This window comes from Streptomyces sp. NPDC051738 (assembly GCF_044453205.1).
Lineage (GTDB): Bacteria > Actinomycetota > Actinomycetes > Streptomycetales > Streptomycetaceae > Streptomyces.
On record NZ_JBITCM010000030.1, the window covers coordinates 57,672 to 105,748 of the forward strand.

Below are 48,077 nucleotides of genomic sequence, written 5' to 3' on the forward strand. Positions count from 1 at the left end.
CCAGCAGCCGTACGGTCTCGGCGTCGGTGAGCACACCGGCCGCAGCGGCCGCCGCGAACTCCCCGACGCTGTGGCCGAGTACGAGGTCGGGCGCGACCCCGCACGCGGCCAGCAGCCGGGTGGCGGCGATCTGCACGGTGCCCAGCAGGGGCTGGCACACCTCTGTGCGGGACAGCCGCAGCCTGCGCTCCGGGTCCTCGTCGGTGTCGTCCGCCGTCCCGCCGTACAGCAGACCGGCGACGTCGACACCGGCGGCCTGCCGCGCCGTCGCGCCCAGCCCGTCGACGGTCTGCCGGAACTCGGGGAACCTCTGGCGGAGGTCCCGCATCATGCCCGGCCGCTGACTGCCCTGGCCGGGAAAGACGAAGGCGATACGCCGCTCGGCGGGCGCCAGCGGAGCGTCGGCCGCGAAGGCACCGTCGCCGAGATCGCCCCGGGCGCCGTCGGCCAGCTGCCGGCCCGCCCGCCGCAGCCGCTCGGTGAACTCGGCCGGGTCGGCGGCCACGATCGCGAGTCTGCTCGGCAGCGGCTCGCGCCCGCCCAGGGTGTGGGCCACCGCCGCCATCGACGGCGTGGGCGTGTGCTCCAGGGTGTCGAGCAGTGCCCCGATGTGCTCCTGTAGCGTCTCCTGCCCGCCCGCCGAGATCAGGGCGAGGTGGGGCTCGGCCACGGACCTGGTGCGGACCGGGCGTAGTGCGGGGGCCGGTGCCGGGGCCTCCTGGAGGACGACGTGGACGTTCGTACCGCCGAAGCCGAAGGAGCTGACGGCCGCACAGCGCGGGGCGTCGCCGTCCGGCCACGGCCGGGCGGTGTCGGCGATGCGCAGGCCGGCGGCGTCCAGCCCGAGATCCGGGTGAGGGCTGAAGTCCGGCTGCGGCACGACCGTACGGCGGTGCACGACCAGGGCCGTCTTGATCAGCCCGGCGATGCCCGCCGCGGACAGCGAGTGGCCGATGAGCGCCTTGGCCGAGGAGAGGTGGCACGGGCCGGGGTCCCCGTCCGCGTGCTCGGTCCGCAGTCGGCGCAGCGCCTCCACCTCGACGCGGTCGCCGACGGAGGTGCCCGTGCCGTGGGCCTCGATGAAGCCCACGGCGGAGGCCGGCACTCCCGCGTCGGCGTAGGCGCGGCGCATGGCCCGCAGCTGGCCTTCGGGGGTGGGAACCAGGGGCCCCGGGGTGGTGCCGTCGTTCGCCGCGCCGATGCCCTTGATGACGGCGTAGACACGGTCACCTGCGGCGAGTGCGTCCTGCAGCGGCCGTACGACGACGGCGCCGGCGCCCTCGCCGAGGACGAAGCCGTCGGCCCGCTCGTCGAACGGGCGGCAGACCCCGCTGGCCGACAGGGCGCCCAGGCGGGAGAAGCCCACGAGGCTGTCCGGGGTGAGGCTGAGGTAGACACCGCCGACGACAGCCGTCGCGCAGGACCCGCTGCGCAGGTGGAGTACGGCCTGGTCGAGGGCGACCAGTGCGCTGGAGCAGGCGGCGTCGACGGCGAAGCTGGGGCCGCCGAGGTCGAAGTGCCGGCTCACCGTGGCGGGCGCCATGTTGAGCAGGCTCCCCGGCAGCGCGAAGGCCTGGACGGGACCGAGCTGCTCGGTGGCCCGGTCCTTCAGCGCCCGCAGGAGACCGGGGTCGGCCGCGCCGCCGAGGGAGCCGTCGGCGAGGGCGATGGCCCGCAGGCGGGCCGCCATGAGCTCCTTGTAGTCGGACACCGACAGGCCGAAGAAGACGCCGGTGTTCTCCCGGTCGAAGCCGCCCCGGCCAAGACCGGCGTCGTCGAGGGCCTCGCGGGTCACGTCGAGCATCAGCCGGTGCTGCGGGTCCATGGCCTCGACGCGGCGCGGCGGCAGGCCGTAGTGCAGGGCGTCGAAGCGGTCCACTTCGTCCAGGAAGGCGACCTGGTCGGTGTACGCCGTGTCGGTGGCGCGCCGGTCGGCGGGTGCGTGGAAGGTGTCGTGGTTCCAGCGGTCCTTGGGCACTGGGGCGAACTGCCGCTCTCCGCCGAGGAGGAGCTTCCAGTACGCCTGGCTGTCGCGGGCGCCGGGGAAGCGGCAGCCGAGTCCGACGATGGCGATGTCGTTGGAGCTGTCGTTGGAGCTGTGGTCAGCGATGTCGTTGGCGCTGTCACTCATGGGGAGACCTGCTTGGGTTCGGGTGCCCGAGGCGGGGCGGCCAGGGCGGGAAGGTCATGGGAGGGATGTGCGGGCGGGGGCGGAGGGGGCGGTGGAGAAGGCGGAGGGGGCGGAGGGGGCGGAGGGGGCGGGCGAGCCGGCGTACCGCCTCCGAGGGCGCGCGGCGCCCACCAGTTCAGGCCGCCGGCGAGGCGCATGAGCGCCGGTACGAGGACTCCGCGCACGAGGGTCGCGTCGAGGAGGATGCCGAAGGCCGCGCCGATCCCGAAGAACTGCAGCAGGGCCACCTCGGAGGTGCCGAAGCCCAGCAGGGTGAAGGCGAGCAGGGCGCCGGCCGCCGTGACGATGCCGCCGGTGCGGGCGACCCCGGTCACGATCGAGTCGGCGGTGTTCTGCCCGGCGTCGTGTGCCTCCTTGATGCGGGCCAGGACGAAGACCTCGTAGTCGACCGAGAGCCCGAAGACGATGCAGAACAGCAGCACCGGCATGGTGGTGCTGAGCGGTCCGGGGGTGAAACCGAGCAGGGTCTGCAGGTGTCCGTCCTGGAAGATCCACACCATGGCGCCGAGGACCGCCGCGAGGCTCAGGCAGTTCAGCGCGATGGCCTTCAGCGGAAGGAGCAGGCTGCGGGAGAAGAGGAACAGCAGCACGAACGTGCTGACGGTGATCATGGCGGCCGCCAGTGGCAGCCGCCCGGCGACCGTGTCCTTGGCGTCGACCAGCACCGCGCTGGGACCGCCTACGTGGATGTCGGTGCCCGCGGGCGTGGGCGTCCTGCGGATGTCGCGGACCAGCCGCTGGGCGGCGTCCGAGCGCGGGTCCACCGAGGGCACCACGGAGAGGATCGCCGGGCCGCCGGCACCGGACGGCGCGAGGCCGGTCGCGGCGCTGCCGTTTCCGGTGACCGGCTCACCGTCCCGCCACACGCCGGACGGCCCCCTGACCTCGGCCACGCCCGGCAGGGCCGACAGCCGCGGGGCGTAGTCGAGCGCGACCTCGGGCGTGGAGCTGGTGGTGAACACGGTGAGGGCGCCTGCGTTCCCGCCGCCGAACTCGCCGCGCACGAGGTCCCCGGCCTGCCGGCTGGACGCGCTCCGCGGCAGCGCCCGGTCGTCGGGGGTCGCGAACCCCGCGTGGGTGAACGGTGCCGCGAGCACCGCCAGCAGGGCCAGGACCGGAAGCGCGGCGAGCAGCGGGCGGCGTACGACGATCCGGGTCAACCGCTCCCAGAAGCGCGAGGCGGAGCCGGCCCTGGCGCTGCGGCGCCACGGCACCGCCCACGCGTTCACGCGCCGGCCGAGCAGCAACAGCAGCGCCGGCAGGACCGTGGTGGCCGCGACCGCCGCGACGGCCACCACGGCCATGCCCGCGTAGGCGAAGGAGCGCAGGAAGTACGGCGGGAAGACGAGCAGGGTGGACAGCGCCGCGCAGACGGTCGCGGCGCTGAAGAAGACGGTGTGTCCCGCGGCGTTCACGGTCCGAAGGACGGCTTCGCGCGGCGCGTGCCCCGCGCCGAGCTCCTCCCGGAACCGGGAGACGATCAGCAGCCCGTAGTCGATGCCGAGGCCGAGGCCGAGCGCGGTGGTGAGGTTCAGCGCGAACACCGACACATCGGTGACGCTGCCGAGGAGGCTCAGGATCAGCAGGGTCCCGCCGATGGCCAGGATCCCGATCAGCAGGGGCAGGGCCGCTGCCACCACACCGCCGAACACCAGGACCAGCAGCACGAGGGTGCCCGGCAGGACGACGGCCTCGGCCCGCTTCAGGTCGGAGTCGGTGATGTCCTGCATCTCTGCCTCGGCGAGCGCCGCCCCGCCCACGTGCACCGTCAGTGCGGACGGTCCGTCCGCGGTCCAGGCCGACAGGGTCTCGCGCACCTGCTCGGCACGGGAGCCGAGTCGCTCTCCCTCGCCGTCGACGTGTGCGAGCAGCAGGGCCGAGCGGCCGTCCCGACTGCGCAGGTCGGTGGCCCCGCCGCTCCAGTACGAGGACACGTCGCTCACGTGTGGCTGGGCGGCGAGACGCTGGGTCAGTTCGCGCCCGTCGCTGCGAGCGGCGAGGCCGTCGACGCCGTCGTGGGGGGCCCGCACCACCACGAACAGGTTCGGCGCCGTTCCCCGGTACTCGGCGGTCATGCGGGCCGCGAAACTCGAGTCGGACGAGGGGTCGTCGTATCCCTGGGTCTTCAACCGGTCCGGCGCCCCCGAGCCGACCACCACCGACAGGACGAGGAAGCCCAGCGCGGCGAGCAGCACCAGTCGGGGACGACGGGTCGCTACGGCACCCAGCCAGCGGTACATGTGTCCTCCTCTGCGGACTCGCCGGACTCTCCGGTCCGCGTCCCGCTCCGGCGGTCGCACGGGCGGTCGACTGCCACGCTCCCCCGGGTCCGGGCAGGCGCCCCAGCCCCGACTGTTCGTCGCTTGACGGGAGGCGAGTCATCCCCTACGTGCGCCCGGCGGCGACGAGAACGGCCGTCCGGCCCAGTCCGTTCTGCGGGCCGCCGCGCACCTGTGGCAGGGTGCCGGGGAGGCGAGCTGGAAGGGTGCGCATGTGGCCGACCTCTTTCTCGTCCGGCACGGTGAGACCGAGTGGTCGCGGTCCGGGCGGCACACGGGATGGACGGATGTGCCTCTCACCGAGCACGGGCGGGAGGAGGCGCGGGGGCTGGAGCCGTTGATCCGGTCGCTGCGAATCGGCGCCGCCTTCGTCAGCCCGTTGCAGCGGGCATGGGAGACGGCCGAGCTGATCGGGCTGCACGACGTGCGCGTCGACGCGGATCTGCGCGAGTGGGACTACGGCGGCTACGAGGGGATCACCACCGTCGACATCCAGCACGGGCGGCCGGGATGGTTCCTGTTCACGGACGGGGTCACGCCCGGCCCGCCCGACCATCCCGGGGAGAGCCCCGAGCAGGTCGGGGAGCGTGCCGACCGGATGCTGGCCAAGGTGGACGCGGCGCTCGCCCACGACGACGGGGCCGTGATGCTCGTCGCGCACGGGCACTTCCTCCGGGTGCTCACGGCCCGACGGCTCGGGCTGCCGGCGGCGGACGGGGCGCTGTTCCAACTGGCCACGGGGGCGCTGTGCCGACTGGGCACCGAGCATGGGCGGCCGGTGATCGCCGAGTGGAATGTCAGACCCGGGTCGTAGCCTTCCCAGCAGATGGTGCCGGTCGGCTCGCGGGGAGGCGGGGTGGAGCGACTTCGCCGGGAGGCGGGGGCGGTCCGGCCTCGCCAGAAGGCGGTGCGGTGCCGGGAGTCGAGGCGGTACGACTTCGCCGGGCGGCGGGACGATGCGGCCTCGCCAGAAGGCGCCGGACAGTGCGGCCTGGCCAGTAGGCGCCGTAAGGTCCGGCCCCACCAGAAGACAGGGCCAGCGGTGCCAGGAGTCGGGGCCGGGGATCCAGCACCCGGGGAGGAGCATGCCGTGACGAGACCGCCGACCGCCGCTCAGCGGCGGGTCATCGATGCCGCCGATCCCGTGACCGGGCGGGTCAGAGGTACGGAGACGCAGCTCGCGGCGCTGGTGAAGCGAGGGCTGGCCTTCCGGCACCCGCGCCCGCCGCACGATCACTTTCTGACGCCGGCGGGCCATCGGATACGGGATGCCGAGCCGGCGGCGCCCGCGGAGTCCGAGGCTCCGGCGGCCGGCGGTGTGTTCGCCGCGCGGATCGGCGGCGAGGAGGCCGCCCCGAAGGCGGGTCCCGCCCGGCTGCGTGAGGTGCGCGGCGCCTGGCAGGGGCTGCTGGAGCTGCGCCGGATGACCAACCCGGACGGGGCCACGGACCGGCCGTGCGCGTGGGAGCGTACGCATCTGGTGCAGGCCGCCGCGCTGGCACTGGAGGCCGCCGGGCACCCTCCGGCCGAGGAGGACTCCGAGGAGGGGTACCGGGTACGGGCGACCCCGCAGCCGGAGGCCGTCGCCGTGCGCGAGCCCGACGGCGCGCGCCTGCGGGCCTGCGCGGCCACACTGGAGGAGGCGGGATGGCAGGTCGGCGAGTACACCGAACCCCGCACAAGGATGCGATATTTGCTGGCTTCCCCGCGGCGGGCATGACAGGCATGCAACGATCAGTGCACAGGGCATCGAATGCGACAAGGGGAAGCAGTGAGCGAGCCGTTCTCCGTCCGGGTCACCGTCCGCGGCTACGAGACCGATGTGCAGGGGCACGTCAACCAGAGCGTGTACATCAACTACGCCGAGCACGCCCGCTGGTCGTTGCTCCAGGCCGCGGGCATCAGCCAGACGGGCCTCATAGGCAAGGGGGTCGGTCCCGTCGCACTGGAGACGACCATCCGCTACAAGCGGGAGCTGCTCGCCGGTGACGAGGTCGACGTGACCTGCGCCTTCGAGTGGTCGGGCGGCAAGACCTTCCGTATCCGGCAGATCATGAGCAAGGCGGACGGCACGGTGGCGGCCGAACTCACGGCGGTCGGCGGCCTGTTGGACCTCAAGGAACGCAGGATGGTGGCCAACCCGCAGGACTACTTCAAGGAGCTGGCCTCGGATCCGAGCCTGTTCGGACTCTGATCGGCGCCGGCCGGGACCGCGGTCACGCCGACTCCGGTGCGTGCACCTCGTCGTAGGCCGCGCGCGACTCGGCGATGTAGACCCTGTTGCGCTCCGCCCAGCCGGTCAGGCGCAGCAGGGTCTCGTGCAACTCCCGGGCGACCGGCGTGAGTTCGTACTCCACCTTCGGCGGCACCGTCGGATGGACCGTGCGCGTGACGAGGCCGTCGCGCTCCAGATTGCGCAGGGTGAGGGTCAGCATCCGGCGGCTGATGCCCTCGATGCCGCGCTCCAACTCGGTGAAGCGGATGGGGCCGTGCGCCGCCGCGACGAGAATCTGCACGCTCCACTTCCCGGAGACCCTGTCAAGAACCTCGCGGACCGGGCACGCGTGCGCGTTCACCGCCTGGACGGTAACACCGGTGTTCCTCTGGGACATCGGACTGCCTCCTTACGCCGCTCTCCATGGTCACTCACGATGTACCCCGTTACAAGTCGTGCACCTATGGGTCAGTCCTGCACCTATGGGTCTATGGAGAATGCGGAGGCCGAACGGCCATGTCGACCACGCTGGACGCACCGACCGACACAGCGTCACCCCGAACGTACTCCCGCTGGGCGTCCCTCGTCGTGCTGTGCGCGGGCACGCTGATGACGATCCTGGACGGCAACATCGTCACGGTCGCCATGCCGGCCATCCAGAGCGACCTGGGCTTCTCGGGGCCGGGGCTGGCCTGGGTCGTCAACGCCTATCTGATCCCCTTCGGCGGTCTGCTCCTGCTGGTGGGCCGACTCGGCGACCTGATCGGCCGCAAGCGGATGTTCACGGCGGGTCTCGCCGTGTTCACCGCGGCCTCCGTGCTGTGCGGGGTGGCGACCGGGCAGGGCGTGCTGATCGCGGCGCGCGCGTTGCAGGGCGTGGGCGGGGCCATGACCTCGGCCGTGGTGCTCGGCATGCTGGTCGCCCTGTTCCCGGAGCCGCGCGAACAGGCCTGCGCCATCGCGGTGTTCAGCGCGGTCGGCGCGGCGGGCGGAGCACTCGGCACGTTTCTCGGCGGGGCGCTGACCGAGGCCCTGAACTGGCACTGGATCTTCCTGATCAATCTGCCGATCGGGATCGTGGCATGGCTCGCTGCGCTACGGGTGCTGGAGCCGGACCGGGGCGCCGGGCTCGGCAAGGGCGCCGACTACCCGGGCGCGGCGCTGGTCACCGGCGCGCTGATGCTCGCGGTCTACGTCATCGTCGGCGCCGGCGCCCGCGACCTCACCGCCACCCTCCTGCTGGCGGCCCTGTCCCTCGCCCTCTTCGTGGCGTTCACGCTCCGCCAGGCGCGGGCCGCACGTCCGCTGCTGCGGCTGCGCCTGTTCGGCTCCCGGCTGCTGAGCGGGGCGAACGCCGTGCAGATCCTGATGATCGCGACGATGTACGGCTTCCAGTTCCTCGGCGCGCTCTACCTCCAACGCGTCCTCGGCTACGGCGAGTTGCTCACCGGTACCGCGTTTCTGCCGGCGCCGATCGCCATCGGGGTGCTGATGCTGGGCCTGTCGGCCAGGACCGTCGGCCGGTTCGGCGCGTACCGCGTGCTGCTGGCCGGGCTGCTGCTCATCGTCGCGGGCATGGCGCTGCTGAGCCGCGCACCGCTCGACGGCTCGTACGTCACGGACGTACTCCCGCCGCTGCTCCTGCTGTCGACCGGCTTCGCCGCCGCGATGCCCGCGTTGACCGGGCTCGCGATGTCGGGGGCCCGCGAGGAGGACGCGGGACTGGCGTCCGGGCTCTTCAACACCACGCAGGTGGTGGGCGGTTCACTGGGTCTGGCGGCGCTCTCGGTCCTGGCGGCGAGCCACACCGACGGTCTGCTCGACCGAGGCGCGGAGTTGGTGGCGGCGACGGCGGAGGGCTATCAACTGGCGTTCCAGGTGGCGGCGTTGGTCGCCGCGGGGGCATTGGTGCTGGCGGCGGCCGTGTTGCGGGAACGGCAGAACTGAGCACAACCATTCGTATGCCCCGCGGGTCACATCATGCAGGAGTAACCACCCGCAATGGCTACTAGGGGGAAATATGCGATTGATCCGTTCTGTACTGTCCGCCACCGCGTTGGCAGCGCTCACGGTGGGGACCACGGCCGCCCTGACCGCGCCCGCCTCCGCCGCGCCCAACACCACGCCGCAGAAGGTCTGCGGCAGCGGCTACAAGACGGTGAACTCGGCGCCGGTCGGCTCGCTGGGCACCGTCTACCTGACGTACAACGCCTCCAACGGCGAGAACTGCGTGGCGACCATCCGCACCAACCCGGGCACCGCCGTGGACATGTCGGCGTGGGTCTACGTCCCCGACACCGAGGAGTACGACGAGGACTACGGCCGGTACACGTCGTACGCCGGTCCGACCTACGTCTACGGCAAGGGCCACTGTGTCGACTGGGGCGGCCACATCAACAACGTGTACGTGCAGGTCACCGGCTCCAACTGCGGCGCTCTGAAGGAGCACCGGGTCACCTACACCCGCTGACCCGGCATCTCGGTACGACTCGCCCTGGCAGGACTCGCGGAGTTCTGCCGGGGCGGGCGTGTGTCGCCGTGCGGAGAATTCGGATGCGGCAAGCCCCGTCCACCTGGGATGCTCCCCCTCCATGGCCGCACGACGTATCAAACCCAGCCTCTACATCTCCGTCGACATCGAAGCCGACGGCCCGATCCCGGGGCCGTACTCCATGCTGAGCCTGGGCGCGGCGGTCGCCGGGGTGCAGGACGCCGACGGGTTCGCCCCGGCCGATCCCGCGCGGCGGACCTTCTACCGTGAGCTGCGCCCGATCAGCGAGGAGTTCGTACCCGAGGCGCTGGCGGTGAGCGGCCTGGACCGGGAGCGGCTGCGCGCCGAGGGCGCCGAACCGGGCGCCGCGCTCACCGAGTTCACCGCATGGGTGCGCGAGGTGAGCGCGGGCGCCCAGCCGGTGATGGCCGGCTATCCGGCGTCGTACGACTGGACCTTCCTGTACTGGTATCTGATCCGTTTCACCGGCACGAGCCCCTTCGGGCACTCCGGCTGCCTGGACATGAAGACGCTGTACGCGACGAAGGCGGGTCTGCCCCTGCGGGCCGTGACGAAGGGCACGATGCCCCGTGAGCTGCTGTCGAGGCGCCGTCACACGCTCCCCCAAGCTCTCGACTTCGCTCGAGCCCGGGGGGACCCCCATCGCGCTGGACGACGCCGTCGAGCAGGCCGAGTTGTTCGCCAACCTCATGGCGTGGCCGGGGCCCGACTCGCCCCAGTGATCTCCTCCCCCGCCTCCATGGGATGGGTGACGTCCTGCGCGTCCCGGCCCCTGCCCAGGTGGTTGAAGACGAGGTTCAGCGCCACCGCCGCCACGCACCCCGTCGAGATGCCCGAGTCCAGCACGATCCGCACTGTCTCCGGGAAGGCGTGGTAGAACTCCGGCGCCGTGATCGGGACGATGCCGACGGCCAGCGAGACGGCGACGATCAGGACGTTGTTGTCCTTCTCCAGGCCGGCCCGGACGAGGGTCTGGATGCCGCTGGCGGCCACCGAACCGAACAGGACGACGCCCGCGCCGCCCAGGACCGGGCGCGGTACGACCGCGATGAGCGACGCGGCCATCGGGCACAGGCCCATCAGCACCAGGAAGCCACCGCCCACGGCGACGACGTACCGGCTGCGGATCTTCGTCATCGCCACCAGGCCGATGTTCTGCGCGAAGGCGCTGCACATGAACCCGTTGAAGAGCGGGCTGATCGCCGAGCCGAGGGTGTCGGCGCGCAGGCCCGCCGCGATGGTCTTCTCGTCGGCCGGGCGCTCGACGATCTCACCCAGCGCGAGCATGTCGGCGGTCGACTCGGTCATCGACACCACCATCACCACGCACAGCGAGATGATCGCGGCGAGCTGGAACTGCGGGGCGCCGAAGTGGAACGGGGTCGGGAAGCCGATCACGTCCGCGTCCGCCACCGGGCCGAAGTCGGTGACGCCGAACGGGATCGCGATCAGCGTGCCGACGACCAGGCCGAGCAGGACGGCGATCTGCTTGACGAAGCCGGTGGTGAAGCGGCGCAGAAGCAGGACGATCAGCAACGTGCCGGCCGCAAGGCCCAGGTTCGTCGCCGAACCGTAGTCGTGCGCCGCCGGGTTGGGACCTTGAGCCCAGCCGAAGGCGACCGGGAGCAGGGAGATGCCGATCAGGGTGATGACCGTACCCGTCACCACCGGCGGGAAGAAGCGGACCGCCTTGCTGAAGAAGGGGGCGGCCAGGAAGCCCAGGAGGCCCGCCACGATCACCGCGCCGAAGATGATCGGCAGGGCGTCGGACTTGTCCTCGGTGGAGGCGGCGATCGCGGTCATCGGGGCGACGCCGGCGAAGGTGACGCCGTTGACGAACGGCAGCCGGGCGCCGATCTTCCAGATGCCGAGGGTTTGGAGGAAGGTGGCGAGGCCCGCGGTGAACAGGCAGGCGCCGGTGAGGAAGGTGAGTTCGGTGGCGGAGAGGCCTATGGCCGCGCCGACGATCAGAGGTGGGGCGACGACGCCCGCGTACATGGCGGCCACGTGCTGAAGGCCGGTGGTCGCCATTTTGAGGGCGGGGAGTTTCTCGTCGACGGGGTGGGTGGACACGGGCGGCTCCTCCGGTCGGTTAACAGCACGTCGGCTCTGACGTGGGTTTCAAGGAGGTGGTACGCGGTCGTGCGGGACCGAGGACGGAGCCCTTGCAAAAGGGGCGAATTGGCCGTTCCGGGGCGCACACGTCCATGCGCGCCCCGGAGACGGCCGCCATGGACCCCGCTCGGGTCCACGGCCACCGGTCGAGGGCCGTCCCCCTCGACCGGAGATCTTCAATCGGTCAGCCCTGCGCGGCGATCTGCGCGAGCCGCCGGGCCTCGTCCCGCGTGCTGCGGGCGATCGCGTCCTCGTCGGCCGTGAGCAGCCGCCCGTCCTGAACGATCTGGCGGCCGTTCACGAACGACGCGGTGACCGGGGCCGCCGCGCCGAAGACCAGCGCGGTCACCGGGTCGGCGATGGAGGCGTGGGCGAGGGTGTCCAGCTTCCACAGCACCAGGTCGGCCAGCTTGCCCGGCTCCAGCGAGCCGATCTCGCTCGCGCGGCCGAGGACCTGGGCGCCTCCGTACGTCCCGAGCCGCAGCGCCTGCCGGGCGTTCAGGGCGGCCTCGCGGTGGGCGCCGAGGCGGTTGATGAGCAGGGCGTTGCGCAGTTCGGTGTGCAGCTCGCCGGACTCGTTGGAGGCGGTGCCGTCGACGCCGAGGCCGACCGGGACGCCGGCCGCGAGCATGTCGGGGACACGGGCGATGCCGGCCGCGAGACGGGCGTTGGAGGAGGGGCAGTGCGCGACACCCGTCTTCGTCCGGGCGAAGGCGGCGATGTCGGAGTCGTTCATGTGGACGCAGTGCGCCATCCACACGTCCTCGCCGAGCCAGCCGGTGGACTCGAAGTAGTCGGTCGGGCCCATGCCGAACAGCTCGTGGCAGAACTTCTCCTCCTCCACGGTCTCCGAGCCGTGGGTGTGCATGCGCACGCCGAGCCGGCGGGCCAGCTCGCCGCCCTGCTTCAGGAGCTCGGTGGAGATGGAGAAGGGGGAGCAGGGGGCGACGGCGACCTGGGTCATCGCGTCGAAGGAGGAGTCGTGGTGCTCCCTGACGGTCGCCTCGGTCGCGGCGAGCGCACCCTCCAGGGTCTCGACCGCGAAGTCCGGCGGCAGTCCGCCGTCCTTCTCGCTGCGGTCCATGGAGCCACGGGCGAGGGTGAAGCGGACGCCCATGTCGCGGGCGGCGCCGATGATCGCGCCGGACAGGTCGCCGGAGCCCTTCGGGAAGACGTAGTGGTGGTCCATGGCGGTGGTGACGCCCCCGCGGGCCATCATGGCCAGCGAGCCCTGCGCGGCGGAGCGCACCATCTGCTCGTCGATGCGCGCCCAGGTCGGGTAGAGGGCGACGAGCCAGTCGAAGAGGTTGTGGTCCGTGGCCAGGCCGCGGGTGATCCACTGGTAGAAGTGGTGGTGCGTGTTGATCAGGCCGGGGGTCACCAGGTGCCCGGTGGCGTCGATACGGCGTACGACGTTCTCCAGGCCCTGAGGGGCCTTGCCCGCGCCGAGCGACTCGATGCGGTGGTCCGCGATGACGACATGACCCGTGGCGTACTCGGTGTCGTTCGCGTCCACCGTCGCGATCGAACAGTTCTCGATGACGATGCGCTGGGCTGCTGCCATGATTCGTCCCTTTTCCTGAGGGTGGACTGCATGGGAGAGGGCACGGCAGGACCCCGAGGGATTTGAGTACCGCGGCCGGTGAGCCTTCATGGCCCGGCCTCCCGGCCGCGGGTGCCGAAATCGAGTTACTGGCTTACAGGTTGGTGAGGTCCACCGGGATCTTCGGCTCGCAGCCGTCCCGCAGGATGGTGGCCTCGATCAGGCCGTAGGGGCGGTCGGCGGCGAAGTAGACCTCGTTGTCGTTCTTCAGCCCGAACGGCTCCAGGTCCACCAGGAAGTGGTGCTTGTTCGGGAGGGAGAAGCGGACCTCGTCGATCTCGCTGCGGTTGTTGATGATCCGCGCACCCATTTGGTACAGGGTCTGCTGCAGCGAGAGCGAGTAGGTCTCGGCGAAGGCCTGGAGCATGTGCTTCTTGGTCTGCTCGTAGGACTTCTCCCAGTTGGGCATCCGCTGCTCGTCGTCGGTCCAGTTGAACCGCCAGCGGCCGGAGACCTGGGTCGCGAGGATCCGGTCGTACGCTTCCTTGAGGGTCGTGTACTTGTCCTTGACGTAGCCCCAGAACTCGGAGTTGGTCGAGTTCATCACGACGAGGTCCTTAAGACCCGAGATGACCTCCCACTTCTCACCGTCGTAGGTGATCTGGGTGACCCGGGTCTCCTGGCCCTTGCGGACGAAGGAGTGCTTGACCTCGTCCGCGCCGATGAACTGGGAGTTGGCGTCGGAGGCGTCGATCCGCTCCCAGGCGTACTCCTCGATCCGGATCCGGGCCGTCTGGATCGGCTCCTGACTCGTGACGAAGTGGCGCGCGAGGTGGATGCCGAACTGCTCGGCCGACTCGATGCCGTGCTCCTTGGCGAACGCGTACACCGTGTTCTTGGTGGTGTCGGTCGGCAGGACGTTGGCGTTCGAGCCGGAGTAGTGGACCTCGTCCATGTCGCCGCTCAGCGCCACGGACACGTTCAGGTCCTTGATGTGATGGGTGGCGCCGTCCCGCGTGATCTTTACGACTCGGTTCTCGGCCTTGCCGTACTGGTTCTGTCCCAGGATCGTGGGCATTTAGCTAGCTCCCTCGGTAAACGGAGTAGCCGAACGGGTTGAGCAGCAGCGGTACGTGGTAGTGCTCCCCGGGCTTCACGGCGAAGGTGATCGCCACCTCGGGGAAGAACACGGCACCGCTGTCCCGATTCGCGGGGGCGTCCTGCTGCGCATCGGCTTGCTTCTTTTCGAAGTACGCCTCGACCGCGAAGTCGAGCCGTACGTGTGTGGTGCCTTCCGGCAGGGCCGGGAGGTCCTTGCACCGCCCGTCCGCGTCGGTCGCGGAACCGCCGAGCGCCTGCCAGTCCGCGTCCCTGCCGCTCCGGGCGGACAGCTGGATGGCGATGCCCTCGGCGGGGCGGCCGATGCTGGTGTCCAGGATGTGCGTGGACACCGAGGCGGTGGTGCTGGTGCTCATGGTGAGTCAGTCCTCTTCGACGATGCGGGCGAGCCGGATACGGTTGATCTTGCCCAGCTCGGTGCGGACGATCTCCCGCTCCTGCTCCGGCGAGTTGCCGATCCGTTCCTTGACCGCGTCGCGCATCTGCTCACCGGTCCGGCCGGTGGCGCAGATCAGGAAGACATGGCCGAACCTGTCCTGGTAGGCCAGGTTGAGTTCGAGCATCTCCGCCTTGAGCTCCTCGGACGCGCCGGCCATGCCGCGCTGCTCCCGGGCCGAGGTCGGGTCGCCCGGCTTGGGGCGGCCGATCGGCGGGTGCCCGGACATCGCCTCGGCCAGATCCTCGGCGGTCAGCTCGGCCATGGCGGCGTCACTGGCCTCGTAGAGGTCGTCGACGGTGCTGTAGGGGCGGCCGGTGTGCAGCCGCTTCACCCATGCCGTGGAGGCGCACGCCTCGTGGAGAGCGGCGTGGGCCGCGTGCTCCTCCAGGGCGTTGAACCGGGCCAGGCCCGGGGGCGTGGAATTCGACGTCACGGGAGCCTCCGTGGCCGCGCGAGGCGGCCTTCGTACTGAACGGGCGTGCCGATAGCTAACGCCCTACGACGACGAGACGTCAACACTTTGTTGAAAATTCGCGCTGCCGAAACACGGGCAGGTCCGCCTCAGGCGTCCCGCTCCCGGTCTCAGGCGTTCTTTTCCCGGTTCAGGTAGTTGTAGACCGTGAAGCGGCTCACCCCGAGCGCGCTCGCCACGGTCTCCACGCCGTGCCGCACGGAGAAGGCGCCGCGCGCCTCGAGTATCCGCACGACCTCCTGCTTGGCCTTGCGGTCCAGGTCGGCCAGCGGTTTGCCCTTGCGGCGCTCCATGGCGGCCAGGATGTGGTCCAGGGAGTCGGCCAGCTGAGGCAGGCGTACGGCGAGGACGTCGGCGCCGTCCCAGGAGAGCACGACATCCTCGGCGCCGGCCTCGTCCGGCGCGATTATCTCGCCGCCCATGGCGTCGACCAGCGGCTTCACGGCCGCGATGAAGGGCTCCTCGCCGGTGCCGGTCACTGCTCGCCCTCCCCGATCACGTTGATCTGGAGCGAGATCCGGGTGGCGCCGGCCTCCAGGCTCTTCCGCAGCAGGGCGTCCAGAGCGGTGAGCATGGCGTCGGCACCGCCCTCCGCCGTGTTGCCGAACGGGCCGACGTCCACCGCGTCGAGCGCGGCCGCCTCGATGACCTCGCGGGCCACCAGCGCGTGCGCGGGCGCCTCGTCGAGGTCGAAGGGTTCGGTGGTGAACTCCACTCTCAATCGCATGCTGCCCCCAAGACGCCCCTCTGACCTGCACTTCAGCCGGATTGCCCAAGCGTGGGCACATCAGGGCTCTACAGGAGGCACCGATCGACAGCACCAGGGCCACGATGCACCGCAGGCCGATCACTTTCACGGCGGCGGAGCCGGGTCGTCCGCCCAGCAGCGACTGTAGCCGACGCAGGCCCCACCTGCCGGGTCCGAGAGGCATCACTTGAGCGCCGTTCACGCCACGTGGCCCAGCCGCTCCGGGGCCGACCGAGTCGACCGCGAACCGACGCCGGACAGCGCGGGCGTCGCGGCCCGCCCGCGCACCCGATCGCACGGGCCGCCGGTAGACCGCTCGACCACGCGTCTGCCGAGCCCACCGTTCCTCGTCGCCCGCAGAGCCCGGCCGGTGCGGCGCCCGGATCCCGTTCAGCAGATCCGCGGCAGCTGCTCCCCGAGCGGAAGGTCGACCACGCGCGTTCCCCCCAGCCCGGTCCGGGCCACGACCATGCCGGGGTGGGACTCGACGGCCTCGCCGATGATCGCCGAGTCCGCGCCCAGTGGGTGGGCCCGCATCGCCGCCAGGACGGCGTCGGCGTGCTCGCGCGGGACGAAGGCCACCAGCTTGCCCTCGTTGGCGATGTACATGGGGTCCAGACCGAGGATGGCGCAGGCGCCCGCCACGGCGGGCGGGACGGGGACGTCGCGTTCCCGGATGACCACCCCCGCGCCGGAAGCGGCCGCGATCTCGTTGAGGGAGGCCGCGAGGCCGCCCCGGGTGGGATCGCGCAGTACGTGCAGATCGAGGGTGACGGCGAGCATGGCGTCGACGAGGCCGCTGAGCGCCGCGCAGTCGCTCTCGATCTCCACGCCGAACTCCAGGCCCTCGCGGACGCTCATGATCGCCACCCCGTGGACGCCGACGGCGCCGCTGACGATCACGACGTCGCCGGGGACGACCCGCTGCGGACGCAGGTCGACGCCCGCCGGGACGACACCGATGCCGGCCGTGTTGAGGTAGATCCCGTCGCCGTGACCGGCCTCCACCACCTTCGTGTCACCGGTCGCCACCTCCACGCCGGCGGTGCGCGCGGCGGCGCCCAGCGCCTGGGCGACCCGGGTGACCGTGTCCAGTTCGACTCCCTCCTCCAGGATGAATCCGCAGGAGAGGTAGGCGGCCCGGGCCCCGCTCATGGCGAGGTCGTTGACGGTGCCGTTGACCGCCAGGTCGCCGATGCTGCCGCCGGGGAAGAACAGCGGCCGTACGACGTAGGAGTCCGTGGAGAACGCCAGCCGGGCTCCGCCCAGGGAGAGGACGGCGGCGTCGCCCATCTGGGAGAGCGCCTCGCCGCCGTACGAAGGGGCGAAGATCTGCTGGACCAGTTCGGCGGAGAGGGCTCCGCCGCCGCCGTGACCCATGACGACGCGCGGCCGGTCGCGCAAGGGGGCCGGGCACGTCCACCCTTCGACGTCCAGCGGCGCGACGGGGAGATCTGTGGTGTCAGACAACGGGGCTCGCCTCCCGGGCCGTCGCGGTGGCGGGCACGTCCAGCCGCCGGTACAGGTAGTACGCCGCGCAGGCGCCCTCGGTGGAGACCATGGTGGCGCCCAGCGGCGTACGAGGAGTGCACAGAGTGCCGAAGGCCTCGCACTCGTGCGGCTTGAGCAGCCCTTGCAGGACCTCTCCGCTGCGGCACTCGGCCGGCTCCTCGGTCCGGATCCCCTCGACCGAGAAACGGTGCTCGGCGTCGTGGTCGCGGTACTTCGGCGACAGCCGCCAGCCGCTGTCGGGGATCACCCCGATGCCCCGCCAGGCACGGTCGGTGACCTCGAAGACGTCCTCCAGCATGGCGCGGGCGGCCGGGTTGCCCTCGGCCCGGACGGCACGGGCGTAAGCGTTGTCGACGGTGTGCTCACCGCGCTCCAGCTGCCCTACGGTCCGGCGGACGCCTTCGAGGATGTCCAGCGGCTCGAAGCCCGTCACGACGATCGGCACCCGGAAGCGTTCCGCCAGCTCGGGGTACTCCCCCATGCCCATCACACTGCACACGTGCCCGGCCGCGAGGAAGCCCTGCACCCGGCAGCTCGGCGACGACATGATCGCCTCGATGGCGGGCGGGACACGGACATGGGAGACCAGCATGCTGAAGTTCTCGATGCCCTGCCTGCGGGCCTGATGGACCGTCATGGCGTTGGGGGGCGCGGTCGTCTCGAAGCCGATGCCGAAGAACACCACCTCGCGGCCGGGGTTCTGCTGCGCGATCCGCAGGGCGTCGAGCGGCGAGTAGACGACGCGTACGTCCCCGCCCTCGCCGCGCACCTGGAACAGGTCCCGGCCGGTGCCCGGCACGCGCAGCATGTCGCCGAAGGAGCAGAAGATCACCCCCGGCCGGGAGGCGATCTCCAACGCCTTGTCGATGACCTCCAGCGGGGTCACACAGACGGGACAGCCCGGTCCGTGGATCAACTCGACCTCGTCCGGCAGGAGTTGGTCGAGGCCGTGCCGGATGATGCTGTGCGTCTGTCCTCCGCACACCTCCATCAGCGCCCACGGCCTGGTCACCGTGGCCCGGATGTCCTCGAGGAGCCGGCGGGCCAGCTCCGGGTCCTGGAACTCTTCGATGTACTTCACTGACCGCGCACCCCTTCCACCGGTTCCACCGGTTCTACGCCCGCCTCCGCCGCCGCCATCTCCCAGGGGTCGCCGAACTCCTCCTGGAGCATGCCGAGTTCGGCGAAGAGCTCCAGCGTGTGCTTCGCCGACTCCTCGTCCAGCCGTTGCAGGGCGAATCCGACGTGGACGATGGCGTACTCGCCGACCTGGAGGTCCGGCAGGTACTCCAGGCACACCTCCTTGACCACGCCGCCGAAGTCGACGGTGGCCATCCGGGTGCCGTCGCGCTCCTCGATGTCCAGCACTCTGCCGGGTACCGCCAGGCACATGGGCCTCTCCTCGCTGTGGGCTCGCGGGTTGCTCAGTCGTGAGTCGTCGTCCGGGCGGCCACCATCAGCTGGCCCAGCGCCAGCCCGCCGTCGTTGGGTGGCACCAGGCGGTGCCGCAGGACCGTGAAGCCGTCCTCGCGCAGGGCGGCCGAACAGGCCGAGGAGAGCAGCGTGTTGGCGAACACGCCGCCCGTCAGGGCCACCGTGTCCAGCCCGTGCCGCTCCCGCGCGCGCAGGCACATCCGGCGCACCAGTACGGTCACGGCGCGGTGGAAGCGGGCCGCCACCAGCGCCGGTGCGACGCCCGCCCGCAGGTCGGCGACGATCGCCGCGAAGAGGGGCGCCGGGTCGGCCCGCACCGGGTCGCTCCCCCGGAGTTCGAAGGCGTACGCGGCGGTGTCCCCGGCGGGCGCGCGTAGTGCAGCGGCCTCCAGTTCGACGGCGGCCTGTGCCTCATAGCCGGCCAGGTGGCAGACGCCGGCGAGCGAGGAGACCGCGTCGAAGAGCCGGCCCATGCTGGATGTAGGGACGCAGTTCAGGTCGCGCTCCAACTGCCGTTCCAGCAGGCGCAGTTCGTCGGGCGGGCAGGCGGCCGTACAGGCGAGGTCGTCCAGCCAGCCGATCCGGGACGCGCGCAGTTGAACCAGCGCCATGCGGTACGGCCTGCGCACCGCGGTGTCACCGCCGGGCAGGGGGACGTACGCGAGATGCCCGAACCGTGTGAAGCCGTCGTAGTCCGCGAGCAGGAACTCCCCGCCCCACACGGCACCGTCGTCGCCGTGGCCGGTGCCGTCGAAGGCCACGCCGATCACCTGCCGTGTGCCGTCCAGCCCGTGCTCGGCCATCGCGGCGGCGCTGTGGGCGTGATGGTGCTGGACGCGTACGGCGGTCCGGCCGTCGGCGTTCCGGTCGGTCCACCGGGCGGAGCGGTAGCCGGGATGCCGGTCGCACGCCAGGCTCTTCGGCCGCACGCCCGTGATGGACTCCAGCTGCTCCACGGCGCGTTCGAAGGCGTACTGCGTCTCGACGTCGTCCATGTCGCCGATGTGCGCCGACAGCCAGGCCTGCCGCCCCTCGCCGAGACAGAAGGCGTTCTTCAGGTCGCCGCCGACGGCGAGGGCGGGGCGGACGGGCAGCGGGAGCGCGACCGGCAGCGGGGCGTAGCCACGGGAGCGCCGGATCACCAGCGGCTCTCCGTCGCAGACCCGGACCACGGAGTCGTCGCACGGCACCTGGATCGGCCGGTCGTGCGTGAGCCAGGCGTCGGCCAGGTGCGCGAGCCGCTCCAGGGCCTCGGCGTCGTCGGTGACGATGGGCTCGCCGGAGACGTTGCCGCTGGTCATGACGAGCAGCCGGGGACCGTCCGGGTCGCCGGGCAGGCCGAGGAGGAGGTGGTGCAGAGGGGTGTACGGCAGCATCACGCCGAGGTCGGGACTGCCGGGCGCGACGGCCTCGACGGGGCGCGCCGACCCTCCGGCGTACGACGGGTCCGGGCGCCGCCGCAGCAGTACGACGGGCCGGACGGCGCCTTCGAGCAGGCTCCGTTCCTCGGGGCCCAGCCGGACGAGGTGCTCGATCTCGCCCGCGCTCCTCGCCATGAGGGCGAACGGCTTGTCGCCCCGCGCCTTGCGCTGCCGCAGGAGACGGACCGCGGTGTCGTCGGTGGCGTCGCAGGCGAGGTGATAGCCGCCGAGTCCCTTCACGGCGAGGATCGCGCCGCGGGCGAGCAGGGCGCGGGCCTCGGTGACCGGGTCCGCCCCGGCGTGACTCTCGGACCCCGTGACGATCAGGCGCAGCCGGGGCCCGCAGGCCGGGCAGGCGACCGGCTGCGCGTGGAAGCGCCGGTCGGCCGGATCGCCGTACTCGCGGGCGCAGTCGGGGCACATCGGGAAGCCGGCCATCGTGGTGTTCGCCCGGTCGTACGGGACGCCGGTGACGATGGTGAAGCGCGGCCCGCAGTGGGTGCAGTTGACGAACGGGTGGCGGTGGCGCCGGTCGGCCGGGTCGGCCAACTCGGCGAGGCAGTCGGCGCAGGTGGCCGTGTCCGGGGAGACCAGGGTGCGGGCCGGGCCGCCGGTGCGGGAGGCGAGGATGGCGAACGCCTCGCCGCCGGTGGCGGGCAGCTCCTGGTGGTGGACGGACTCCACCCGGGCCAACGGAGGTGCCTGGACCGTGAGCCGGTCGCAGAAGCGGGCCACGGCCGAGGCACTGCCCTCGACCTCGGCGACGACACCGTCCGGCGTGTTGGTCACATGCCCGACCAGGGCGAGTTCGGTGGCGAGGCCGTAGACGTACGGCCGGAAGCCCACACCCTGCACGACACCCCGCACGACCACCCGGCGGCGGCGCGGCGGGTCCGCGGCGACGGCGGCGGCGGACTGTGGCGGAGCGCTCACGAGCGAGGGGCGGCCGGGGCGGCGACGGTGTCTGCCGCGGGTGCGTGTGTGTGGCCCATGTGCGCCGCTTCCGTGTGCGCATGTGTGTGACCGGCGTCCGTGTGCGCATGTGTGTGACCGGCGTCCGGCCGGCGGGCCATTACCGGCGTATGGAGCGCAGCGCCCTCGGCCGCGGCGAGCGCCCGGTCGAGGAGCACGCCGGTGCCCTGCCCGCGGCGTGCCGAGGTCAGGACCACCTCCACGCCCGGATTCACCCGCTCCACGTTCGCGCGGAACGCGCGCTCGTCGAACTCCACCGCCTCGGCGAGGTCGGTCTTGGTGATCACGACCAGCTGGGCCAGGCCGAAGGCGGTGGGGTACTTGAGCGGCTTGTCCTCGCCCTCGGTGACGGAGGCGAGGACGACCCTCAGGGTCTCCCCCAGGTCGTAGGAGGCGGGGCAGACCAGGTTGCCGACGTTCTCCACGAACAGCAGCCGGGTGTCGTCGGGCAGCCATCCGTCCAGGTGCCCGGCGAGCATCGCCGCCTCCAGATGGCACAGCCCGTCGGTGAGCACCTGCTTGACCGGAACCCGGGAACGCGCGAGCCGTGTCGCGTCGTTCTCGGTGGCGAGGTCGGCGGTGAGCGCCGCGACGGGCACGGACCGCTCGCGGGCCCTCAGCAGTTCGCCTTCCAGCAGCGCGGTCTTGCCGCTGCCGGGGCTGGACAGCAGGTTGACGAGCGTGGTGCCCCGGGCGTCGAGGTGGGTGCGCAGGAGGTGGGCGGTCGCGTCGTTCTTGGCGAGCACGGCCTGCTGGAGGTCGACGACACGGCACATGGTTCAGCGCTCCTCGGAGATCGGTTCACGGGCGGCCGCGTGGGCGGGGTCGCCGTCCTCCCACCGCACACCGGCGATCTGCAGCTCCCGGCCCGAGAGCAGCTCGACCTCCGCCCCGTCGCACTCGGGGCAGGTCAGCCGGGGCGGCATGCCGACCGCCCACTCATGCGCACAGGGCGTGCAGCGGGCCCGTCCGGGCACCGGTTCGGTGACCAGTTCGGCGCCTTCCAGCAGGGTTCCGGCGCAGGCGAGTTCGAAGCAGAAGGCGAGGGAGTCGGGTACGACACCGGCCAGTTCGCCCACCCGGAGCCGTACCGAGCGCACCGCGGTGACGCCCGAGGTCTGTGCGGCGGCTGTTTCCACCTGGTCGATCACGGCCAGCGCGACGGACATCTCGTGCATGGGTCCTCGTCCTCCCGGGGCCGACCTTCATTAGAGGCGAGCACCCCGGGCGGTCGGGCCCGGCACGCCGTGGCCGGGCCCTCGGGTAAGCCGTTCGACGCAAGGCGGCGGCACACCCCCGTCAATCGCCTGCCGGGGGCCCGCCGGGAGTGAGTTCACATTCGGCGGATCCGGAGATAGCGCCTGAGGTCGGGAAGCACCTGTGCGGCCATAGCGGCCGCTGCGACCAGGGCGGCACCGGCGGCGCCGGCAGCGATGATCTTCTTCATCCCGTTTCTCCTCATGGCGAAGCTTCGGCGGTCGGGGCCTGTGACCAGGCCGACGGGCCGCCCTCCAGCAACTCTTCGATCAGCCGAACGGCCTGGGGTACGGCCTCGGACACCGGCGGGCTGAGTCCCATGCCCTCGTCGACCGAGGCCGGTTCGCAGCCGACGATCAGGACGCGCCGCGGTGGATGTCCGCCGGTGCCGGCGCAGAGGGTGTCCAGCAGCGCCAGGACGGTGTCGGGGGTCATGCGGTGGCCGTCGATCGCGGGACCGGCATCGCCGGAGTCGTCGGTGCCGTCGGTGCCGGGGCCGTCGTACTCGATGACGTACAGCGTGCCGGGGGCCTCGCCGCGTGCCGTGGCGTCGACGAGGACGAGGGTGTCGTAGCCGTCCAGCAGCTGGTACGCGAGGTGTACGCCCCGTACGCCGATGTCCACGACCTCGATGTGTGCGGGCAGGCGGCGCTCGGCGAGTCGGCGTGCGGTCTGAACGCCGAAGCCGTCGTCGCCGAGGAAGGTGTTGCCGATGCCGGCCACGAGCGTCCGCGTCATCGGGGATCCTCCAGTGCTACGACCTCGTCCGGCTGGAAGTACAGGTAGCGGCCCTGCTCGCGTCGGATGTCGACGCCGGGGTCGCCGTCGACGGTCACGGCGAGGTGCACCGTGCCGTCGACGTCGTGCAGCACCGCCTCGACGGTCGCGGTGCGGCCCTGGAGGAACAGGTCCTGGGCGTCGGTGTGCCGCAGGCCGGGACGCAGCTCGACCCGGCTGCCCTTGCCGACGGGCCGGCCGTCGACCATGGCCCGATCGTGCTCTGGGTCGAAGCCCGCGTCGCTCGCCGGGTCCCACCAGGGCGTCTCGGGGCGCTGCACTGCGAACTCGTCGGGGAAGCCGTCGGACTCGCCGGTGATCTCCCGCAGGCCGCGCACCGCGCCGTGCAGGCGTTCCAGCACCTCGGCCGGCATCGAGTCCGCGAGGTCGATGACCGCAGCGGCCCGTGCGTCGGTGCCGCGGGCCTCGCGTTTCTCCTCGTCGGTGAGGGCGGCGGTGCGCAGGGCGAGGATCTCGTCGATCTCGGTGGCGTCATAGAGGGCACCCAGGCTTTCGGGGGCGATGGCCGGGTGGTCCTCCAGGATGATCGGCGAGGAGAGCACGAGGTCCGCGCGGCCGGGTTCCCCGGCGAGGACGGGCCAGGTGTGCAGGTTGCGGCAGGCGGCGACCGCGCCCTTGGCCCACTCGGGGGGATCGGTCATCGACAGGAACGAACCGGTGTCGAGGGCCATGAGGAGGTGGGTGGCGACCAGGGAGTGCGGCAGCGCCGCGTCCCGGTCGGCGGCGCTGTCCTCCGGAGGCGTCCAGGGGGTGGTGTTCTCGACGACGGCGGTGAGCCGCATCGTCCGGTAGGGGCCGTCGAGTTCGCGGGCGGAGAGCCGCACCACCCCGCTGACCTCGGCGCTGCGCCGGACCAGTCGGCCCACGGTCCGGCCCGCGCCGTCCAGGACGGGCTCGGTGTCCTCGACGGCTGGCTTCCGGAAGGGGAGATCGACCCCGTCGCCCAGCAGTTGTCCGACCGGCGCGACCAACTCGACGCGTTCCTCGGCTCCTTCGTCCCAGGGCACTAGCACCCGGTCGTCGAGGTGGAGTTCGGGTACGGTCTCGAAGTCGCCGTCGGGCAGGACGCGTTGCACGGTGCGACGCCGGGCGTGCAGGAAACGCACCTCGACCGAGAGGCTCGCGCCCGGCTTCGGTTCCATCAGGCATTCCGTGTGCTGGAAGTCGTACTCCTCGCACTCGGCGCCCCAGGCGGGCGGCACCAGCACTCCGAACTGCCAGCGCAGCCGGTTCTTGGCGGCCGAGGCGCGGTACGGGTAGAGCACGTAGCCCTCGAAGAGCACGGCGTCGGCCACCTGCCGGGCGAGGGCGAGGCGCTCCTCGGTCGCGGGGGCGAACGCGGTGGCGGTCACGGTTCGGTCCTTCCGAGCGTGGCGGTGAGCGCGCGCAGCGGGTCGTTCCCCGGTGGGGCGGCCGTGTCGAGCAGCGCCTTCAGCGTCGCCTCCCAGGAGGGCAGCGCGTGCCGGGAGCGGTAGGCGAGGAGGGCGTCCATGGTGTCGCGGGGCAGCCGGATCCAGCCGCAGCCGGGGAAGTGCTGCTCGATGGCCTCCCGCCAGGTGGCGACCGGCATCCTGAAGACCGCCTCGCGGTCCCACGGCACGGGCTCCACCCGGAACCCGCCGCTTCCGGTGAACGCCGTGCCGGAGAACAGCATCAGCAGCGGGACCTCCCCGTCGGTGAGGGCGTCCAGGTAGCGGGTCGCGGCGATGTCCGTGTCGTAGGTGCAGGGGACGACGAGGTCGGCCTCGGCCTCGCCGGTGAACGCGGAGACCATCAGTGGGACCTGCGCGAACTGCACGGGCTGGAGCGTGGAGCCCCAGCGGGAGCGCTCGCCGAAGAGGTCCGTGATGCCGTCGGCCTCGGCGCGGGCGTAGCCGCGGCGGGCGGGTTCGATGCGGATCTGGCAGCGCAGCGCGACGGCGTGCACGGGGGTGTCGCCGGACGCGGTGACGCGCAGCCGGAAGACGAGGGTGGGTCCGGCGGCGTACCGGTCGGCGCGGACGCCGGTGCAGGCGAACGAGAACTCGGTCACGGCCGCTCCGCCTTTTCCAGGCGCCGGGCGCGGCGCCGGACGTCCTCGAAGAAGGCGTCCAGGGCGGCCCGGGCCTCGGCTCCGCCGTCGAAGCCCTGCCACAACAGGCGCATCCTGCCGACGAGTTCGTAGCAGACGTCGATCGGGACGAGGTGGCACTCGACCTGTCCGTCGGTGCGGCGCAGCAGGAGCGCCTCGACGTCGGGTTCGAGCAGTGCGGCGAGCCGGCTGCCGCCGAGGACCTCACTCCAGGTATCCGGTTCGAGTTCGCTCTCGGTGGCGCCCGCCGGGCTGGGATAGAGGGCGACCAGCCGGTCGAGCGCCGCGTTGCGGAAGAAGAAGGCGACGCCGACCGGGATCCGCAGCGCCTCCCACGCCCGCTCGTCGAGGCGGTGGCCCGGGTCGGTGAGGTAGCGGGCCGGGACCGCGCGGAAGCGGCCCTCGGCGGCGCCCGGCCGCTCCATGAGCACCGCGCAGGCGGCGCAGACACAGACGAGGGCACGCTTCTCGGTGTCGACCATGTGACGGTGGTCCTCGGGCACCACGACCGCGCACAGCTCGCACCGCTCGGGCTGCGGCGGTCGCTCGGTGAGGAACCTCCGCAGGCCGACCGTGGCCGCGGTCACCGGGACTTCGTCGCGATCTGCAACAGGGCCGGCGCCGCCGGCGCCGACTCCACCTCGACGGCCCTGACCTCCGGTGCGAAGCAGGCGAGCGCCGCCTCGGCGGCCTCCCGAGCGCCCGCGCCGGAGCCGCAGCCGCAGCCACCGCCACCGCCCGTCGCGGCCGCCCGCAGCGTCAGGGTGCCGCTGTCCTCGTCGAAGCCCACGACGTCCAGATCGTGCTCCCGCACGCTGTCGAGGGCCCGGCCGATCCGGGTGTCACGGTCCTCGGGGTGCAGGTCGTGCAGGACGAGCAGGCTCGCGACGAGCTGGTCGCCGAGGAGTCGTGCCAGTGGTTCGCCGGGCGCGTCCGACAGCAGGTGGAGGACACGGGCCAGTCCGGAGCCGTAGAAGTCCATGAGGGACCGGACGAGTTCCTCGGCCGCGGCGGCGACGGCCGGGTCGCCGCTGGTGGCCAGCCGGTCGAGGACCTCCTCGACCCGGCGGCCGGTCTCCTCCGCGGACACCGGCCGCGCCGTCGTGCTCGCGCTCATCCGCCCAGTCCGCTCAGGCCGGTGGGCACGTGCAGGCTCTTCACGGTCTTGCCGCCACCGACGTACATGTGGACGCCGCAGGGCAGACAGGGGTCGAAGCTGCGGACGGCGCGCATGATGTCGATCCCCTTGAAGTTCTCCGGGGAGTTCTCCTCGAAGATCGGGGTGTTCTGTACGGCGTCCTCGTACGGGCCCGGGGTGCCGTAGCTGTCGCGGACGCTGGCGTTCCAGGGGGTCGGCGGGTAGGGGTGGTAGTTGGCGATCTTGCCGTCGCGGATCACCATGTGGTGGGAGAGGACGCCGCGGACGGCCTCGGTGAAGCCGACGCCGATGCTCTCGTCCGGGACCTCGAACTTCTCCCAGGTCTGGGTGCGTCCGGCCCGGACCTCCTCCAGGCCCTTCTCCGCACAGTGCAGGGCGACCGCCGCGGCGTACGCCTGGAAGTAGGTGCGCGCACGGTTGCGTTCGAGCGCGTTGCTCCACTGCGGGATCTTCCACTCGAAGGTGGTCTCGGGCTTGGTCATCGTGCGGGGCAGGTTGATGACCACGCTGTGGCCGGTGGCCTTGACGTACCCGATGTCGACGAGTCCGGACAGGGCGGTGGACCACAGGCGGGCGATGGGGCCGCCGCCGGTGTCCAGGGCGAGATGGTCCTTGCCGTCGAACCAGCGCGGGGACATCACCCAGCTGTACTTGTCGTCGAAGTCCCGCTTCTGCGGGGCGGGGATGGTGTGCTGGTTCCACGGGTGGCGCGGGTCCACCGGGTTGCCGAGCGGGTCGTGGGTGACGAACTGCTCCTGGCCCTGCCAGTCCTCGTAGTAGGAGCTGCCGAGCAGGATGCGGATGCCGAGGTTGATCTCGGTGAGGTCGTTGGTGACGAGCTTGCCGTCGACGATGACGCCGGGGGTGACGAACATCTTCCGTCCCCAGTTCGTCATGTTGGCGTAGGTGAAGTCGCAGTACTCGGGGTCGTTGAGCGCGCCCCAGCAGCCGAGCAGGACACGCCGGCGACCGACCTCCTCGTACCCGGGCAGGGCCTCGTAGAAGAAGTCGAACAGGTCGTCGTGCAGGGGCACGACCCGCTTCATGAACTCCACGTACCGCATCAGGCGGCTCATGTAGTCCGTGAAGAGCTGCACGGAGGCGACCGTGCCGACGCCGCCCGGGTAGAGCGTGGAGGGGTGCACATGGCGGCCCTCCATGAGGCAGAACATCTCCCGGGTGTAGCGGCTGACCTGGAGCGCCTCGCGGTAGAACTCGCCCTCCAGCGGGTTCAGCGAGCGCATGATGTCGGCGATCGTGCGGTAGCCGTGCTCCGCGGCGTGCGGGGCCTCGGTGCGCTCGGCGAGTTCGAGGACGCCGGGATTGGTCTCCTTGACCATCTTCTCGCAGTAGTCGACCCCGACCAGGTTCTCCTGGAAGATGTTGTGGTCGAACATGTACTCGGCGGACTCGCCGAGGTTGATGATCCACTCACCGAGGTGCGGGGGCTTCACGCCGTACGCCATGTTCTGCGTGTACACCGAGCAGGTGGCGTGGTTGTCGCCGCAGATCCCGCAGATGCGGCTGGTGATGAAGTGGGCGTCGCGCGGGTCCTTGCCGCGCATGAAGACGCTGTAGCCGCGGAAGACCGACGAGGTGCTGTAGCACTCCGCGACCCGCTTCTGCTTGAAGTCGATCTTCGTGTGGATGCCCAGACTGCCGACGATCCGGGTGATCGGGTCCCAGGACATCTCCACCAGGCCGCTGCCGTCGCCGGCCGCCTTCGTCCTCGCTGCCATCGTCTTTTGCCGTGCCCTTCGTTGTGCGGGGTGTGCAGGTGTGTGTCGGGGGGTGCACGAAGCAGAGGCGGATCAGGGGTGGCGGAGCGTCACCACGGGGGCCGGTATCCGGTGGTGATCCGCTCTCCGGTACGGCGCCACTTGGGCTCCTTGTCCACCGTGCGGGCCGTGATCGTCCGCAGTCTGCGGATCACGGCGCCGTAGACGCTGCTGCCCGTGCTGGACACCTTGGCGCCGGGGGGTTCGTCCATGAACGGCATGAACTTGTCGGGGAAGCCGGGCATGGTGCAGGCGATGCAGATGCCGCCGACGTTCGGGCAGCCGCCGATGCCGTTCATCCAGCCGCGTTTGGGCACGTTGCACTTCACCACCGGGCCCCAACAGCCGATCTTGACCAGGCACTTCGGCGAGTCGTACGACTCCGCGAACTCGCCCTGCTCGTAGTAGCCGGCCCGGTCGCAGCCCTCGTGCACGGTGGCCCCGAACAGCCAGGTCGGGCGCAGCTTGTCGTCCAGCGGGATCATCGGGGCGGCGCCGGTCGCCTGGTAGAGCAGGTAGGTGAGCGTCTCGGCGAAGTTGTCGGGCTGGATCGGGCAGCCGGGGACGCAGACGATCGGGATGCCGGCATGGGACTTCCAGTCCCAGCCGAGATAGTCCGGTACGCCCATCGCGCCGGTCGGGTTGCCGGCCATCGCGTGGATGCCGCCGTAGGTGGCACAGGTGCCGATGGCGACCACGGCCAGGGCCTTCGGTGCGAGCCGGTCGATCCACTCGCTGGTGGTGATGGGCTGGCCGGTCTCCGGGTTGTCCCCGAAGCCGCACCAGTAGCCCTCGGGCTTGATCGCCTCGTTGGGGACGGACCCCTCGACGACCAGCACGAACGGGTCGATCTCGCCCCGCTCGCCCTTGAAGAACCACTCGATGAACGTGTCCGCACCGCCGACCGGACCGCACTCGAAGTCGATCAGCGGCCAGTGGACGGCGATCTTCGGCAGACCCGGCAGCGCACCGAGGACGATCTCCTCGATGCTCGGTTGCATGGCCGCCGTCAACGCGACCGAGTCGCCGTCGCAGCTCAGACCCGCGTTGATCCAGAGGATGTGGATCGTGGGTGTCTCGTCGGCGGGCGCGCCCGTGGTGCGTGCAGCGCCGACCGTGTCCGGCGTCGCCTCAGTCATGAGACCGCCTCCCGGGGAGGTAAGGGATGAAGGCCTGCATTTCGGACCCTCGGATTCTTCGTATCAGCCGTTCGGTGGGGGTGAAACGCGACCGTGGGCCATTCCGGTGACAGGAGCGGCAGTGGTGGGAGAGCCGGTTTACGCAACCGGGGGCGGAGCGAGGTGCGCCGGGGTGCACCGGGGCCGCTGCTTGTGGACGAAGGCGCGGCGCAGGGCGTGGTAGGGGGCGTCCGGGTCGTCGAAGGTCCTGCGCATGCGGGCCAGCTCCCGCTCGCGGAAGGCGGCGAGTGGTGTCGTGGCCTCCTCCCGGTCCAGCTCCGCCTTCTTCGCGGCGATCCGGGAGGCCGTCGCCGGCAGTGCCGCCAGCCGCGCCGCCAGGGTGCCGACCTCGTGCGCGAACTCGCCGGGACCGCAGTCGACGACCCGGTCGGCCAGTCCGATCCGCTGGGCGCTCGCCGAGCTCACGGGCAGCGCCTCCCGCATGAGCCGCTCGGCCACGCTCGGCCCAACCCTGCGCGGCAGCGTGTACGTCCAGTACTCCGAGCCGTACAGCCCCATCAGGCGGTAGTGGGGGTTCAGCACGGCCCCGGAGCGGCACCACACCTCGTCGGCCGCCAGGGCGAGCATCACCCCGCCCGCCGCGGCGTTGCCCGCGACGGCCGAGATCACGAGCCGGTCCGTGGTGGTCAGGATCGCCTCGACGAGGTCGTCGATGGCGTTGATGTTCGCCCAGGACTCGGCGCCGGGGTCGGCGGCGGCCTCGATGACGCCCAGGTGGATGCCGTTGGAGAAGAAATCCCGCTGCCCGCCCAGCACCAGCACCGCTGTGGGACGGGCGCACGCCTCCCGGTAGGCGTCCAGGAGGCGCAGGCACTGCTCGGTGCTCATGGCACCGCCCGGGAAGGAGAACGAGAGGAAGCCGACGCTGCCGGCCTCCCGGTAGCGGATGTCCGTCCAGGCAACCTCCCGCTCGTCGGGCAGCAGGGGCGGCGCGAGCTCCGGCAGGGGCGGCAGCCGGTCGCCCAGGGCCCGCACTGCGGGGAGCTTGAAGGTGGGCGGCTGCCCGGGCAGGCGTCGGGGCCGCAGTTCGGGGATCCACACGGCGCCGTCCGTGGTGGCCCGGCAGATCGCCCCGGACCGGGTGGCCAGGAGCTCGCCCGGGTGGCCGCGCAGCGGGCTCTCGGCGTGGCCGCGCAGGGCGCTCTCGGGGTGGCCGCCGTGCAGGTACCACTCACCGCCGAGCAGCACGTCCAGCACTCCGGGCTGCGAGTCCGCCGCGCGCAGCTTGCGGACGACGGTCTCCGTGGAGTCCGCGGCCCAGTCGATCCCCCGGACGCTCTGGTCGAGGTACGGCCGGACGCGCAGGGGGGTGCCCGCCAGGCCCGCCTCGTCCTGCTTGCACGGAACGTGGGTTCCGCTCGCGAAGCGCTCCACGGCGAGGAGGACGGCCGCGAGCGCGGCGTCGGCGACCTCGCCCCGGTACAGGTCGCTCTTGGCCACCGGAGGAACCCGGCACGGCACGGAGGCCCAGACGTCGCCCGCGTCCATCTCCGCGTCGGCCTGCACAACCGTGACGCCCCACCGGTCGGCGCCCTCATGGATGGCCCAGTCCAGGGAGGACGGCCCTCGGTCGCCCACGGGCCCCGGATGAACGACGAGGCAGGTGTACGCCGCCCAGACCTCCTCGGGGATCGCCGTCTTCAGCATCGGCGCCACGACGAGCTGCGGGGCGTGCCGCCGTACGGTCTCCGCCAACGAACCGTCCGGCAGGGCGAGTTCCACCGCCACCTGGTGGCCGCGGTCGCGCAGCTCCGCGTGGACGCGCTGGGTGAGGCTGTTGAACGCGCTGGCCACGAGCAGGATCTGCACGGCTGCCTCCGGGCGGACGGACGGCGGCCGGGGATGACCGCCGACCGCGATCTTCGGTCAGGTCGGCTTTCGGTCCGTGCTGACAGACGGTGAGGTCATCCGAAAAGCGGGGGGCGATCCGCCGACCGGCCTCACCACCGGCCGGTCATGCGCTGCCAGACGGAGCGGGTGGCACCGAAACCCGTCTCGTGGGTCCACACATGGGTGCACGAACGGCACTGCAGGTGCAGCAGGCTGCCCGTGTTGGAGAGCAGGTAGCGCCAGTGCTCGGAGCAGGTGCGGGCCTGCTCGCAGTCGCCGCATCCGCGATGGTCGTTGCAGTTCGGGCAGGCAACCCATGCGCGGCGGCCGATGTCCGCCTGCGGGTCACGGGGCAGCATGGCCGTCCACTCGCGGCGGGAGCACACCGGCCGCGACCAGCTCGTCGTACACGCGCTGCTGCTCCGCGTCGAGGCCGGAGTACAGCAGCTCGTACGCCTCCTCCTCACCGCGCAGCGCCTCGCCCGGGTCCCAGTCGGGGCCGAGGGCGTCCAGGACGTGGGCCCGCCGGAGCATTTCGTGTGCGCTCAGGTCGACGGCGAACTCGACGGGAGCGGGGCCGCGGGAGGAGGACATGCGACCGAACGTAGGTAAGCCTTCCTGGCCGCGGCAAGGGCGGGTGGGGGAACTCACAGCAGGTCGGGATCGCCCCGCACGCCCATGTGCCCTCTTGACAAGCCACGACACACGACGGCAATCTTCCAGTAAGCAGAAAACAACTTCCGCAATGCGGAATAAATAAGATCTCTCGACACGGAAGGGAGCGCGGACCCGATGCCGGGCTTTGAATTGGGCACAGCCGCAGACCAGCGCTTCAACGTCAACCTGTCGATCCTCTTCACGGAACTCCCGCTCCTGGAGCGCCCAGCGGCCGCCGCCGCGGCCGGCTTCACCGCGGTCGAGCTGTGGTGGCCCTGGATCGACTCCCCCACCCCCGAGCAGTCCGAGCTCGACGCCCTGAAGAAGGCGATCGAGGACGTGGGCGTTCAGCTGACCGGCCTGAACTTCTACGCCGGTCAGCTCCCGGGCCCCGACCGCGGCGCCCTGTCCATCCCGGGCGAGGAGTCGGAGCGGTTCCGGGCCAACATCGACGTGGCGGCCGACTTCGCGGCATCCCTGGGCTGCAAGGCGCTCAACGCCCTGTACGGCAACCGCGTCGACGGCGTGGACCCGGCCGAGCAGGACGCGCTCGCGCTGGAGAACCTGGCCCTCGCGGCCCGGGCGGCCGACCGGATCGGCGCGATCCTGCTGATCGAGGCCCTGAACAAGCCCGAGTCGCCGCTGTACCCGCTGGTGTCGGCGCCGGCCGCGGTCGGCATCGTCGACAAGGTCAACGAGGCGACGGGGCTGGGCAACGCCCGCTTCCTGATGGACCTCTACCACCTGTCCATGAACGGTGAGGACCTGCCGGCGGTGATCGAGCAGTACGCCGCGAAGACCGGCCACGTACAGATCGCCGACAACCCGGGCCGCGGCGCACCGGGCACGGGGGCGCTGCCGCTGGCCGAACTGTTGGGCCAGTTGCAGAAGGCGGGCTACGAGGGCTGGGTCGGCCTGGAGTACAAGCCGGGCGACCGCCCGAGCGCGGAGGCCTTCGGCTGGCTGCCGGTGGAGCAGCGCGCCGCCCGCTGACGGCACCGCCCCTGGGGGCCTGCGGCCCCCAGACCCCCGCTTCGGCCCCGAACGGGCCTCGTCCTCAAACGCCGGACGGGCTGATTACCGCCACCCGGCGCCAATTCGTAGACGTACCACAGCAGTTCAGAGAGGTACCCCATTATGAGCACCCTCCCCAAGATCGCCTGGATAGGCCTCGGCATCATGGGCTCCCCCATGTCCGAGAACCTGATCAAGGCCGGTTACCAGGTCACCGGCTTCACCCTGGAGCAGGACAAGCTGGACCGGCTCGCCGCGGCGGGCGGCACCGTCGCCGGTTCGATCGCCGAGGCCGTGAAGGACGCCGACGTCGTCATCACGATGGTGCCGGCCTCCCCGCAGGTGGAGGCGATCTCCTACGGCCCCGACGGCATCCTGGAGAACGCGAAGTCCGGGGCGCTGCTGATCGACATGTCCTCGATCACCCCGCAGACCTCGGTCGACCTGGCGAAGGCGGCCAAGGACAAGGGCATCCGCGTCCTGGACGCGCCCGTGTCCGGCGGCGAGGCCGGCGCCATCGAGGCCGTGCTGTCGATCATGGTCGGCGGCGAGCAGGCCGACTTCGACGCCGCGAAGCCGATCCTCGACGCGCTCGGCAAGACCATCGTGCTGTGCGGTCCGCACGGCTCGGGCCAGACCGTGAAGGCGGCCAACCAGCTGATCGTCGCCGTGAACATCCAGGCGTGCGCCGAGGCCGTGGTCTTCCTGGAGAAGTCCGGCGTGGACCTGACGGCGGCGCTGGACGTCCTCAACGGCGGCCTGGCGGGCTCGACCGTGCTGACGCGGAAGAAGGACAACTTCCTGAACCGGGACTTCAAGCCCGGCTTCCGTATCGACCTGCACCACAAGGACATGGGCATCGTCACGGACGCCGCCCGCAACGTCGGTGCCGCGCTGCCGGTCGGCGCCGTGGTCGCCCAGCTGGTCGCGTCCCTGCGTGCGCAGGGCGACGGCGGCCTGGACCACTCGGCCCTGCTGCGGGCCGTCGAGCGCCTCTCCGGGGCGCAGCTCTAAGGCTCGTAGCCCTAGGACCCGCAGCTCCAAGACTTCCGGGCGACGCCTCCGCTGACACCTGTCCTGTCGCGCCCAGGCGGCGGCGTCGCCCGGAAACCATTTCAACAAACTGTTGACGTCCAGTTCGCCCCAAACCTAGGCTCCACAAAGCGGAAGTTCTTTTCCGAAGCTTCCCGCTGACTCTCGTACGGAAGGTCCACGATGTCGAAGCGCGTGCTCACCACCGAGTCCGGCGCCCCGGTCGCCGACAACCAGAACTCCGCCTCCGCCGGCGCCGGCGGCCCGCTCCTGCTCCAGGACCAGCACCTCCTGGAGAAGCTGGCCCGCTTCAACCGTGAGCGCATTCCGGAGCGCGTGGTGCACGCCCGGGGCTCCGGCGCGTACGGCCACTTCGAGGTGACCGACGACGTCACCGGCTTCACCCACGCCGACTTCCTCAGCGCGGTCGGCAAGCGGACCGAGGTGTTCCTGCGCTTCTCGACCGTGGCCGACAGCCTCGGCGGTGCGGACGCGGTCCGCGACCCGCGCGGTTTCGCCCTCAAGTTCTATACGGCGGAGGGCAATTACGACCTCGTCGGCAACAACACCCCGGTCTTCTTCATCAAGGACCCGATCAAGTTCCCCGACTTCATCCACTCCCAGAAGCGCGACCCGTTCACCGGCCGCCAGGAGGCGGACAACGTCTGGGACTTCTGGGCGCACGCCCCCGAGGCCACGCACCAGGTGACCTGGCTGATGGGCGACCGGGGCATCCCGGCGTCGTACCGCCACATGAACGGCTACGGCTCGCACACCTACCAGTGGACGAACGCCGACGGCGAGGCCTTCTTCGTCAAGTACCACTTCAAGACCAACCAGGGCGTGCGCTGCCTGAGCGCCGAGCAGGGCGCGGAGCTCGCGGGCAAGGACCCGAACTCCCACCAGACGGACCTGCTCCAGGCCATCGAGCGGGGCGTGCACCCGTCCTGGACGCTGTACGTCCAGCTCATGCCGGCGGCCGAGGCGGCCGACTACCGCTTCAACCCGTTCGACCTGACCAAGGTCTGGCCGCACAAGGACTACCCGCTGCAGCGCGTGGGCCGGCTGGTCCTCGACCGCAACCCGGACAACGTGTTCGCCGAGGTCGAGCAGGCCGCGTTCTCCCCGAACAACTTCGTGCCGGGCATCGGTCCCTCCCCCGACAAGATGCTCCAGGGCCGTCTGTTCGCCTACGCGGACGCCCACCGCTACCGCCTGGGCGTCAACCACACCCTGCTCGCGGTGAACGCGCCCAAGGCGACGACCGCGCAGAACTACGGCCGCGACGGCTTCATGGCGACCAACTCCCAGGGCCGCCACGCCAAGAACTACGAGCCGAACTCCTACGACGGCCCGGTGGAGACCGGCCGTCCGCTGTCGGCCCCGCTCGCGGTGACCGGCCACACGGGCACCCACGAGGCGCCTCTGCACACCAAGGACGACCACTTCTTCCAGGCCGGCGAGCTGTACCGCCTCATGTCGGCGGACGAGAAGTCGCGCCTGATCGCCAACATCGCCGGCGGCCTCTCCCAGGTCTCCCGCGACGACGTGATCGAGAAGAACCTGGCCCACTTCCACGCCGCCGACCCCGAGTACGGCAAGCGCGTGGAGGAGGCGGTCCGCGCCCTTCGCGAGGGCTGAGCCCCCTGGATTCCCAGGCTGCGTACGGCTCCTGACTGGAGGTCAAGAGCCGGACGCACGCCCGCGGCCCATCGCCGATCGACCCGGATGAGGGGTGGTCGCTCGGAACGGGCACGGGCAACGTGAGGACCGCGGCGGCGTGCGAGCCAGTGCGGTGGTGAAGGTCCCGGCCTCCTTCTCGACCTGAGGGAAGGAGCCCCCGGTTCCATCGCTGCCGCCGCGGTCCCGAACCCCCAAGACCCCGTCCGGCGGCGCGAATGTCCTGTCGCGCCCAGCCTCGCGCCGTCGGACGGCCACAACCGAATACCTCACCGGCTGAAGAGCGCCGGGTACGGACGGTCCCGTGCCCGGCGCTCTTCGGCGTGCCAAGGAAGGACGTATCCAGGGAGGAGGAGTCCAGGAAGGACGTGTCCAGGGACGAGCAGACGGCGTACGCCATCGGACGTACTCCTGCTACGGAACCCTCAGATCAACCTCTGAACAGGCGCCGGGAGGCTTCAACCACCCCCCGCCGCGGGCACATTCTTCTCACGCGGGGCCCGCCGACACGGGGGCGGCGGGCACCGCGACGGGGGAACACGGGGGACACGGGGGAACACCAAAGGGGCGGCCCAACCTTTCGGTTGGACCGCCCCTCAGTGGTGGACGCGTCAGACCTTCAGCGTCCTGATCGACGTCGGCGCATGACCCGGCTCCGTCGCGATCTCCTCGAACTCGACGACGTTGCTGATGTCGTTGGTCGTCGACATGGAGATGTTGGTGACCCGCTCCAGGATCGCCTCGACGACGACCGGCACCTGGAACTCGGCGGCGAGCTTCTTGGCCTGCTCGAAGGCCGCGCCCAGTTCGCTCGGGTCCGTCACCCGGATCGCCTTGCAGCCGAGGCCCTCGGCGACCTTGACGTGGTCGACGCCGTAGACGCCCAGCTCGGGCGAGTTGATGTTCTCGAACTCCAGGTTGACCTGGAAGTCGATCTCGAACGCCCGCTGCGCCTGACGGATCAGGCCCAGGTAGGAGTTGTTCACCAGGACATGGACGTACGGGATCCTGTGCTGCGCCCCGACCGCCAGCTCCTCGATCATGAACTGGAAGTCGTAGTCGCCGGACAGGGCGACGACCTGCGCCTCGGGGTCGGCCTTGGCGACACCCAGCGCGGCCGGGATCGTCCAGCCCAGCGGGCCCGCCTGGCCGCAGTTGATCCAGTGCCGCGGCTTGAAGACGTGCAGCATCTGGGCGCCGGCGATCTGCGAGAGGCCGATGGTGGAGACGTACCGGGTCTCCGGGCCGAAGGCCTTGTTCATCTCCTCGTAGACGCGCTGCGGCTTGATCGGGATGTCGTCGAAGTGCGTACGGCGCTGGAGCGTCGCCTTCCGCTCCTGGGCGGAGGCGGCCCACGCGGAGCGGTCGGGCAGCTTGCCGGCCGCCTTCAACTCCCGTGCCACCTCGACGAACAGCTCCAGGGCCGCCTTCGCGTCGGACGCGATGCCGTAGTCCGGGGCGAAGATCTTGCCGATCTGGGTGGGCTCGATGTCGACGTGGACGAACTTCCGGCCGGCCGTGTAGACGTCGAGCTTGCCGGTGTGGCGGTTGGCCCAGCGGTTGCCGATGCCGAGGACGAAGTCGGACTCCAGGAAGGTCGCGTTGCCGTAGCGGTGCGAGGTCTGCAGGCCCACCATGCCGGCGTTCAACTCGTGGTCGTCGGGCAGCAGGCCCCAGCCCATCAGGGTCGGGACGACCGGCGTGCCGGTCAACTCGGCGAACTCGACGAGGAGTTCGGCGGCGTCGGCGTTGATGACACCGCCGCCCGCGACGATCAGGGGGCGCTCGGACGCGTTCAGCATCCCGATCGCCTTCTCGATCTGGGCGCGGGTCGCGGCCGGCTTGTAGGCCTGGAGGGGCTCGTACGTCTCCGGGTCGAACTCGATCTCGGTGAGCTGGACGTCGATCGGCAGGTCGATGAGGACCGGGCCGGGACGGCCGGAGCGCATCAGGTGGAAGGCCTGCTGGAAGACGCCGGGAACCTGGGCGGCCTCCAGGACGGTCACCGCCATTTTCGTGACCGGCTTGGCGATCGAGGCGATGTCGACGGCCTGGAAGTCCTCTTTGTGGATCACGGCGGTCGGTGCCTGGCCGGTGATGCACAGGATCGGGATCGAGTCGCCGATCGCGGAGTAGAGGCCGGTGATCATGTCGGTGCCGGCCGGGCCGGACGTGCCGATGCAGACGCCGATGTTGCCCGGGTGCGTGCGCGTGTAGCCCTCCGCCATGTGCGAGGCGCCCTCCACATGGCGGGCCAGGGTGTGCTGGATGCCACCGGAGGCCTTGAGTGCCGCGTAGAAGGGGTTGATCGCCGCGCCCGGCACGCCGAACGCGTTGCTGACGCCCTCGCGCTTGAGGATCTCGACTGCCGCGCGGGCAGCGGTCATACGAGCCATTGAGTACTCCTGCTTCGGCTGTCGGATTCGCACTCCCGTCGCGCCCCGCGGTGAGCAATTCCGTGACGATGACAGTTCCGCGAGCCGATTTTCCGTATCGCGGAAACTATTTTCTACTATCTGGAAGTAATGTAGGTGGGAGGGTGAAGAGCGTCAAGGGGCGGACAACCAGGCGCGTTCTGGAGGACGATGGGAGCGCTGTCCCGATGCGAGGTCGTCCTGGAGTGGCCATGTCCGAGAGCGTGTCGGTGCGCTGCCCGGCCTGCCGGCGCGAGCATCTCTACGAGGCACCCGCGTATCCGTGTGAGTGCGGGGTGCCCGTCACACCCACCCTGGACCCGACCGGGATCGCCACGGCCGCCGTCCATCGCACCTGGGACGACGAATGGATCAGCGTGCGCTGTACGGCGTGCGGCCGGGACGGCGAGTGGCCCCGCCCGGAGCTGGGCTGCCCCTGCGGGACGGTGCTGCGCGTTCCGGTGGCGCAGGAGGCCACCGGTGCGCGGCAGGAGTCCACGGGCACATCGCAGGACGCCACCGAGCCGCCGCAGCGCGAGGCGCCGGCCGCGCGCCGTGTCTTCCAGCCCGTCACGATCCGCACCGCGCGCGACGCGGTCACGGCGGCCGCCGTCTATCTGCGCTGGCTCGGCTACCGGGACATCCGCCGCGCCGACCAGCGGCCACCGACCGGCATCGGCATCGCCGCCCACGGCCTGCTCGCCCAGGTCGACCCGACCGTACAGCCGGCCTCCCTGCGGGACGTGGAGTGTCTGTGGCTGACGGCCATGACGGAGTCCACGGCCTGCGTCTACTTCTCCCTCGCCGGATACGCCCCCGACGCCCGCACCCGGGCCGACACCCTGGGCGTCCCCCTGTTCGTCCTCGACCTCACGGGCACCCCGCAGCCAGTCAACAGCCTCGCCGACGATCTGGACGCGACGGGTGCCCGGTGAACCTGTTCTCGCCCCCGCCGCCCCTACCCGTCCCGTCCCTGGGGGCCTGCGGCCCCCAGACCCCCGCTTCGGCCCTGAAGGGGCCTCGTCCTCAAACTCCCCCAGAGGGGGACCCCTAACGGGCTGAAATACACCGACCGGCGTTCAGAAGGGCCGTTCACGGACCTGCCGAAGTCGGGTCGGGCGCCCGGTAATCCGCTCGCGCCCCCTGCGGTCCCCGGCGGACACTCTCCTCATGCACATCCGCCCCGTCACGCCCGCCGAGCTTCCGGCCCTCCAGGACATCGAGCGCGCCGCGGGCACCCCGTTCCGTGCCCTCGGCATGGCGGCGATCGCCGACGACGAGCCGCCCGCCTTGGACGTCCTGGAAGGCTTCCGGCGGGCGGGCCGCGCGTGGGTGGCCTGCGACGACGGCAACGGGCCCATCGGCTATCTGATCGGCGAGCCCGTCGACGGCGCCCTGCACGTCGAGCAGGTCTCGGTGCACCCGGACGCCGCCCGCCGGGGCGTGGGCCGGACCCTCCTCGCGTACGCCGCCGACCGCGCCCGCGACGAGGGCCTGACCGGCCTCACCCTGACCACATTCACCGAGGTCCCGTGGAACGCGCCGTACTACACCCGCCTCGGCTTCCACGTCCTGGACGACACCGAGCTCACCCCCGGGCTACGGAGGATCCGCGCCCACGAGGCGGAGCTCGGCCTCGACAGGTGGCCCCGGGTCTGTATGCGCCGCGACTAGGGACTGCCCGGCGGACGGACCCCTAGCCGCCCGTGGCGTACCGCTCCCGCAGCTCGATCTTCCGCACCTTCCCCGACACCGTCATCGGGAACGAGCCGAGGATCCGCAGGCCGCTCGGGATCTTGTAGTGCGCCAGTTGCCCGGCGCAGAAGGCGTGCAGTTCCTCCAGCGTCGGCGGGTCACCCGGATCGCGCGGGATGACGCACGCCAGTACTTCCTCGCCGTACCGCTCGTGCGGGACGCCGACGACCTGGACGTCCGCGATCTTGGGGTGGGCGTACAGGAACTCCTCGATCTCGCGCGGGTAGATGTTCTCGCCGCCCCGGATGATCATGTCCTTGATGCGGCCGACGATCTCGACGTAGCCGTCCTGGCGCATCGTCGCGAGGTCGCCGGTGTGCATCCAGCGGCCGGCGTCGACGGCCTCGGCGGTCTTCTCGGGCTCGTTCCAGTAGCCGAGCATCACGCTGTAGCCGCGGGTGCACAGCTCCCCCGCCGTGCCGCGCGGCTGGGTCACTCCGGTCGCCGGGTCGACGATCTTCACCTCGATGTGCGGGAGCACCCGGCCGACCGTGCCGGTGCGGTGCTCCAGGTCGTCGTCGCGGCGGGTCTGAGTCGAGACGGGCGAGGTCTCCGTCATGCCGTAGCAGATGGACACCTCGGCCATGTTCATCTCGCCGACCACCCGCTTCATCACCTCCACCGGGCAGGGCGAGCCCGCCATGATGCCGGTGCGGAGCGAGGAGAGGTCGTACGAGGCGAAGTCGGGGAGGTTCAGCTCCGCGATGAACATGGTCGGGACGCCGTAGAGCGAGGTGCAGCGCTCCTGCTGGACGGCCTCCAGGGTGGCCTTCGGGTCGAAGGAGGGTGCCGGGATCACCATGCAGGCGCCGTGGGAAGTGGCCGCCAGGTTTCCCATGACCATGCCGAAGCAGTGGTAGAAGGGCACGGGAATGCAGACCCGGTCCTGCTCGCTGTAGGCGATCATCTCGCCGACGAAGTAGCCGTTGTTGAGGATGTTGTGGTGGGAGAGGGTGGCCCCCTTGGGGAAGCCCGTCGTGCCCGACGTGTACTGGATGTTGATCGGGTCGTCGCAGGACAGCGCCTCGTACGGCACCGGTGTCCCACGCGCGAGCAGCGCCGCCCAGCTCGGGTCGCCGATGTACACCGTCTCCCGCAACTGCGGGCACCTGCCCCGCACCTGCTCGACCATCGCCCGGTAGTCGCTCGTCTTGTGACCTAGGGAGGCGAAGAGGAGGGAGATGCCGGCCTGGTTGAGGACGTACTCGACCTCATGGGTGCGGTAGGCCGGGTTGATGTTCACCATGATCGCGCCGATGCGGGCGGTGGCGTACTGGACCAGCACCCACTCGGCACAGTTGACCGCCCAGATGCCCACCCGGTCGCCCTTGGCGACCCCGCTCGCGATCAGCGCGTACGCCAACTCGTCGACGTCGGCGGCGAATTGGGCGTAGCTCCAGCGCCGCCCGGACGCCACCTCCACCAGCGCCTCCCGGTCCGGCCAGGCGGCGACCGCCCGGTCCAGGTTGGCCCCGATCGTGTCCCCGAGCAGCGCGGTCCCGCTCGTGCCATGCGTGTACGACAGCTGTGCGGTCACCGGAAGTCCTCCTCGCGGTACTCGGCGTCCGAGCCCGCCGCCGTGGCCTCGCGCAGCTCGATGCGGCGGATCTTGCCGGAGACGGTCTTGGGCAGCGGCGCGAACTCCAGGCGGCGCACGCGCTTGTAAGGCGCCAGCACCTCCCGCGAGTGCTCGAAGAGCACCTTGGCCGTGTCGGGCCCGGGCTCCCAGCCCTCCGCCAGGACGACGTACGCCTTGGGCACCGCGAGCCGCAGCTCGTCCGGCGCGGGCACGACGGCCGCCTCGGCCACCGCCTCGTGCTCCAGCAGGGCGCTCTCCAGCTCGAAGGGGCTGATCTTGTAGTCGGACGCCTTGAAGACGTCGTCGGCCCGCCCGACGTAGGTGATGTATCCGTCGGCGTCCCGGGAGCCGATGTCGCCGGTGCGGTAGTAGCCGCCGGCCATCGCCTCCGCCGTACGGTCGGCGTCGCCGTGGTAGCCGGTCATCACTCCGACGGGGCGGGCGGACAGGTCGAGGGCGATCTCGCCCTCGTCGACGCCGGGTGCGCCGCTGACCGGGTCGAGGAGTTCGACGCGGAAGCCGGGGCTTGGGCGGCCCATGGAGCCGGTCTTCAGGGGCTGGCCGGGGCTGTTGGAGACCTGGACGGCGGTCTCGGTCTGTCCGAAGCCGTCCCGGATGGTGACGCCCCAGGCGCGCCGGATCTGCTCGATGACCTCGGGGTTCAGGGGCTCTCCCGCGGCCACGACCTCGCGCGGTGGGGTGCGCAGCGCGCTCAGGTCGGCCTGGATGAGCATGCGCCAGACGGTCGGCGGGGCGCAGAAGGTGGTGACGCCGGCGCGGTCCATCTCGGCCATCAGCCGGGCGGCGTCGAAGCGCGTGTAGTTGTGGATGAAGACGGTCGCCTCCGCGTTCCACGGCGCGAAGAGGTTGGACCAGGCGTGCTTGGCCCAGCCGGGCGAGGAGATGTTCAGGTGCACGTCGCCGGGCTTGAGGCCGATCCAGTACATGGTGGCCAGGTGCCCGATGGGGTAGGAGCTGTGGGTGTGCTCGACCAGCTTGGGGCGGGCGGTGGTGCCGGAGGTGAAGTAGAGCATCAGCGGGTCGTCGGCCCCGGTCGGCCCGTCGGGGGTGAACTCGGCGGAGGCGGCGTACGCGTCCTCGTAGGTCTGCCATCCCTCGCGCGCCCCGCCGACGGTGATGCGCGTGTAGCGGCCGGGCACATCGTCGAACTTGCCGGTGTCCTCGGCGCGCACCAGCACATACCGGACGCGTCCGCGCTCCACCCGGTCGCGCAGGTCGGCCGCGCCGAGCAACGGGGTGGCCGGGATGACGACCGCGCCCAGCTTCATGGCGGCGAGGGCGGTCTCCCACAGCTCCACCTGGTTGCCGAGCATGACGAGGACGCGGTGCTCGGGCCGGACGCCTCGGGCTCGCAGCCAGTTGGCGACGCGGGCGGACCGTTCGGCCATCTCGGCGAACGACACCCGGACCTCGGTGCCGTCCTCCTCGACGATGTGCAGCGCGGGGCGGTCGTTCCCCGCGGCGATCACGTCGAACCAGTCGAGCGCCCAGTTGAAGCGGTCGGGGCGCGGCCAGGCGAAGCCCTCGTAGGCGGTGGCGTAATCCTCGCGGTGCTGAAGCAGAAAGTCCCGCGCACTGCGGAACAGCTCCGTCCCCGTCGTCATCTGTCCTCCTAGATACCGGACCTTGCCGGGCGGCTCTCTGTCATCGTGTAATCCGTGACGTGGGTCTCACTACCCCCGAACGGGGGTGTGCGCTCGGAAAACAGCGGGTGAAAGGGCGAGCACGTGGCAGTGGACGCGGCCGCATCGGTGGACATAAGGGGCGCGCTGGTGCGCCTGCGGCGCTCGACCGGCCTCCCGGTCGCGTTCGGCGGCCTGGTCGAGGCCGGGCACCGGCGGATGCGCATCAGCGAACTGAACGGCACGGCCACCGAGTCCCTGCGCAGACTCGCGGTGACCGCCGGCAACGGCCTGGGCGGCAAGGCCGTCGCCCTCGCCCGCCCCTGCGCGGTCACGGACTACTCGGCCTCACGGCAGATCACCCATGAGTACGACGCCGCGGTCGCCATGGAGGGGCTGTGCTCGGTGGTGGCGGTCCCGGTCGTCGTACGGCGCCGGGTGCGCGGTGTCCTGTACGGCGCCCTGCGCACCGCCCAGCCCTTGGGCGACCGCACGCTGACGGCGGCCGTGGACGCGGCGCGGGACGTGGAGCAGGCGCTGGTGGTGCGGGACGAGGTGCGGGGGCTGCTGGCGGCGGCGCGTCCGCAGCCGGTGCCGTCCGACCGGGGCGCCGCGTGGGAGCAGGTCCGCGAGGCGCACGCCGCGCTGCGGGCGCTGGCCCCGCGCATCGGCGACCCCGCCCTGCGCGCGGAGCTCCTGGCGGCCTGCGGCCTGCTGGCGGATGGGACCACGCCGGACGCAGTGCGACTGGCGCCCCGCGAACTGGACGTGCTGGCGTGTGTGGCCGCCGGTGCCACGAACGCTGCCACCGCCGAGCGGCTGGGGCTGCGGGCGGAGACGGTCAAGGGCTATTTGCGCTCGGCCATGCGCAAGCTGGGCACGCACACCCGCGGTGAGGCGGTGGTGGCGGCTCGCCGGGCGAGGCTGCTGCCGTAGAGCGGCGGGGCCGCACGGCCGACGCACAGGGCCGCAGGCCGCCCGCCCTCCGGCGGCCCGTTCGGACGACGCTCTTTCATTCACCCGAGCCTTGAATTTATCCATGCTCCATGGTTGTTATTTGCCTCACCATGCCTTCGGTCCGAATTTCAAAGATCCGTTGCCTAATATTGGCCCGAACACGACACACGGAGGGGAGCGGTGACCGTGCGACGGGACTTCAAGGAGCCTGCCAGATGCCGCCCCGACCAGGTCATCGGCAGGGAGGAGCTGGTCAGCGCCGCGCGTGAGCAGCTCGGGCGGGGCGGCAGCGTGCTGCTTCACGGGCCCGCCGGAATTGGGAAGTCGACGATCCTGCGGGCATTGGCCACGGAATGCGGCGGGTCGGCACGCACCGTGCTGCGCTGCTCGCCCACGGAGTCCGAATCCCACCTCCCCTTCCTCGCCCTGGCCGACCTCCTCGGGCTGGTCCTGGACGAGGTGTCCGACCGGCTCCCCACCGCCCAGCTCACCGCCCTGGAGGCGGCGCTCACCGGCCGCGGCGAGTCCACCCTCCAGCGCGACGGCCTCGCCCTGCGCCTGGCCGTGCTGTCCGCCCTGCGCGCCCTCGCCGACAGCGGCCCCGTCCTCGTCGTCGCCGACGACCTCCAGTGGCTCGACCCGGCCAGCGCCGAACTCCTCGGCTTCGCCGCCCGCCGCCTCGGGGACACCCCGGTGCGGATGCTGTTCGCGGTGCGGACCGAGGGCCAGGAGTACGACCGCCATCTACGCGCGTCTCCGCCGGACACCCTCGCCGTACGGCTGGGCCCCCTCTCCCGCGCCCAGATGTCCACTCTCCTCGACCATCGCGGCTTCACCGGCCTGCCCCGCTCCACGGTCCGGGACATCCACCGCACCAGCGGCGGCAACGCCCTGTTCGCCCTCGAACTGGGCCGCGCCCTCGCCGAGAACCCCACCCCGCCCCGCCCCGGCGAACCCCTGCCGGTGCCCACCTCGCTGCGCGCCCTGGTGCTGAACCGCCTGGAGATGCTGTCGGAGGAGGCCCGCCGCACCCTCCTGGTCGCGAGCGCCGGTGCCCGCCCCACGCTGGCCCTGCTGCACGCGGCCGGCCGTGACAACGCCGAGGCCGAGACCGCCCAGGCCGCCGGGCTGGGGCTGCTGGCGACCGAGCCCGAGGGGCCCGCCGTACGGTTCGCGCACCCGATGATCTCCGCCGCGCTGTACGCGGAGGCGCCCGCGCAGGAGCGCCGCGCCGCGCACGCCGCGCTGTCCACGGCCGCCTCCGACCCGATCGAACGCGCCCGGCACCTGGCCCTCGCGACCACCGGCACCGACCCCGAGGTCGCCGCCCGCCTCGCCGAGGCCGCGACCCTGGCCCGGGACCGGGGAGCGCCGTCGGTCGCCGCGCAGCTCTGCCTGCTCGCCGCCCGGCACACCCCGGCGGACGGGGATCCGAGCCCGGAGGCCCTGCGGCTGCGGGCCGTCGAGGACGCGATCACCGCCGGGGAGCTGGACCTCGCCCGGGACATCGCCCGCGAGGTGCTGGCCCGGACGACCGTGCCGGCGGAGCGGGTGCGGGCCTGGATCGCCGTGATCGACACGGCCGGCCATGCCATGAACGAGGTCGACGCGATCTTCCCGCAGGCGCTGGCCGACGCGGGCGACGACCCGCAACTGCTAGCCCTGGTCCACTACCAGCTGACGTGGCGCGCCCTGCTCGTGAAGGGCGACTTCGACGAGGCCCGGGAGGAGGCGGCGTACTCGGCGGAGCTGGCCGCGCGGGCCGGCGACCGGTACACGGAGCTCATGGCGCTCGCCTTCCGGGCCCAGATCGAGACCCTCATGGGCCACCCGGACGCCCCCGCGACGATCCGGCGCGCGCTGGAGGAGCCCCAGGACCCGAGGGTGGCGTGCCATCACAACGGCGCCGGGTACTCCCGCTTCCGCTGGCTGATCATGAGCGACCAGCTGCCCGAGGCGCGGGCGGCGGTCACCGCGCTGCTGCGTGAGGTGCGCCGGCACGGGTGGGTGGAGAGCGAGGTGCACTTCCTGCGCGGGATCGCCGAGACCGAGCTGCACTCCGGCCACTGCGGACGCGCCCTCGACCTGGCCCGCGAGAGCCTACGGCTGGCCCGCGACACCGGGATCGGCGAGGTGGCCTCGGCGGTGCTGACCTCGCTCGCGGAGGCCGCGGGCGGGGAGGTGGACCGGGCCCTCGCGCTGGCGCGGGAAGCGGTGGAGCACGCCGAGGAGGACGGCGACCAGATGTACGTCTCCCGTGCCCTGGCCGCCCTCGGCCACGCCCAGCTGGTGGCGGGGGACACGCAGGCGGCGGTCCGTTCGCTGCGCCGGGTGCGCGAGGTCGAGCAGGGCCTCGGCATCACCGACCCGGCGCGCGGTCGCTGGCACGGCGACCTCGCCGAGGCCCTGGTGCGCAGCGGGGAGTTCGCGGAGGCGCAGGACGTCATCGACGTCACGCGCGGGCACGCGTTGCGGCTGAACCGGGAGAGCGTGCTGGCCGTCCTCGACCGCGCCGAGGCGCTGATCCGCGCGGCACGGGGCGAACAGGACGCCGCCGTGGCCCAGTTGACGTCGGCACAGGACCGGCTCGGCAAGCTGGGCTACGGCCTGGAGGAGGCCCGCGCCGCCTTCGCCCTGGCCCAGCTGCGCACCGGCGCGCCCGGCCCGACGTCGTACGACGAGGCGGCCCGGCTGTTCCGCCGCTGCCGGGCTCTGCCCTGGCTGCGGCTGGTCGAGGCGGCGGTCGAGGCGGCCTCCGAGTCGGCTTCCGACGCGCGCCCCGCGCAGGCGGTGCCCGTCCCCGGCACCACGCCGGACGGGCTGGACGGGCTGGACGGCCTCGCCTCGATGGAACGTCAGGTCGCCGCGCTCGTGATGGAGGGCGCGACCAATCGGGAGATCGCCGGGCGTCTGTTCATCAGCGTCAAAACGGTCGAAGCGACACTTACCCGGGTCTATCGCAAGCTGGGGATCCGATCGCGGGTCGACATCGTCAGACTCGCGGCGGGACGTCGTACGACCTGAGTCCGGGGCGCCGGGCGAGGCGCGTTCGAAGCGCCGTACGACCTGAGTTCACCCGTCCTTGTCGGCCTGCGCGGGTTTATCCGGCACGACCGAGGGTTTTCCCTGCCCAACTCCCTTAGGGGGTTCCCTCATTGGGAAGGGGAACTTCCGGGACCTACCTTGTGGATGTGCCGCTCGCCGGGCACACGGAGGTCGGTCCCGCGGCCCCCGTGCTCAACCCCCCACACCCGCGCGACCCCCCACCGGCAACACCCAATGAGGAGACTCATGTTCGGGCTCACCCGTGCCAGAAACACCGCTGTCGTCACGGCGACCGTGGCCGCCGCAGCGGCCGCACTGCTCAGCGCCCCCACCGCTGAGGCCGCGTCCACGCGCATCGTGGGCGGTACGACGACCACGGCGTCCGCGTACCCGTACGTCATGCAGATCACGGACGCCTCGCAGAGCCAGTTCTGCGGTGGCACGCTCGTCTCCGCGACCAAGGTCGTCACCGCGGCGCACTGTATGGTCGACGAGACCACCAGCAGCGTCCGGGTCGTCGGCGGCCGCACCTACCGCAACGGCACGAACGGCACGGTCAGCCAGGTCAGCGACATCTGGATCCACCCGGACTACACGGACGCCACGAACGGCAACGACGTGGCCGTGCTGACCCTCTCGACCTCGATGCCGTACACGACGGCCTCCTACGTCGACTCCTCGGACACCGGTGTGTACGCGGCCGGCACCACCGCGCGCATCGTCGGCTGGGGCACCACTTCCTCGGGCGGCAGCTCCTCCAACCAGCTGCGGACGGCGACCGTGCCGACCGTCTCCGACTCCAGCTGCGGCAGCTCGTACGGTTCGGACTTCATCCAGTCCGACATGGTCTGCGCCGGATACTCCTCCGGCGGCGTTGACACCTGCCAGGGCGACAGCGGCGGTCCCCTGCTCATCGGGGGCGTCCTGGCAGGGATAGTTTCCTGGGGTGAGGGCTGCGCCCAGGCCGGTTACCCGGGTGTCTACACCCGGCTGACCACCTTCTCGGACGAGGTGACCGAACAGGTCGAGTCGTAGCCGGGAACGGCGCCCAGAAGGTCTCCTGAGCACACCTCAGGTGCAAGACCAGGGGGGGGGGGGGGGGGGGGGGGGGGGGCGGGGCCCCCCCCCCCCCCCCCCCCCCCCACGACCAGGTGGTCCAGGCCGGACGGATGGGCGGCCAGGGCGTCCTTGGACTCGGCGGCACCGATGAAGCCGACCGGCACACCGATGACGGCGG

Annotated in this window: 43 protein-coding genes and 1 pseudogene (1 of these 44 only partly in view); 13 read left to right on the forward strand and 31 right to left on the reverse strand. The window is 71.5% G+C overall.

The annotated features are described in order from the left end of the window. Together ACIA8X_RS42950 and ACIA8X_RS42955 are read right to left on the reverse strand one after the other, a co-directional pair. Positions 1–2,131, reverse strand: partial view of a type I polyketide synthase gene (locus tag ACIA8X_RS42950; protein ID WP_399460582.1) — the beginning only. It extends 2,450 nt beyond the left edge of the window; 2,131 of the gene's 4,581 nt are visible here — the first part of the coding sequence; the start codon lies at positions 2,129–2,131; its stop codon lies beyond the left edge, outside the window. Further along, positions 2,128–4,431 carry an MMPL family transporter gene (locus tag ACIA8X_RS42955; protein WP_399460583.1) on the reverse strand — a complete coding sequence of 768 codons (2,304 nt, stop codon included), beginning with the start codon at positions 4,429–4,431 and terminating at the stop codon, positions 2,128–2,130. Before ACIA8X_RS42955 ends, ACIA8X_RS42950 begins: the two co-directional genes overlap by 4 nt. A 253-nt stretch (positions 4,432–4,684) precedes the next feature. Between ACIA8X_RS42955 and ACIA8X_RS42960 the strand changes: the two genes are divergently transcribed. The 3 genes from ACIA8X_RS42960 to ACIA8X_RS42970 all read left to right on the forward strand — a co-directional run bounded on the left by ACIA8X_RS42960 (position 4,685) and on the right by ACIA8X_RS42970 (position 6,664). Then, positions 4,685–5,284 (forward strand): histidine phosphatase family protein, encoded by a 600-nt coding sequence (locus tag ACIA8X_RS42960; RefSeq protein ID WP_399460584.1) that lies wholly within the window; start codon positions 4,685–4,687, stop codon positions 5,282–5,284. 276 nt (positions 5,285–5,560) lie between these two features. Beyond that, positions 5,561–6,190, forward strand: coding sequence for a hypothetical protein (locus ACIA8X_RS42965; RefSeq protein ID WP_393459418.1), 630 nt, complete (start codon positions 5,561–5,563; stop codon positions 6,188–6,190). A gap of 51 nt (positions 6,191–6,241) precedes the next feature. Continuing rightward, complete coding sequence (locus ACIA8X_RS42970; protein ID WP_393459421.1) at positions 6,242–6,664, forward strand: acyl-CoA thioesterase; 423 nt, start codon at positions 6,242–6,244, stop codon at positions 6,662–6,664. A gap of 22 nt (positions 6,665–6,686) precedes the next feature. Here ACIA8X_RS42970 and ACIA8X_RS42975 read toward each other — a convergent pair whose 3' ends face one another. After that, a complete protein-coding gene (locus tag ACIA8X_RS42975; RefSeq protein ID WP_393459424.1) occupies positions 6,687–7,082 on the reverse strand; it encodes a winged helix-turn-helix transcriptional regulator in 396 nt (131 codons plus the stop codon). Positions 7,083–7,201: 119 nt separating this feature from the next. On the opposite strand from ACIA8X_RS42975, the gene ACIA8X_RS42980 reads away from it, so the two are divergent. Continuing rightward, a complete protein-coding gene (locus ACIA8X_RS42980) occupies positions 7,202–8,632 on the forward strand; it encodes an MFS transporter (RefSeq protein ID WP_399460585.1) in 1,431 nt (476 codons plus the stop codon). A 73-nt stretch (positions 8,633–8,705) separates the two neighbouring features. Continuing rightward, complete coding sequence (locus tag ACIA8X_RS42985) at positions 8,706–9,155, forward strand: spore-associated protein (RefSeq protein WP_393459430.1); 450 nt, start codon at positions 8,706–8,708, stop codon at positions 9,153–9,155. A 729-nt stretch (positions 9,156–9,884) separates the two neighbouring features. Here the strand turns inward: ACIA8X_RS42985 and ACIA8X_RS42990 are convergent. From ACIA8X_RS42990 to ACIA8X_RS43105, 24 genes are all read right to left on the reverse strand, one after another. Further along, positions 9,885–11,270: a nucleobase:cation symporter-2 family protein gene (locus ACIA8X_RS42990; protein ID WP_393459433.1), complete on the reverse strand. Its 1,386-nt coding sequence runs from the start codon at positions 11,268–11,270 to the stop codon at positions 9,885–9,887. 226 nt (positions 11,271–11,496) lie between these two features. After that, a complete protein-coding gene (locus ACIA8X_RS42995) occupies positions 11,497–12,876 on the reverse strand; it encodes an 8-oxoguanine deaminase (protein ID WP_393459436.1) in 1,380 nt (459 codons plus the stop codon). A 133-nt stretch (positions 12,877–13,009) separates the two neighbouring features. Beyond that, on the reverse strand, positions 13,010–13,933 hold the full coding sequence (pucL, locus tag ACIA8X_RS43000; RefSeq protein WP_393459439.1) for a factor-independent urate hydroxylase: 924 nt from the start codon (positions 13,931–13,933) through the stop codon (positions 13,010–13,012). Positions 13,934–13,937: 4 nt separating this feature from the next. Next, the gene (gene uraH / locus ACIA8X_RS43005) at positions 13,938–14,330 is read right to left on the reverse strand and encodes a hydroxyisourate hydrolase (RefSeq protein WP_399460586.1); all 393 of its coding nucleotides are present in this window, start codon (positions 14,328–14,330) and stop codon (positions 13,938–13,940) included. A 6-nt stretch (positions 14,331–14,336) separates the two neighbouring features. Continuing rightward, a complete protein-coding gene (gene uraD, locus ACIA8X_RS43010; RefSeq protein ID WP_393459445.1) occupies positions 14,337–14,846 on the reverse strand; it encodes a 2-oxo-4-hydroxy-4-carboxy-5-ureidoimidazoline decarboxylase in 510 nt (169 codons plus the stop codon). A gap of 149 nt (positions 14,847–14,995) precedes the next feature. Further along, positions 14,996–15,364 (reverse strand): helix-turn-helix domain-containing protein, encoded by a 369-nt coding sequence (locus tag ACIA8X_RS43015; RefSeq protein WP_393459448.1) that lies wholly within the window; start codon positions 15,362–15,364, stop codon positions 14,996–14,998. After that, on the reverse strand, positions 15,361–15,612 hold the full coding sequence (locus tag ACIA8X_RS43020) for a hypothetical protein (protein WP_393459451.1): 252 nt from the start codon (positions 15,610–15,612) through the stop codon (positions 15,361–15,363). The genes ACIA8X_RS43015 and ACIA8X_RS43020 overlap by 4 nt, the downstream gene beginning before the upstream one ends. 411 nt (positions 15,613–16,023) lie before the next feature. After that, entirely contained in the window at positions 16,024–17,103 is a 1,080-nt protein-coding gene (gene hypE / locus ACIA8X_RS43025) for a hydrogenase expression/formation protein HypE (protein ID WP_393459454.1), read from the reverse strand. Further along, positions 17,096–18,226 (reverse strand): hydrogenase formation protein HypD, encoded by a 1,131-nt coding sequence (hypD, locus tag ACIA8X_RS43030; protein ID WP_393459457.1) that lies wholly within the window; start codon positions 18,224–18,226, stop codon positions 17,096–17,098. The genes hypE and hypD overlap by 8 nt, the downstream gene beginning before the upstream one ends. Continuing rightward, on the reverse strand, positions 18,223–18,537 hold the full coding sequence (locus tag ACIA8X_RS43035; protein WP_393459460.1) for a HypC/HybG/HupF family hydrogenase formation chaperone: 315 nt from the start codon (positions 18,535–18,537) through the stop codon (positions 18,223–18,225). Before ACIA8X_RS43035 ends, hypD begins: the two co-directional genes overlap by 4 nt. Before the next feature lie 32 nt (positions 18,538–18,569). Beyond that, positions 18,570–20,933 carry a carbamoyltransferase HypF gene (hypF, locus tag ACIA8X_RS43040; protein WP_393459463.1) on the reverse strand — a complete coding sequence of 788 codons (2,364 nt, stop codon included), beginning with the start codon at positions 20,931–20,933 and terminating at the stop codon, positions 18,570–18,572. Further along, positions 20,930–21,748: a hydrogenase nickel incorporation protein HypB gene (hypB, locus tag ACIA8X_RS43045; protein WP_399460587.1), complete on the reverse strand. Its 819-nt coding sequence runs from the start codon at positions 21,746–21,748 to the stop codon at positions 20,930–20,932. Before hypB ends, hypF begins: the two co-directional genes overlap by 4 nt. Positions 21,749–21,751: 3 nt before the next feature. After that, positions 21,752–22,150 carry a hydrogenase maturation nickel metallochaperone HypA gene (gene hypA / locus ACIA8X_RS43050; protein ID WP_393459469.1) on the reverse strand — a complete coding sequence of 133 codons (399 nt, stop codon included), beginning with the start codon at positions 22,148–22,150 and terminating at the stop codon, positions 21,752–21,754. Positions 22,151–22,305: 155 nt separating this feature from the next. Beyond that, positions 22,306–22,419 carry a DUF6893 family small protein gene (locus tag ACIA8X_RS43055; RefSeq protein WP_393459472.1) on the reverse strand — a complete coding sequence of 38 codons (114 nt, stop codon included), beginning with the start codon at positions 22,417–22,419 and terminating at the stop codon, positions 22,306–22,308. An 11-nt stretch (positions 22,420–22,430) separates the two neighbouring features. Next, entirely contained in the window at positions 22,431–22,967 is a 537-nt protein-coding gene (locus ACIA8X_RS43060) for a hydrogenase maturation protease (protein ID WP_393459475.1), read from the reverse strand. Beyond that, on the reverse strand, positions 22,964–24,379 hold the full coding sequence (locus ACIA8X_RS43065) for a hypothetical protein (RefSeq protein WP_399460588.1): 1,416 nt from the start codon (positions 24,377–24,379) through the stop codon (positions 22,964–22,966). The genes ACIA8X_RS43060 and ACIA8X_RS43065 overlap by 4 nt, the downstream gene beginning before the upstream one ends. Next, on the reverse strand, positions 24,376–25,059 hold the full coding sequence (locus ACIA8X_RS43070; RefSeq protein ID WP_393459481.1) for a DUF6084 family protein: 684 nt from the start codon (positions 25,057–25,059) through the stop codon (positions 24,376–24,378). Before ACIA8X_RS43070 ends, ACIA8X_RS43065 begins: the two co-directional genes overlap by 4 nt. Continuing rightward, positions 25,056–25,685 carry a DUF5947 family protein gene (locus ACIA8X_RS43075; protein ID WP_393459484.1) on the reverse strand — a complete coding sequence of 210 codons (630 nt, stop codon included), beginning with the start codon at positions 25,683–25,685 and terminating at the stop codon, positions 25,056–25,058. Before ACIA8X_RS43075 ends, ACIA8X_RS43070 begins: the two co-directional genes overlap by 4 nt. Further along, on the reverse strand, positions 25,682–26,215 hold the full coding sequence (locus ACIA8X_RS43080; protein ID WP_399460589.1) for a hypothetical protein: 534 nt from the start codon (positions 26,213–26,215) through the stop codon (positions 25,682–25,684). Before ACIA8X_RS43080 ends, ACIA8X_RS43075 begins: the two co-directional genes overlap by 4 nt. Further along, the gene (locus ACIA8X_RS43085; protein ID WP_393459490.1) at positions 26,212–27,996 is read right to left on the reverse strand and encodes a nickel-dependent hydrogenase large subunit; all 1,785 of its coding nucleotides are present in this window, start codon (positions 27,994–27,996) and stop codon (positions 26,212–26,214) included. Before ACIA8X_RS43085 ends, ACIA8X_RS43080 begins: the two co-directional genes overlap by 4 nt. Positions 27,997–28,085: 89 nt before the next feature. After that, a complete protein-coding gene (locus ACIA8X_RS43090) occupies positions 28,086–29,174 on the reverse strand; it encodes a hydrogenase expression protein HypE (protein WP_393459493.1) in 1,089 nt (362 codons plus the stop codon). Between the two features lie 138 nt (positions 29,175–29,312). Further along, the gene (locus ACIA8X_RS43095) at positions 29,313–31,043 is read right to left on the reverse strand and encodes an enoyl-CoA hydratase-related protein (RefSeq protein WP_393459496.1); all 1,731 of its coding nucleotides are present in this window, start codon (positions 31,041–31,043) and stop codon (positions 29,313–29,315) included. Between the two features lie 131 nt (positions 31,044–31,174). After that, positions 31,175–31,423 carry a hypothetical protein gene (locus tag ACIA8X_RS43100; protein WP_393459499.1) on the reverse strand — a complete coding sequence of 83 codons (249 nt, stop codon included), beginning with the start codon at positions 31,421–31,423 and terminating at the stop codon, positions 31,175–31,177. Next, positions 31,410–31,658: a DUF6400 family protein gene (locus ACIA8X_RS43105; RefSeq protein WP_393459502.1), complete on the reverse strand. Its 249-nt coding sequence runs from the start codon at positions 31,656–31,658 to the stop codon at positions 31,410–31,412. Before ACIA8X_RS43105 ends, ACIA8X_RS43100 begins: the two co-directional genes overlap by 14 nt. Positions 31,659–31,856: 198 nt before the next feature. Here ACIA8X_RS43105 and ACIA8X_RS43110 point away from each other — a divergent pair, with 198 nt between their 5' ends. From ACIA8X_RS43110 to ACIA8X_RS43120, 3 genes are all read left to right on the forward strand, one after another. Then, the gene (locus tag ACIA8X_RS43110) at positions 31,857–32,714 is read left to right on the forward strand and encodes a TIM barrel protein (RefSeq protein WP_399460590.1); all 858 of its coding nucleotides are present in this window, start codon (positions 31,857–31,859) and stop codon (positions 32,712–32,714) included. Between the two features lie 144 nt (positions 32,715–32,858). Continuing rightward, positions 32,859–33,749: a 2-hydroxy-3-oxopropionate reductase gene (locus tag ACIA8X_RS43115; protein ID WP_393459508.1), complete on the forward strand. Its 891-nt coding sequence runs from the start codon at positions 32,859–32,861 to the stop codon at positions 33,747–33,749. Positions 33,750–33,950: 201 nt separating this feature from the next. Further along, a complete protein-coding gene (locus tag ACIA8X_RS43120; protein WP_399460591.1) occupies positions 33,951–35,408 on the forward strand; it encodes a catalase in 1,458 nt (485 codons plus the stop codon). 650 nt (positions 35,409–36,058) lie between these two features. Here the strand turns inward: ACIA8X_RS43120 and gcl are convergent. Then, on the reverse strand, positions 36,059–37,843 hold the full coding sequence (gene gcl / locus ACIA8X_RS43125; protein ID WP_399460592.1) for a glyoxylate carboligase: 1,785 nt from the start codon (positions 37,841–37,843) through the stop codon (positions 36,059–36,061). Between the two features lie 230 nt (positions 37,844–38,073). On the opposite strand from gcl, the gene ACIA8X_RS43130 reads away from it, so the two are divergent. Both ACIA8X_RS43130 and ACIA8X_RS43135 read left to right on the forward strand, forming a co-directional pair. Beyond that, positions 38,074–38,796: a hypothetical protein gene (locus ACIA8X_RS43130; RefSeq protein ID WP_393459517.1), complete on the forward strand. Its 723-nt coding sequence runs from the start codon at positions 38,074–38,076 to the stop codon at positions 38,794–38,796. 235 nt (positions 38,797–39,031) lie between these two features. Then, positions 39,032–39,535, forward strand: coding sequence for a GNAT family N-acetyltransferase (locus ACIA8X_RS43135; protein ID WP_393459520.1), 504 nt, complete (start codon positions 39,032–39,034; stop codon positions 39,533–39,535). 22 nt (positions 39,536–39,557) lie between these two features. Here ACIA8X_RS43135 and ACIA8X_RS43140 read toward each other — a convergent pair whose 3' ends face one another. Then, positions 39,558–41,153 carry an AMP-binding protein gene (locus tag ACIA8X_RS43140; RefSeq protein WP_399460593.1) on the reverse strand — a complete coding sequence of 532 codons (1,596 nt, stop codon included), beginning with the start codon at positions 41,151–41,153 and terminating at the stop codon, positions 39,558–39,560. Further along, on the reverse strand, positions 41,150–42,820 hold the full coding sequence (locus ACIA8X_RS43145; protein ID WP_399460594.1) for an AMP-binding protein: 1,671 nt from the start codon (positions 42,818–42,820) through the stop codon (positions 41,150–41,152). Before ACIA8X_RS43145 ends, ACIA8X_RS43140 begins: the two co-directional genes overlap by 4 nt. Before the next feature lie 123 nt (positions 42,821–42,943). Here ACIA8X_RS43145 and ACIA8X_RS43150 point away from each other — a divergent pair, with 123 nt between their 5' ends. From ACIA8X_RS43150 to ACIA8X_RS43160, 3 genes are all read left to right on the forward strand, one after another. Then, the gene (locus ACIA8X_RS43150) at positions 42,944–43,774 is read left to right on the forward strand and encodes a response regulator transcription factor (RefSeq protein ID WP_399460595.1); all 831 of its coding nucleotides are present in this window, start codon (positions 42,944–42,946) and stop codon (positions 43,772–43,774) included. Positions 43,775–43,975: 201 nt separating this feature from the next. Beyond that, the gene (locus ACIA8X_RS43155; RefSeq protein WP_393459532.1) at positions 43,976–46,819 is read left to right on the forward strand and encodes an AAA family ATPase; all 2,844 of its coding nucleotides are present in this window, start codon (positions 43,976–43,978) and stop codon (positions 46,817–46,819) included. A 267-nt stretch (positions 46,820–47,086) separates the two neighbouring features. Next, positions 47,087–47,875 carry a S1 family peptidase gene (locus ACIA8X_RS43160; protein WP_393459535.1) on the forward strand — a complete coding sequence of 263 codons (789 nt, stop codon included), beginning with the start codon at positions 47,087–47,089 and terminating at the stop codon, positions 47,873–47,875. A 77-nt stretch (positions 47,876–47,952) separates the two neighbouring features. On the opposite strand, the pseudogene ACIA8X_RS43165 reads toward ACIA8X_RS43160, so the two are convergent. Continuing rightward, positions 47,953–48,077, reverse strand: a pseudogene (locus ACIA8X_RS43165) (precorrin-8X methylmutase); the annotation flags it as partial.

Excerpts from the sequence above, each read along its gene's own strand:
- ACIA8X_RS43115 (WP_393459508.1), top strand. The coding sequence starts at position 32,859 with ATGAGCACCCTCCCCAAGATCGCCTGGATAGGCCTCGGCATCATGGGC.
- gcl (WP_399460592.1), bottom strand. The coding sequence starts at position 37,843 with ATGGCTCGTATGACCGCTGCCCGCGCGGCAGTCGAGATCCTCAAGCGC.
- ACIA8X_RS43160 (WP_393459535.1), top strand. The coding sequence starts at position 47,087 with ATGTTCGGGCTCACCCGTGCCAGAAACACCGCTGTCGTCACGGCGACC.
- ACIA8X_RS43145 (WP_399460594.1), bottom strand. The coding sequence starts at position 42,820 with ATGACGACGGGGACGGAGCTGTTCCGCAGTGCGCGGGACTTTCTGCTT.
- ACIA8X_RS43085 (WP_393459490.1), bottom strand. The coding sequence starts at position 27,996 with ATGGCAGCGAGGACGAAGGCGGCCGGCGACGGCAGCGGCCTGGTGGAG.
- ACIA8X_RS43060 (WP_393459475.1), bottom strand. The coding sequence starts at position 22,967 with ATGACGCGGACGCTCGTGGCCGGCATCGGCAACACCTTCCTCGGCGAC.
- ACIA8X_RS43020 (WP_393459451.1), bottom strand. The coding sequence starts at position 15,612 with ATGCGATTGAGAGTGGAGTTCACCACCGAACCCTTCGACCTCGACGAG.
- ACIA8X_RS43100 (WP_393459499.1), bottom strand. The coding sequence starts at position 31,423 with ATGCTGCCCCGTGACCCGCAGGCGGACATCGGCCGCCGCGCATGGGTT.
- ACIA8X_RS42995 (WP_393459436.1), bottom strand. The coding sequence starts at position 12,876 with ATGGCAGCAGCCCAGCGCATCGTCATCGAGAACTGTTCGATCGCGACG.
- ACIA8X_RS43120 (WP_399460591.1), top strand. The coding sequence starts at position 33,951 with ATGTCGAAGCGCGTGCTCACCACCGAGTCCGGCGCCCCGGTCGCCGAC.
- ACIA8X_RS43035 (WP_393459460.1), bottom strand. The coding sequence starts at position 18,537 with ATGTGCCTGGCGGTACCCGGCAGAGTGCTGGACATCGAGGAGCGCGAC.
- pucL (WP_393459439.1), bottom strand. The coding sequence starts at position 13,933 with ATGCCCACGATCCTGGGACAGAACCAGTACGGCAAGGCCGAGAACCGA.
- ACIA8X_RS43080 (WP_399460589.1), bottom strand. The coding sequence starts at position 26,215 with ATGAGCGCGAGCACGACGGCGCGGCCGGTGTCCGCGGAGGAGACCGGC.
- hypA (WP_393459469.1), bottom strand. The coding sequence starts at position 22,150 with ATGCACGAGATGTCCGTCGCGCTGGCCGTGATCGACCAGGTGGAAACA.
- ACIA8X_RS43135 (WP_393459520.1), top strand. The coding sequence starts at position 39,032 with ATGCACATCCGCCCCGTCACGCCCGCCGAGCTTCCGGCCCTCCAGGAC.
- ACIA8X_RS43055 (WP_393459472.1), bottom strand. The coding sequence starts at position 22,419 with ATGAAGAAGATCATCGCTGCCGGCGCCGCCGGTGCCGCCCTGGTCGCA.
- uraH (WP_399460586.1), bottom strand. The coding sequence starts at position 14,330 with ATGAGCACCAGCACCACCGCCTCGGTGTCCACGCACATCCTGGACACC.
- hypB (WP_399460587.1), bottom strand. The coding sequence starts at position 21,748 with ATGTGCCGTGTCGTCGACCTCCAGCAGGCCGTGCTCGCCAAGAACGAC.
- ACIA8X_RS43130 (WP_393459517.1), top strand. The coding sequence starts at position 38,074 with ATGTCCGAGAGCGTGTCGGTGCGCTGCCCGGCCTGCCGGCGCGAGCAT.
- ACIA8X_RS42985 (WP_393459430.1), top strand. The coding sequence starts at position 8,706 with ATGCGATTGATCCGTTCTGTACTGTCCGCCACCGCGTTGGCAGCGCTC.
- ACIA8X_RS42955 (WP_399460583.1), bottom strand. The coding sequence starts at position 4,431 with ATGTACCGCTGGCTGGGTGCCGTAGCGACCCGTCGTCCCCGACTGGTG.
- ACIA8X_RS43090 (WP_393459493.1), bottom strand. The coding sequence starts at position 29,174 with ATGACTGAGGCGACGCCGGACACGGTCGGCGCTGCACGCACCACGGGC.
- ACIA8X_RS42975 (WP_393459424.1), bottom strand. The coding sequence starts at position 7,082 with ATGTCCCAGAGGAACACCGGTGTTACCGTCCAGGCGGTGAACGCGCAC.
- ACIA8X_RS42980 (WP_399460585.1), top strand. The coding sequence starts at position 7,202 with ATGTCGACCACGCTGGACGCACCGACCGACACAGCGTCACCCCGAACG.
- ACIA8X_RS43105 (WP_393459502.1), bottom strand. The coding sequence starts at position 31,658 with ATGTCCTCCTCCCGCGGCCCCGCTCCCGTCGAGTTCGCCGTCGACCTG.
- ACIA8X_RS43110 (WP_399460590.1), top strand. The coding sequence starts at position 31,857 with ATGCCGGGCTTTGAATTGGGCACAGCCGCAGACCAGCGCTTCAACGTC.